Source organism: Rothia sp. P13129 (genome assembly GCF_048512865.1).
Taxonomy (GTDB): domain Bacteria; phylum Actinomycetota; class Actinomycetes; order Actinomycetales; family Micrococcaceae; genus Rothia.
In genome coordinates this window covers 230,687-288,357 of sequence record NZ_JBLXYA010000001.1, presented here as the reverse complement: position 1 = coordinate 288,357, position 57,671 = coordinate 230,687, and the positions used below count along the sequence as shown (strand labels likewise).

Sequence of the window (57,671 nt, the reverse complement as noted above, 5' to 3'; positions counted from 1 at the left end):
ATAACCGGTAAGGTGGAGCGCTTGAATAAGGCGTTGTCTCAAGAGAGTTAACTATTTTTGGGTGGCTTTGTTGCCACGTGTGAGCGGTCTATTGTTCTTGACGAACGATAGACCGCTTTTTTGTGGGTGTGGTATGAGGTGAAAATTTTACTAAAACGACATAAGTGTTTAAATATGCAATATATGTTGTAGATTTTTTATTTTCTATATACAGTAGGAATAGTTTCCCCAAGCTAAACCAATGTTTTAAATGTTTTTTAATTTTATTCTGTATATTTTTTCGCCTATTTGAAGTGTCTTCATAACACACACCGTAGAAGAACACCCCCAGAGCCGGCGCCATCTTCCCCCGTACGCGCAGCCCCACACTAATAGAAGCCCCCTATGAAAAATATTGACTCTTACCTCTCAACACTATTTTCCGAATACCCACCAACCCCAGCGTTTAAACATGCCAAAAAACGACTCCGACTACGCATGAAAAAACGCCTAAAAACACTCATCAAACACGGTAAAACACCCAGTGAAGCACAAAACATCGTCATAGCAGAGCACAACTCCTTAGAAGCTCTAGCCGACGAACTCAACATCGCAGAAGAAATCATCTCTTATAGAACGGGCAAAAGCTTTTACGGAATTGCTCAACCCATGTACTCCCTCGTCACCCAAGAATGCGCCCAAAAATATTCTCAGGCACTCAAAGAAAGCTCCGCCCAAAGAGCAACAGGAACCATTTTCTTTATCCTCGGATTAGCTTTCTTCCTGCTTTGTATCTCAATCTGCGGAGAGCACCATACCGTATCAATACCCCTTGCAACGGTAGGGCTTATCCTCTGTATCGTAATAGGCCGCTTCTTGCTCCATCGGGTGAAAAAATACATGAGCCCCTTTAGCATGGTCGAAGAATACGGTTTCATGGCAGATCCAGCCGTCAAACAATGGGTGCATGAACAAGAACAAGAACAGAAAAAACACGCACGCTCCCTCAAAGCTGCAGGTGTACTACTGATTGCAACCTCACCCATCGGCGTCATCGCTCCTGCTATCTTGACCGATAACCACCGAGTATCCACCGTGGGACTTATCCTACTGCTCTGCATGGTTGCTGCTGGCGTATGGATTATCATCTTTTGCTCCTGGGCAACAAGAGCCGCTGACACTATCTGCGTGCAATCTCAAGACTGGGGAGCCGATCAGACACGCTCTACCCCCTTGCTACACCTTCTCAGAAAATCATACTGGGGTATCGTCATCATCATTTTCCTACTCTGGGGATTCTCCGGAAACCTCTGGGCAGAAGCATGGATTGTTTTTCCTGTCGCCGCAATCTTATGCTGTGCCCTCGACAGAAACTCTCACCAGGACGACAAAAGCAACGGCTTATAACTACCCTATGCTGTGATGGCCACGCATAAAATCATTCGAGGTGTTAAGACGTAAGAGTGATTCCGCGAAACATGCGCCCCACACGCATACTCGGACCATCAGGATTATGCCACGACCCCAAACACGTCAACGAAAACCCCTCATGGCTAAACCCATTCTTCTCGTAGAAGCGTTGCGCTTTCGCATTACCTTCTACAATATGAAGATACGCCGGCTCCTCCGAATCGAGAACAGCATCAAAAAGTGCCTGACCTAACCCCTGACCATGAGCCTGCTCAAGAGTGTATAACTGAACTAGCTCACGAGAACCAGCAGGAACCTGCACAAAATCAAGCTCACTCTCCCACGGTAACGGGCCTAGCCGAGACAATCCAAGGCCTACTGGAGACAAAGAATCTGCAGAAGTATCGTACGCAAGAAAAGCCCGCGACTGAGCAGAAGAAACATTGTCCACAAATTCTTCAACTAGCTCATCACGAGAATCACACTGACGCTGTATAAAACCCTCGTCCCCATAGCCAGCATAAGTCTGCTCTAAACACTTCAACTGCAAATCAACATACACATCTACATCCTCAACAGTGGCAGGAATAAGCCTATACTGACGGTGAATGACTTCCACGAACATCGCCCTTATCTCATCTGTACATCATGGATAGATACCCTCAACACTGTACCCTTAAACCTGTGGCTAGACGCAGAAGAAAAACAAAGAACACCGCAACAGACCAAAGTGCCCTCGTCGAAGGAAAATACCCCATCTCTACAGGGGTAGCAGAACTCATTGAAGATGACTACACTCCCGGTGGATGGGTCCTTGAAATCAACGGTATGGAATCATCACATATCGTCTTAGACGACCCCAGAGCACTGGACTTTGAATATATGCGATGGATAGCGGCCGCCGTCGAAACCTATGCAGAAAGTACCCTAGACACCGAAAAATTACGTTTAACACACCTCGGCGGAGGGGCGTGCTCTATGGCACGCTACTTTGTGGACGTTTACCCAAAATCACGCAATACGGTGGTAGAACTTGACGCAAAACTCGCAGAATACGTACGCCAGTGGTTCTCACTACCGCAAGCACCACAGCTTAAAATACGAGTAGGCGAAGCACGAGCTGTGACAGAAACATTTACCGCCCAATCGCGTGACATCATCATTCGTGATGTTTTTGCCGGATACATCACCCCAGAACCGCTCACAACACTAGAATTCACGCGCATCGCCTCAGAATCCCTATCTCACAAAGGTCTATACATTATTAACTGTGGTGACTATCCAGAACTCTTAGGAGCAAAAGCAGAAGCTGCCGCTATCGCAGAAGTCTTTGAACATACCTGCATTATCGCTGACCCTGCCATGCTCAAAGGCCGCAGGCGAGGCAACATCATTATTGCTGGTGCTCACTCTCCACTGCCATTAGACGGCGAATATCTTGCCACCCAACTGACCAAGAGACTCCTTGGCGGTGCCGTACCAGCACAATATAAAGATGACCGCTGGGTACGAAAATTTGCACAAGGTGCAACCCCTCGCCACGATAAGCCGGTGACGGAAAACTAGTTTTATACGAGGAAGACAGAGGGTGCTCACCAGCTAACTGGTGAGCACCCTCTGTCTGATATGTCGCTATAAAACTTTTAGTCAACTTTAAAAAAGCTGATGGGTGTTGTGCCCTTTTGTCCAAGGCATACGAGAATGAAATCTGAAATAGGCAAAAGTGTAAACAACTGCAGAAAAAATACCGCAGACAACAAGAATGAAAAATGTTGTTTTGAGGATAGCGGCCATACTCTGTAACTCCATGCCAGAGCGCCCAGTCACCATAATCGCTACAGCGATTGCAACCATAAAAGAAACAATCGCAAGGTTTCGGGGGAGCTTTTCTACTGTTTTTTGAGACATCAAAACCTCCTTGAGATGTAACTAACCTAACATCACACAAGGTTTTTAGTCAACCTACTTAGTATTTTCTTCTGGTGCCAACATCCACTACCATAAGAAACCTTCCGCCTATTTACCGGCACAAACAAAGACGAGTAAGGTAGTACCGTGAAAAAAATTCTGCAACAAATCCCCGGGTTCTCCACACCAAAAAACACTACCGAAGAACACCGCCACGAAAACACCGCCACCACACACCAACCAGAAGAAGCCCCCATCTACCTCATCTCCATGGCAGGCTACCCCAACTACGGCGACGAACTCATCACCCGCAGATGGCTCGAATTCTTTGCAGAACACAAACCCAACACCGAAATCTGGCTCGACGTTCGCGAACCCGGAACAGCCAGCGCCCTCTTCAAAAACATCCACCCCAATCTACACGTTGTCAACACCGTATTCCGCGCCATCTTCGAATACGAACACAACCTCAACCGCCACCCTAGCGAACTCATCAAAACACTCGGCTCACCACGCTTCGACGCAGGACTACTCCAACTACGCCGAGCCGGAACCATACACCTCCTCGGCGGCGGATTCATCAACAATGTCTGGCCATCCAACGCCCTCATCATCGAAACCATGCAAGCAACAGCCCAAGAAACCGGAGCGCGACTCATCGCCACCGGACAAGGACTCATGCCACGCATCACCGAAAACTTCACCGGATTCTCACACATCAGCGTACGAGACACCCCCAGCTCCTACGCCCTAGGCATTACCCGCGGACTCGACGACGCCTACCTCATCAACCCCAACACTCTCACCCAAAACACCGCAGAATTCTCACCAGAGAACACACAGCTCTACCTCTGCGTCCAAAACGATGCTGTAGAAGACGGACAACACCAACGAATGCTTAACTTCGTCCGCGCACAAGTCAAAAAACTCGACATACCCCGCGACAACATCCACTACGTCGAAGCAATCCCCGGCGCCGACTACGCCGGATACGAAGCACTACAAGACATTGTTAACCCCCACGGATTTATCTCCTTCCAACAATTCTGGGACGAAGACTTCACTTTCTCACCAGAACAACTCTGGATAACTAGCCGATTCCACCACCACCTCATGGCATCTCTCGCCGGTGCTCGCGGAATCGCACTGAGCGGAAAACCCGACTACTACGACGTTAAACACCAGTCCCTACTCGAGCTAGGAAGTCGCTGGAAACTCTCTAACGCAGATTCCCAAGAACTCTACGACTGGGACGACCTCACCGCACCCGAAGACATGACCCAATACGTACACACTAAATACGCACAAGCACAACAGCTCTATAACGTCACCAACACATAAATATCTTCACCACAAAACGATGAGGGTCGATAGCCTAACCAGCTATCGACCCTCATCGTTTAGAAGAACTAAAAATAGCACCTTCTGTTCAAACGTTTAGTGTAGGAGCCCCTCAACAACACCCATGCTGAAGTAAAGCACAAAAGCACCAGCAACTGCATACATGAGCGGATGGATGTCGCGGGTACGACCCTGAACCAGACGAATAAAGACGTAGCAAATAAATCCGGCACCAATACCATCAGCGATGGAATAGGTGAAAGGCATCATAATAATCGTCAAGAACGCCGGAATGCCAAGACCCCAATCTGTCCAATCAATATGAACAGCCTGACGAACCATCAAGAAACCAACAACAACCAAAGCCGGTGCGACAGCCTCAAATGGAACAATATTAACCAGCGGAGAAATGAAGACCGCAAGTAAGAACATCGCACCAGTAATCAGGTTAGCAAAACCAGTACGAGCACCATCGCCGATACCCGTTGCTGATTCAACATAAATCTGGTGAGAGGAGCTTGAAGCGCCACCGCCGGCAACAGAACCCAAAGCATCAACCAGAAGAACCTGATTGATTCCTTCAATCTTTCCGTCCTTACCAAGAGTGCCATTCTCAGCAGCAAGACCAACAGAAGTGCCCATCGCATCAAAGAAGACTGCTAACAAGATAGAAAATACAAGCAAGGATGCTGCTGCGCCGCTCAAAGACTGGAACGCACCAAAAAGATCAGCTGAACCGATAAGAGACAAATCAGGCAAGCTGAACCACTGAGTAGGAACACCCGGAACCATCAAAGACCAACCCGTTGGCGAATCAATAGAAGACCCAGAAGGCGCGACTGTTTCAAGGAAAATGGAGAGCGCGGTTGATGCCACTACTGAAATCAGAATAGCTCCACGAACATTACGAATAAATAATGCAATGGTGAGGAACAAACCAAAGAGGAAGACGACAGTTGGCCAACCCATAAGATGGCCACCGACACCAAAGGAGACAGGAACGGTGGTTCCTGCTGCGTCTGGCATACGGCGCACAATACCGGCATCAACTAAGCCAATAAAAGCGATAAACATGCCGATACCAACAACAATAGCGGTTTTGAGGCTTTGCGGTACCGCGTTAAAAACTGCGGTTCGGAAACCGGTAAGCACCAACAAAAGCATGATGATACCTGCCCAAACAACAAGCCCCATAATCTGGGGCCACGTAAGGTTTGGGGTGGTTGCAATGGTTGATGCGAGCAGGGCGTTAACGCCTAATCCTGCTGCCATTGCAAAGGGCTGACGTGCCCAAATGCCCATCATGATGGTCATGATGCCGGCGATAAGAGAAGTAACAGCTGCTACTTTCTCTGGCCCGAGGACGTTGCCTGCAGAATCTGCTCCAGTACCAATAATGAGGGGATTTAGTACCACGATGTAGCTCATGGCGAAGAAGGTTGCGAAACCACCTCGAATTTCTGTTCCGAAGGTAGAGCCTCGCTCAGTAATTTTGAAGAAACGGTCTAACCCATTAGTAGGGGTGGGTGCCGATGCGGATGCGTGAGCCGCGGTGTTCTCAGAAGACATTCGTTGAATCCGTAGTTACTCTCGTGTGAAGGGGAACAAAAGCCCCAAAAATGAAGAAAGCGTTAACGATGCGCAAATGCGCAATGTCAACGCTGATAATTACCTGATAATAATACGTCTTGAGGGGCTATTTTGTGGTAAAACCTGCCGTAATTTTCGAGAAAACCTTGATAAAAATACAGTAATGCTTCCAAAGGGCACATGAAGGTTACCTTACTAGCGAATTACTTAGACAACCCTATAGAACTCACAGCAAATACAGGGTTACTTTTGGTGTTGCCAGACTGCTAGTGTAGACGAGAAGAAAACCGTTAGTTCTTGGTCTATAGACATACCCTGAAGGACACCCTCGTGAGCGTATATCCTGCTATTTCAGAGCTGGCATGTTCTGCCCAAGCTGTTGTTGAGACGTCTCGTCCTGCACGATACGCAAAACAGCTGATATCGCATATGTGCCATAAAGTCCCTTGTGAAGAAATAGTTGATGGCCATCGAATCACTTTTAACCGAGAAGGTATTTTTAGTGGCTATGGTGATGTTCTCGTGACAGATATTGCCGGTGAGACGAAACTTGTTTTATGGGCATATGCAGAGGACAAAGAGCGCTTAGAACGCGTTAAGGGTGTTCTTATTCGACATCTAGAACGTTTTGGTGAGCGTGAGGGGCTGAGTGCTCATTTTAGCGTTTGAGAATATGTTGTAACATATCGTCAGAGACGTGAACAAAAGTTCATTTGACAAGGTGTTTTAATGAAATATCGTATTTAATGAATCCTAAATCGTTGAATACTATTCGCCAGAATAGTATTCGTCTCATTTAGGAGGAACACCATGCTGGATTTCTTCGCAATCCGCAAAGCCCCACCGTCTGGCCTATCTACCAGCGAACAACGCAAACTCTGGCTCCGAGAATTCCTTAAAGCCTTCTTCGTTGTGTTCTTGGTGTACATGTCAATGTACCTAATCCGCAACAACTTTAAAGCCGCTCAACCGCTCCTTAAAGAAGAATACGGGCTAAGCACCCTCGAACTGGGCTATATCGGTCTAGCGTTCTCTATCACCTACGGTTTAGGAAAAACCCTTGTTGGGTATTTCGTAGACGGCAGAAATTCTAAACGTATCGTTTCTGCACTGCTCGTCTCTGCCTCCCTCATGGTTCTGCTCATGGGACTATTACTGAGCGCATTCGGCTCTGTGATCGGTATCTTTGTGGTGCTATGGGGACTCAACGGCGTCTTCCAAGCTGCTGGTGGGCCTGCCTCATACTCGACTATTTCACGGTGGACACCGCGTGAAAAACGAGGACGTTACCTCGGCTTCTGGAATGCTTCACATAATATTGGCGGCGCTATTGCTGGTGGTCTTGCCCTATGGGGAGCGAACGTCTTTTTCAACGGTCACGTTGTTGGTATGTTCATTTTTCCTGCGCTGATTGGTCTCGCTATCGGTATTGCAGGTCTTTTCATCGGCAAAGATGACCCCGAAGAGCTTGGCTGGAACCGTTCAGAAGAAATTTTTGACGAACCCATTGAAGAAGAAAACACCCAATCTGAGTCTTTGACCAAATGGCAGATTTTTACCACCTATGTTCTCAAAAACCCGTGGATTTGGATTCTATGCACTTCAAATATCTTCGTGTACATCGTGCGTATCGGCATTGATAACTGGGCGCCACTATATGTGAGTGAAGAACTGAACTTTAGCACTTCAGACGCGGTGAACACGATTTTCTTCTTTGAGATTGGTGCCCTCGTTGCAAGCATGTCGTGGGGCTACATCTCTGACCTGCTCAAAGGGCGCCGTGCACTGGTCTCTGTTGGTTGCCTTTTCCTCATCTTCTTCGCCGTCGGACTCTATAAGAACGCCCATAGCGTGGCAGAAGTTAACATTGCCCTCTTCTGTTTAGGTGCGCTCATCTTTGGCCCACAGTTACTGATTGGTGTTTCCTTGGTGGGCTTTGTCCCTAAACGTGCAGTCAGTGTAGCAAACGGCATGAGCGGTACTTTCGCTTATCTTCTAGGGGACTCGATGGCAAAGGTTGGCTTAGCTGCCATCGCTGACCCTGAGCGTTCTGGACTTACCGTCTTTGGCCATGTGCTACACGGCTGGGACTCTGTATTCACCGTATTCTATGCTGCCTTGATCATCGGGATTATCCTTCTGGGCATCGTTGCTTATGGTGAAGAACGCAAGATTCGTCGTTTACAAAAAGCTGAGCAATAAACAGGCTTATCTTTGATAAAAAGCGGTGTTGTTGTGATGAGATTTCATCACAACAACACCGCTTTTTGCTATTCGGGGAAACCTGCCGAGTACACGTTTTATCCTTGCTATTTTTTAGAATACAGAGCGAGTTGAGCACCCTAACACTAAAAAATAAATATTATGAATATGTAATATGCCGTTGTGTCTCCATAGGAATAAGCCGATGACTAGCCGTATTCGTGGAATAATTCTCATTGCCCTTGCCGTAATTGTAGGGTTGATCATGCTCTTAAACCCCTCACTAATGTTCTAGAATCAGTTCAGCTCTTTTGGGTTTTCCTCACCTATACGTGGTTCGCTCTCGCCGTACTTCTGAGCATCATCTATGTCTTCACAGAGACCCTAAAACTCGGACCAAACATTCCCCTAGCCGTCTCCCTGTTGCTTGGCGGAGCTGTCTCTATGTATACAACGGCTTTTGCCCGCCGGGCAGAGAACACCATCTCTATGGTGTTCTCAATTCTCTGGTTGCTTACCTTTTGCCTCATTGGAATTATTGAATTCAGGCAACGCTCTCGCACTAATCAGTCATTTTAAACAAGCCCAAGAACATTCCCATGAGCCACAACGCTACGCCGAGAACACAACAACGAGACCGGCGGCTTCACCACGTTATACTTCTTATCAAAACTAGCAAACTATTAGATGTACGAGCTGTTGCACCAGAATTTCGTCTCACCCGCAACGCTTATTTCCTCACCTAGCAGCATCACTGCTCGGTGAATATAATGTAGTAAACGTAGCAGCCTACTCGATCGCCTTAGCTTATCTATAACTCTAAATATAGTAGGAACAAAGCTACCCAAGAAAAGAAAAATCTACCTACTCAAAATGGGGAACACTATTATCTAAATCCTGCAGAATCAAGTAAAGAAGACCCTTCTTCAAAGCAAGAGAGAGGCAATTTTCTCAACCATTAATTATTGAACAACTTTAAAAACACCACGCATAGGTCTATCGTCAAAGTTCCAATGCTTCTCACCAATAATACTCTTAAAATCAGATATACGCAGATTTAACTGCTTCATCAATAAACCAGGAGTCCAATTAAATTCGGATAAGCGACCCAAAATACGAGGAATCGCAGTTGGTTTCACCGGATAAAGGCACTGATTCAACTCAATAATATCTCGCGCTGTGCCATTCAACTTCTTATACCAAGCCGTCGCACGATCCTTTGAAATATCACCAACCTTAGCAGCCCGAATAACAAAACTCTTCGGGTGTAGACCCCAATAAGTAGCAAGTCTTAAAAGATCATCAACCTTATCCGTACGAATTTTCAAAAAATCATCACAAACCAGCTCGTAGGGTGCTAACAACTCACCTGCAAATATATCGGCTCGTTGTTCAATGTCTTTAGCGTTTTCCAACAGTGGTGAAGTCTTATCCAAAACAAGATGAGCGAATTCATGAGCTAATGTGAAACGCTGAGTAACAGTCAAAATTTTATTCGATAACATAATCATAGGAGCCGAATCTTCTAGTTCCCAGAAAGTCGCTCCAGCCACCTTCTCAACATTAATAGGCATATCGGTAATAATGATGCCTTCACGCTCTAGTAAACCGGCCAAATCATTAATTGGCTCGTTGCCAACGCCCCAACGCTCACGAATGAGCTGGGCCGCACCAATAGGACCTCTCGGGGTATTTTCCACGTTGTATTGGGGGAATGTCGGTTTCCTAGGTTGCTTTGCGATATCTAAAAGAGAATTGAATATGTGAACTCTGAGTTCTGCCTCAGACTCAAGGCGGGAGACAACTTTCTTGGGGGTTCTATATTTACGAAACATTAGCCCTTCAGCGCTGACCTCTGGCAGAGTCTTTGTCATTAGAGATACGGGGACATCTAGGAGATTTGCGTAGTTCTCTAAATCTTCTCCAGTTAGTTTAAGCTTGGCGTTCTCAATTTTTGAGACCCAGCCTTTCTGTCGGCCAATCTGATTTGACGCCCATTCCATTGTATAGCCACGCCTGAGGCGCAACTTCTTTGCCGTTTCTGGATTTACTACAAGCTCAGGTGCTTCGTCAGACTTATTGGCTAAGTGGTTACTAAAATTTGCCATGAACGCCATCCCCTTCCTCGATGATTTTATAAATTGGCTTTACACACAACAACGGCGTCTATATGAAACAAATAGACACTATTTTAGTGCTTTTATCCAATTATTGCGAACCTAATTAGGGAGTCGCTGATACTTGTTTATGCAGTTTGCCTCTCTTCGCCTTCTTTTATGGTAAGGGATTTGTCTTCAACTGGTGCCATCATTGGCTCCTGAGAAGTGTCAATTTCACGACCAGCATTAGGTTCGGCAGCGGGCGTTTTTCCTTCGTTGCTAGCTTTTTCAAGCTTGGGGATATTTAAGCTTGTCGTCGCAAGATCAATCGCAGGAATCAACCATTCTGCACCTTCCTCCCACATTGCATCGGCCATTGCGAGGGCTTCTTTTATGTTTATTGAATAAGAGAACAACGTTTCACCTTTAGTTGGAAGTGGAGCCGTAAAATCAGCTCCGGTGATGTGGTTGTTCTGACCGACATGAAGGAAAAGTTGGCAGAAAGTGGTGTTTTTGTCGCCATGATGTTTGATGTCTTTGTTGTCTATGTTGAACTCTTTTGAGGGCAATACCTGCATCTTTGAGAATAAGGGGAGCTGGTCTTGTCTATACTCCTCTTTGCCGTAGATGAGGTTGTGGAAGGTTAGTTCTTGCTTGCGCTGAGACCCTCTGTTGGTGTTTTTGGTGTAGAAGATATGTAAGATTCCTTCTTCATCTTCTTTTGGCACTTGATACTCGCTCCACCCATCGTTATTGGGGTCAACAACTGTAATCTGCAACTCTGGGTGGGTCTTCGCGTACAAGTCAGCGCAACGTCGAGTTAGGATTGTGCCAAAGAGGCTATCTATCTTCTGGTGGAATGCTCCCTTAGAGTCGTTGTCTCGTTGGTTGTTGAGAAGTTTCTTTGTCGTTTTGCTGGTGACGCGGTGCGCTAGGATTCCGATCGCAGTTAGGAGCAATGCGATGTCATAGCGGGGGTTTTGTTTTTCCATGTTTTATCCTGTCTTTTGTTTCCTGTTTTGCACTTTTGAAAACATAGAATATTGTGTTAAAAAGTTTCACAAGTGCTCCCGTGTTAAAGTTACCAGTTGCTCAATTGTTCTGCAACAAGAAATACTTAAAATACAAAAATTAAGCATTCTAACGGGGTGATTGCCCTGACCCCTCGTAGATCAGTACCTGTACCACCCACTAGTCCAATGATTTAACTTCCTCGAAGAAATAAAAATTGACTGGCGGTATTCCATAACCTCGCTGTTGCAGAGTGTGCGTGCTAACAGGACACTCAATCATTCTCATAACCCATACGCACCAGCACCTTCTACCCAACATCTGGCTAGAAAAAGACATACGCTCTTTAAACACAAACCACACAGCATAAAAACCTCAGAACACAACAACCCAGCTCACGAAAGTTAAGTAAACCTAAGTTTTTAGAGGTTCAGCACACAAGAGAGTCCACACAGAGGCATCTGATAGGTAAACTAATGCCCAAGTGTGTAAATCATCCAGCCAGCCCCACCACATCAGGGAACTGGCACCGAAAGGAAAAACTGTGTCTGAAACACGCCCCCTGCGCGTTGCCGTCATCGGCTCTGGACCTGCTGGCATCTACGCGGCAGATATCCTCACCAAATCAAAAGAAGTCAAAAACGGTGAACTTGAAGTATCCATCGACATCTTCGACCGCTACCCTGCACCCTTCGGCCTCATCCGCTACGGTGTAGCACCCGACCACCCCCGTATCAAAGGAATCATCACCGCACTACATAAAGTCCTTGACCGCGGTGACATCCGCTTCTTCGGCAACGTAGAATACGGCAAAGACCTCTCCCTCGAAGACCTCCGCGAACACTACGACGCCATCATCTTCGCAACCGGCGCTATCAAAGACGCAAACCTTGACATCCCCGGTGTAGAACTCGACGGCTCCTACGGCGCGTCAGACTTCGTTTCCTGGTACGACGCACACCCCGACTACCCTCGCGAATGGCCACTTAACGCCCGCGAAATCGCAGTACTCGGCAACGGCAACGTAGCGCTAGACGTCGCCCGTGTCCTCTCCAAACACGCAGATGATCTACTCGTCACTGAAATTCCTGACCACGTCTACGAAGGACTAAAATCTTCACCAGTTACCGACGTACACGTCTTCGGACGCCGTGGACCAGCACAGATTAAATTCACCCCGCTAGAACTCCGAGAACTAGCACACTCCCGTGACGTAGACATCGTCCTCTACGAAGAAGACTTCCAATTCGACGAAGCCTCACAAGAAGCGATGGAAACCAACTCTCAAGTTAAAGTCATGATGAAAACCCTCAACAGCTGGCTTGAGAAACAAAAAGAAGAACCACAAACCGCATCCCGCCGACTACACCTACACTTCTTGCAATCTCCAGCAGAAATCCTTGGTGAGGACGGCAAAGTAACCGCCCTAAAGATGGAACGTAACGAACTCGACGGCAACGGTGGTATCAAAGGCACCGGAGAATTCGTTGAATACCCCATGCAAGCGGTTTACCGTGCTATCGGCTACTTCGGTTCAGAACTTCCTGAGGTTGGTTTCGACCCCGTACGCGGTGTCATCACCAACGTTGAAGGCCGCGTCGTCGATAATGAAGGGACACCTGTTCCCGGGCTATACGCAACAGGGTGGATTAAACGAGGCCCCGTCGGACTGATTGGTTCAACTAAATCAGACGCGTTAGAGACCATCACCCACCTACTATCTGACCGTGAGAACCTCTACACTGCTACTGAGCCATGCGCCGAGACCTTCAGCGCATACCTTGACTCTAAAGGCATCGAATACACCACGTGGGAAGGCTGGCATAAGCTGGACGAACACGAACGCGCACTTGGTGCTGCCGCGCAGGACGCTTCCGGTGAGCCACGCGCTCGCGTGAAGGTGACTGACCGTGAAGAGATGATTCGCATTTCACGTTCACTCTAAGATCTCTAACGTTTGGGCCTATCATGAGAATTCTCATGGTAGGCCCAAACTGTTAAGTTCTTTCAACACTAGGTAAGTAAACGGCGTAGCTGAGCGTTAAGAAATATCCCCTGAGGGTCTAGCTCTTTTCGGAGAGCGCAGAACCACTCAAAACGTGGGTAGAGTCCCTGAAGTTCTTCTGCACTATTGGTGTGATAGTGTCCCCAATGCGCTCGCCCGCCGTGTGCTTTGAAAATTGTCTCTAGTGTATTGAATGCTTGTTGTGGTGGTGTTTTCCAGTATTCACGTGCGCAGATGAAGACGGTGTCTTGTTGGTATGCCGGTGATAGTGCAATGTTATCTGCGGCTGCTGTACGAACCAGAAGCGGGTAGCTGAGGTGTTTGTTGCTGTCATGGTAGGAGGCGCGGATATCTTCCATGATGGTTGCAAGTTGGCTTCTGTTGAAAGCGTATTCCATGGTGTGGTGGCGGACTGTGCGTTTTTGTGTGTAGACCTGTGGCGCTAAATCTGCGTAACGTCTGTTGCCTTTGCCCCAGTTTGAGATGTTGTTGAGGATTGGTTTCGTTGCAGGCTGTTTATACCCGAGATAACTGATGAGGTGAAATGCTCCGTTATTGAGGGTGTTGTCGCCGAGATGTCTTCGGGCTTTGCTTAATACGGCGGAAGGGTTCATGTACCCATCGGTGAGTAACGGTAAGCGGGTAAGTCGTCGAGTTCTAACTTGTGAAGATCCTATGAACCATGTTGTTTCATAATGATCTGCGTTTGATGAACGCTCTGCGAAATGGTGGATGACGTCTTTGTACGCACGTTTTCGTTCTGCTGCGTGGAGTCGAAAGAGCGGTTCGATACGGAACGTCAGCGAGAAGATGATACCGAGGGCCCCTAGCCCGAGTTGTGCTGCGGTGAAGATATCGTTGTTCTTATGCGGGGAGCATGTGAGGACGTCTCCTTGAGCGGTGATAAGTGTCAGTTCTTGCAATTGTGTAGCGAAGATACCATAGGTGTTGCCCGTTCCGTGCATGCCTGTGGAGATTGCTTCAGCGAGGGTTTGTTCCCCAGTCCTTCCCATGTTGGTGAAGGTGAATCCGTGTTCTGCTAGGATTTTTGATGCTTCGTTAAGGGTTGTTCCGGCTAGAAACGTAGCTTGTTGTTGCTGCGGGTTGATGTCTGTGAGTCCGTTAAGCTGATTGAGTGAGAGTATGCGGGTTTCAGATTCTGTAATGTTTTTGGAGTCGTATCCTGTGTCGAACACGGTGATGGTTTGTTGGTGTTCGCTAGCATTTTTAATGGTTTTTTGTATTTCTTGAATATTTCGGGGCGCCATGGTGCGGTGTTCCTGTTTTTGTGTGTTCCAGCGATGTTGACGCATTGTTCCTCCCAATGTGGATAAAGTATCCTTTTCTATTCTCTCATTGGCTCTTGGATACTGGTTTCTTTTGACCGTGGTTTTGAGGTGTCGTCAGGTGGATTTTGTGATGGTTTGTGGGGATAGATATGGGGTATCTTAATGTTTCGGGTATCATGCATAAGGTAGTGGTACTGCGGAACAGTTTTAAGATTAATCCTAGTAATATATTTATTCTAATTCTATTGTTGGGTTTGATGCTTATGCTGGGCTATTTATTTATTGCATATTTTTGTGTAGTAAAAATGTTCATTTTGTAATCACTTCGTATATATTTAAAGGGACACAATTTTGGGGCATCAAACTCTTAACGATTCATTGTTAAATAGAAGAAACTCGTTAAATTTCATTAGGCTTGTGCTAGCAGCAATAGTTATTGTTGGTCATGCTCCCTTGCAGTTATATGGAGATAGCAACATAACGGATATTTGGGTTCGTAAAGTTAATTCTTTGGGTAGCTATGCTGTGATGATGTTTTTTGTTATTTCTGGTTATCTTATTTTGGCAAGTACCAGACATGGCAATTTGAAATCTTATGCGTGGAGGAGATTTCTGCGAATCTACCCCGCTTATTGGGGGATGCTCTTATTCATTGCTTTTATCGCTGCGCCATTGTCGTCTTTGCTGGGTTATTTTCCATCGAATGGCTGGGAAGTGTCTCAGTCTGTTCGCTATTTGATAAGTAATTTCACGATTGTCTCACCCTCGTATGTTGCAGATATTGCTGGCTCTCCGGCGGGGGTTGGTGTTCCGGGAGTTTGGAATGGTCCTATCTGGACATTGAAATATGAAGTTGTTTTGTATGTTGTATTAATTCCTTTTGGATTTTTGAGTTTTATTAAAAATAAACAGCGGTTGTATGTAACAATATTTGCAATGTTCTCTGCTATTTTTGCGGCTTATAGTTATCTGGCTGATTTTGTTTTTCCTGGATTCAATAATCTTCCTCACCTAATGTCATTCTTTTTTATGGGATCATTATTCTACGTGTGGGGCGATAAGATTATTGTAAAAAGAGAAATGTCTATATTGTGCGCGATATTATCTATTGTTATATTCCTTCTTAATTCTGAGCTTCCTAATCTCTTGCTGCAACCATTGTTCGCGTATGCAATCCTGACGCTAGGTGTTGTTTTGAAGACGGATTTTGCTCAAAAGAATGATATTTCTTATGGTCTTTACATCTATGGATGGCCTGTTCAACAAGTCCTGCTTATGGTTGGTTTTAGTACTTTGAGCTGGCCAATCAACGCTTTGGTAACATGCGTTGTAGCCGTGGCTTTGGCATCAGTCTCATGGTTTTTGATCGAGAGACCAGCGTTATCTTTGAAGAGGATTGTTAAATAACTGCTGCTCTGGACGTTCTCTGTGGTGTCGATTTTTGAAATTTTTTCTGGGAGTTTGAATCTGCGAAACCCTAGCACATGTGATGGTCGGCACCTATGATTAAAGTGAGTTCTTGAAACGCTAATGGCAAGACGTTAGTACCCTTCAAGGCTCTTGATGAGAAGGAGAACGATAATGACTGCCCAAGAATCGACTCAGAAAACTTTTGGACATCAGGCGGTTGAATCCCGCGAGAAAAACTATGACGTTACACAATTTTCGGGAGAAATTGTTGTCGGTATTGATGGTTCGGAGCAATCCTATGGCGCTTTGCGTTGGGCAGTGAACGAGGCTCGACGTCGGGGTACTCCAGTGCGTTTGGTGACGGCGTACTCTTTGCCTATTTTTACCGGTACGGGTTTTGAGGCTGGGTATTCGGTTGTTGATGAACAGGCGTTGCGTGAAGGGGTGGCTCAGATACTTGATGAGGCGTATTCCCGTGTTGATACGACGGGTGTTGAGCTACGTGCCACCGTTGAGACAGGTGATGCTACCGCTATTCTTGTTGAGCTATCAAAGCGTGCTGAACTAGTTGTTGTGGGTTCTCGTTCTCACGGAAGCTTTTTAGGGCGACTTTTAGGGACAGTCTCGGTGTCTCTTCCGGCTCATTCTCATTGCCCGTTGGTTGCGGTGCCTGCTTCTTATAGCGAGAATCTTCAATCTACTAGTTTAGATGCTGACGCGAAGAAGCCTATTGTGGTTGGTTCAGATGGTTCTGCGCAGGCGCGTGTTGCTATGTTGAAAGCCGCCGAAGAGGCTCAGCGTCGTGGGGTAAAGCTGACGTTGGTAAATGCTTTGGCGCCTTATACGGGTGCTCTGAATTGGGTTCCTGCTGCTGTTGATTTTGAAGCGATGTATCGTGAGATTGCGCAATTGCAACGGAAGGCTGCGCAGTGGTTGCGTCGTTATTTCCCGCGTTTAGAGATTGAGTTTAAGTTAGTTGATGGTTCTCCTGTGCAGGTGCTTTTAGAAGCTGGTGAGGATGCTGGAATGGTGGTTGTTGGTACTCGTGGCCGTGGCGGTTTGGTGGGGATGATTCTTGGTTCTACATCTCATGGGGTTTTGCACCATGCTAAGCGTCCGGTGATGATTGTTCCTGAGATGGAAGATGAGCGTTTAGAGACTGCACCTTCGGCGGATATTAGCTGGGGTTAGAGTGAGCGTTCTACGTCAACGGTAGTTGAGTTTGACGGTACGTATATGACAGTGGCAGGTCAAGAACTCTCTTGACCTGCCACTGTTGTATTGAGCGTATAACTTTTAGTTGAGTGTTGCAGCGCCGAATGGGGAGCTGAAACGTTCGCACCAGATGACAACACTCTTGATGGTGTTGATGTCTACGTTGGAGGGAATGGGATAGTTCTGGTTTCCATTGGTTGCTTTGAGGTCTCCGAGGTTGGTGTAGTCCTCTGCGGTGAGGGTGGTGAAGTCTCCTGTTTTGTCGGTGAGGATGACTTTGAGGTCGGGGCCATCTAGTGTTGAAAGATCTTCGAGGCGTAGTAGGTGTGTTCCATCGTTGAGGGTGATGATTGCTGCGGTTCCTGTTGTGTCGTGGTCGATGGAGTGGAATGTTCCTTGTGTGGCTGTTTGTGGTGTTGGTGTGCTTTGAGCTGTTGGCTGTTGGGCGTTACTAGTTGCTGGTTGTGTTTGTGTTGATTCTGGTAGTGCTTCGTCGATAGTTGAGCTGGTGAAGGCTCGCCAAGGTTGGGTGAGGGATAGGACTATTCCTAATACGACGAGTGCTGCAATGGAGAGGATGAGCAGAATATTTTTCTTGTTCTTCATGTGTGTCCTTTGTTCTTGTTTGATGTATGTGGTGTGGTTTATCTGTATAGCGTGATGTGGGTGCTTTTTATTCCGAACCGGGCGTTTTGGGTGAAAGTATTCTGTTTCTGTGTGAACAGGAGTAACGTTGGTAACAAAGGTGAATATTGTGCGCTGGCGTTTTTGAGATAATGGCATCGTGGATGAGGTGTTTTTAGGCGTTGGTGGCGGTTTTTTTGCGGTCTCTTAAAACTTTTTTGAGAAATTTTTTTACTTGATAAGGAAAGTATATTTTCTAAAACTTCCTTGATTTTTAGCGGTTTTTGTGGCTTTTATTGTGTTGTTATCTCGCGTATTGGTCAGTTTTTAACAAGAAAAAATGGTTTTTTGCCCATTTTGAGTTTGCATGCGTCCCAAAACTGTCGTAAGCTTATTGAGTCTTGAACGGCGGGGTAAAAAACCGCTGATTCAGTCCAGGCCCCCATCGTCTAGCGGCCTAGGACGCCGCCCTTTCACGGCGGTAACACGGGTTCAAATCCCGTTGGGGGTACTTGTAGATTACATCTACAAAGCCTAGTTGATAATTTCAGCTATGGCCCCGTAGCGCAGTTGGTTAGCGCGCCGGCCTGTCACGCCGGAGGTCGCGGGTTCAAGTCCCGTCGGGGTCGCTCCGACCGCGTATTTCTTTATGATGAAATATCGCGGTTGTGGCATATCTACAGCATATGCCTGGCTCTGTAGCTCAGTTGGTAGAGCGTGCGACTGAAAATCGTAAGGTCACCGGATCGACGCCGGTCGGAGCCACAAAATCCACTTGCACGGGCTTCTAACGTGCAGGTGGATTTTCTATTTAACACACTTCACCAAGAAACATTCCTTATGGGCGCCATTAAAATCAAAAGAGCGCCTAACCAGAACCAAAATAGGCTCTCGGTCAAGCGCTCTCTTGCCACAAGGTTTAGAAGCTAGTCTGCAATCTCTACAACAACAGGCGTATGATCACTAGCACCCTTCCCTTTACGCTCCTCACGATCAATATGAGCACTTTTTACACGTTGCGCCAACGCCGGAGAATATAACTGAAAATCAATACGCATACCCTCATTCTTCGGGAATCGTAGCTTCGTATAATCCCAATACGTGTACTCGCCCTCCGTGAACGGACGGACGACATCAGATAGTCCGCTCTTGTTCATAAAAGCAAAGAACGCGTCGCGCTCTGGCCCACTAACATGCGTCATCTGATGCTCACGGAAGTAGTCAATATCCCACACATCATGGTCGTAAGGAGCAACGTTCCAATCTCCTACCAGCGCAAACTGTGCTTGAGCATCCGCGCTCAGCCAAGAATCAACATTAGAACGTAGCTCTTTGAGCCACTCCAACTTATACGCCATATGAGGGTCTTCAAGTCCGCGCCCATTAGGAATATATAAGCTCCAAATGCGAACGCCGGCGCACGTTGCACCAATAGCACGCGCCTCCTGAACCGGAGTGTCACCAGGTTTAGCGAAACTTGGCTGACCTGCAAAGGTCCGCTCAACATCTTCTAATCCCACGCGTGAAGCAATGGCCACACCATTCCATTGACTTAACCCAAAATGAGCAACTTCATAACCCATAAAATCAAAAATTTCATAAGGGAAATTTTTCTCTTGAGCTTTTGTCTCTTGAATAGCAAGCACGTCAACGTCAGAACGGTCTAGCCATTCTTCAACGCGTTCAGCTCGGGCGCGAATAGAGTTTACGTTCCAGGTAGCAATCTTCATACCCTCTAGGGTACATGCTCTATCGTGCGGGCGGGAATGCTGGAATATGCAGACCTGCCATCTTCTCTACGACTCGGATTACCTGACAAGAATATCCAAATTCATTGTCATACCACAGATACAGAACCGTTGTATCCTCGGTGACTAGCGTGGCTAGCCCGTCGACAATGCTCGCCGTGCGTGACCCCACAAAATCGGTAGAAACCACTTCGTGTGAATCGGTGTAATCAATTTGACGGCGTAATGACGAGGTTAAAGATACCTCACGCAAGAGAGCATTAAGTGACGCTTTAGAATCTGGTTGTTTTTCTAAACGCAGATTCAAAATAGCTAGTGACACATCTGGTGTTGGAACACGAATGGCACTACCGGTCAGTTTTCCCTCAAGCTGAGGAAGTGCTTTAGAAACAGCTTTTGCCGCACCTGTCTCAGTAATAACCATGTTCAACGCTGCAGAACGCCCACGCCGGTCACCACGATGGAAGTTATCAATAAGGTTTTGATCATTGGTGAAGGAATGAACCGTTTCAACGTGACCAGAGAGTACCGTAAAGTTTTCGTCCATAACTTTCAGTACTGGAGTGATGGCATTAGTTGTACACGATGCTGCTGAAAGAACGGTGTCTTCGGACGTAATAACAGAGTCGTTAACACCGCAAACAATATTTTTAATATCTCCTTTGCCAGGGGCTGTGAGCAATACTCGAGAGGCTCCTTTGCTCTTGAGATGTTGGCTGAGCCCTTCGTAATCGCGCCAACGCCCAGTGTTATCAACGATGATAGCGTCACGAATACCGTATTCTGTGTAGTCTATGGTTGCTGGGTCGTTGGAATAGATGAAACGAATTGGCGTCCCGTTAGCAATGATGGTGGAATTCTGCTCGTCTACGCGGATAGTTCCAGCGAATGCTCCGTGTACGGAGTCTCGTCGCAAGAGTGAGGCCCTTTTGTAGAGATCGTTCTCTCCATTTTTACGGACGACAACGGCACGTAAATTAAGCCCGGAACCACTTGTTCGTTCAAGTAGTATGCGGGCTAGAAGACGGCCGATGCGACCAAAACCGTAGAGAACAACGTCTTGGTTGGTTGCTGTTTGTGTTCCTGCTTTTTCAACAACGGGGGATAGTTCTTCGCGTAACCATTTTTCGAGCTCTGTTGAGCCAGAACGCTCATATTGTCGGTATAGTTCTGCTAATCCGATAGAGCAGGGTGCTAATTGGAGTTGGATGAGTGTTTGTAAAATTTCTAGAGAGCGATTGGGGTCGAGCTCTTCATGGTCGATTTGCCGAGCAAATCGGTGTAATTTCAGAATCTGAATGACAGATTGGTTGACGAGGGAACGTCCATGAATACTGACAACTACACCGTATTCTCGGTTGAGTTTTCCAATGAGCGGAATCATTTGTTCTGCTGCTGATTCTGCGTCGTTCCATGTAGTGTTTTTTAGGGTGCTAGAGAGCGCCACGGCTTCCTTCTTCCTTGCGGTGATACGTCTTCGTATTCTCCGAGCATATGTGCTTGCAAAACGTTAGATGTACGCCTCGTTGCGTTCATCTAACGTTTCACAGCTTACCTGCAGAAATAAGGTAATTCCGTATTTTACAGAGTTTTTCTTTATATACCGATTAGGGAATATAAAGAGGGTGTGTATTTTCTACGCCTGATCAAAAGCACGAATTCCCCACCGTGAAATATGCTCTTCACCAGGAGAAAGAACCACAAGATGAGTTCCGCTATTGAATGCATTGGCAGGTGCTGTCATCGGTTCAACTGCTAAAGCCCGACGTTCTAAGCCGTCGGTGTATATCTGAACCCATCGAATACTTTCATCAAAAGTCAGTTCCACACCAGAAGAACGATGAACATCAGCATAAAGACGAACATGGCCGCGCTTATCAGCGTAAGAGAGCGAACCAAAAGCATGGTCTAACTCCATCTTGCCTAAGAGCGCACCATCACGAAAATCTAAGGATGTTCCTTCAACAGAATGTTCTGCTACGGGTAGTAAGCGCTCATCTGTTTCAAGATATTTTTCTGCAGGAATCTCTAGCACCCACCGGTTTAGGGCTGATGCTTGGTCAACATTCCCACCGGCACTCAGATAAGGGTGAGCAGCGTACGCATAGGGTGCGGGCTCATCTCCCACATTTTGCGCAGAAAACTCTACGTGAAGTCCTTCATCGTTGAGAATATACGTCACGGTGTATTTCAGAAAGAAAGGGTATCCGGGGCATGGTGGAAGCTCAAGAGTGCCTGATAGCTGAGCCTGATGAGCGTTTATGACGGGCTCTTCAAAAGACCATCGTTGCCACATCACGAGCCCGTGAATAGCATTGTGTCGTTCCACTTCAGATATTGGTAGTTGATGCTCGACCTCGGAAAAAGTGTATCGTCCGCCGTCGATACGGTTGGGCCACGGTGCAAGGTGTGAGCCACGTGCTCCAGCGCGTAATTCGTTGGGAGAAGCTGGAAGAATAAGCTGTTTGCCTTGGGGTGATATAAGGGATTCTAGGTTAGCTCCCACCTCGGCAATGGTGGCGCTATACCCACCAGCGTTTAACGTGTAGATTGTCCCAGAAAATGATGTAGACATAAACTTCTCCGTAGATAGACGATTGTGTGAGAATCTTGCAAGAAAATAGCACTGTGGCTCAATAGTTCATACTATTGAGCCACAGCATTATTTTTAGTGTTCTTCAGCTAAAGTGCTTGCTTCACCTTCAGCAATTTTTTCTCCAATAGATTCAATATTGGCGAGAATATCCTCCGCGGGGACGGGGGAGAGCCTCGCCCATAAGAAGAAGAGGATACCGCCGACGAACATGCTCAACCCTGTCCATAGGTTGATGGGAATACCGCCGGTCAATGCCTTGTCTGCTACTGGGTCAAGAATTCCTGTAACTGTTACAAGGACGCCATAAACAACGAAGAGCGCGCCGATGATATTACGTAGGTCAGTACGGCGGGTAGAGCGAACGAGTTGCTCTTTTTCTTCGGGGCTAAGCACTACAGCTGTTGGTTGGTTTTTGTTGCTCATAGTGACTCCTTAGATAATGGGAAGATAGAGCAGAACGCAGAGGATGAGGGCGACTGTTCCAAGAAGTGCTGGGGAGCGGTACCATACGGTATCGCTGGCGACAGCATCTTTGGTGAGGTCGATGGTGCCGATACCATAGACCAACCCTGCAAGTTCATCGTCTGTTTTAGGTGTGGTGAACATTGATACGGCCACGGAAACAACCATCACGGTGATGAAAGAAATAATAGCCATGTAGAGGGTTCCAGCAGTACCAGTCTCGAAGAGCGTGGGGTCGTTCAAATACCAGATCCACACAAGTGCTGGGGCGATAATACCACTGACATATCCCCAAAGACCTGCTTGCGGAGTCATCTTCTTCCAGAGGAGACCGAGGATGAAAACAGCAAACAAGGGTGCGTTGAAGAAAGAGAACAGCGTCTGCATGTAGGTCATGATATTACCGAACTGTGCCGCGAGGAATGCGGTAAAGATACCGATAAGGATGCCTCCTACAGTGACCCAACGACCTGTAGAGAGATAGTATGAGTCGCTCATCTTAGGTTTGACGTATTCTTGCCAAATATCGTAGGTGAATACGGTGTTGAAAGAGGAGACGTTTGCTGCCATACCTGCCATGAACGATGCCATAAGACCGGTAACAGCGACACCAAGGACACCAGAAGGTAGATACATCTGGATTAGTTTTGGGATGGCGTCGTTGTAGGTGAGAGTTCCATCTGCAAATTGGTTACCGATGGTTGCTGCGGCAATCATTCCGGGGATAACCACGATGAAAGGAATGAAGAGTTTGGGGAAAGCGCCAATGAGCGGGGTGCGGCGGGCTGCAGACATGTTCTTTGCGGAGAATGCACGTTGAACTTCGGTGAAGTTGGTGGTCCAGTAACCGAAGGAAAGGACGAATCCTAGGCCAAGAACAATCGCCAGCCAGTTTGCACCAATGGGGTTGGTGACGTGACCAATTTCGGTGCCTTGCCATGCGGAAAGGTGAAGGTTGTTGACGCCTTCGGTGTTCATGAGGGCTGTTTTGAGTCCGCTCCAACCACCTACACGGTGCATACCGACAACGGTTAGTGGTACGAGGCCAGCAATAATGACGAAGAATTGCATAACTTCGTTATAGATTGCTGAGGATAGTCCTCCGAGGGTGATGTATACAAGAACGAAAAGTGCAGAGACGATGATAGCAACCCATTGTGGCCATCCCAGCATTGCTTCGATAATAATCGCCATTGCGTAGAGGTTGATACCTGCGATGAGTACGTTGGAGATGGCGAACGCTAAAGAATTAACGAGGTGTGCTGGTCGTCCGAAGCGTCGAAGCATAAATTCGGGGACGCTTCGTACCTTTGAGCCGTAGTAGAACGGCATCATGACAAGGCCAAGGAATACCATCGCGGGGATAGCGCCGATGAAATAGTAGTGCATGGTGGACATTCCGATTTCTGCGCCGTTTGCTGCCATACCGAGAATTTCGGTGGCTCCAAGGTTTGCAGAGACGAAAGCTAGGCCTGTAATCCATGCCGGCATGGACCGTCCAGAGAGGAAGAAGTCCATGGAGGTTTTGACGCTTCGGCGGGCGATAATGCCGATTGCGAGGACGGTAACGAAGTAGATGATGAGCATTAGATAATCTACAAAATGTAGATCGAGTCTCACTCCATCAGCAGATGCTACAAGAGACATAGTGGAGCTCCTGGGTTTTGAAAACACAACAACGACCACGTTGAAATGTTTATTTTTGTTTATATGTGGTGTGCGGCAACATTGCCAATTCAATGACCAGTAAACCCCTATAAGTCTTTTAATGCAAGGATTAATCAAGAATATTTCTAAAATTATCTGAATGTTTTCCATCTAGATAAAAAACTTGTGTTCAAAAATGTTTGTTTGTGATTGAATGGAGGGTGATACATCCTTCTACCTACAGCCAACAGCACAACAACAGGAGGCCCCATGCTTGCATCAGAACGGCATAGCCAGATTCTGCGTGAAATCGAGGCCCGTGGCACTGTGCTCACCGGAGAACTCGTTGAACTACTCAACGTCTCATCCATGACTATTCGCCGAGACCTCAACGAACTAGCTGACCTAGGATTACTCGTCAAAGTCCACGGTGGAGCGACCTCCTTCAGAGCCAGTAGCGAACCAACATTCGCCACAAAAATGCTCCTTCACGAACCCGAAAAACAACAGATTGCCCAACGCGCCCTACACTATATACATCCTGGGCAAACTATCGGATTCTCCGCCGGAACAACCTGCACAACCATCGCCATGAACTGCCTCAAAGTTCCAGAACTGACCGTCATTACAAACTCATTGCGCGTCCATGAAACTTTTCACCAATCCCCATCTGACGCTCAAGTAATCCTCACCGGAGGGCAACGCACCCCCTCAGACGCCCTCGTTGGACCCATCGCCGACCTCGCACTAGGAACCTTGCACATGGACGTGCTCTTCCTTGGTACCTACGCAGCAGATCTCAAACAAGGCCTTATGAGCCCCACACTGATTGAATCCGCAACGAACCGCGCTCTCATATCCTCCGCTTCACAAGTTGTGGCAGTTTTTGACCACAGTAAATGGGATATTCGAGGCTTGAGCCAATTTGCCCCTTGGGAAAAAATTAACACCGTCATTACCGGCGCAGATATCCCCGACGAAACTCTCACCATTTTGAAAGACACTGTTAACGAGGTAGTTCTAGCATCATGACCACTACGCGCACACCGCTCACACCAACCGTCGTCAAAACATCAGCAACACTCGCTGACGGACGTGAAATTATCTTCTATGATGACTCCGCAGCATACGTTAGCGGAGAAAAAACCCGCACCGTCCACGACCCGCGTCCGCTAGAAGCACGAACCCTACCACCACACGACGCCGCATCCATACGCACCGACCCTCTCACTGGATACCCCGTAGCTATTGCAGCACATCGACAAAACCGTACCTTCCTCCCCCCAGCAGATGAAGACCCCCTAGCACCTGCCGGACAAGGAAGCGTCCCCAGCGAAATTCCTGAACCAGAATACGATGTCGTTGTTTTTGAAAACCGCTTCCCCTCACTACAAGGGCCCTATGAAGTTCTCAACGATAATACCCTCAACTATGAGACAACCCCTGCTGGACGTTGCGAAGTTGTCTGCTTCACCTCTAACGCCATCGGCTCCTTTGCAACATTGAGCCAACAGCGAGCACGCACCGTCTTTGAAGCATGGAAAGACCGCACTAAAGAACTACTCGCTTTAGACTCCGTACGTGAAGTCTTTATCTTTGAGAACAAAGGTGAAGAAATCGGCGTAACTTTGCACCACCCGCACGGGCAAATCTACGGTTACTCGTACCTTACCCCGTATACCACAGCCCTTAAAAGACAGACAGACGCTTATGCGCAAAAGAACCGCAAAGACCTTCTTGCCGATGTGCTATTGAGCGAAGTCCGAGACGGGCGGCGCATCATTCGACGAACTGAAAACTTTACTGCTTACGTCCCGTTTGCGGCTAAATGGCCTGTCGAATTCATGATTATGCCTCATAAAGCAGTCAAAAACTTTACGGGTTTTACTTCCGAAGAGCTTGATGAGCTAAGCGAATTCTACTTAGACCTACTAGGACGACTTAACCGCTACTTTGACGGTATCGAACTGCCCTATATCTCTGCATGGCATCAGGTTCCCTCCGACGGTGCAGAGCATATCTCCCGCATGTTCTTGCACGTATTCTCCCTCAAACGTGCCCCCGAAAAACTCAAATATCTTGCCGGTTCTGAATCTGCAATGGCAGCGTGGATTAACGACCGGACACCCGAAGAAATTGCTGCTCGTCTGAAAGAAGTTGAACTCCCATGAGCACTCCACAATGGATTACCAACCCCACCCAAGAAGACCAAATTCGCACAGTTATTGACGCATTCATCGCAGAATACGGCTACGAACCAACTGGCGTATGGGCTGCACCGGGGCGCGTAAATCTGCTTGGCGAACATGTTGATTATGCCGGCGGAACCGTTATGCCCTTGGCATTGCCACATCGCACCCTCGTCGCGGCAGCCCCTCGCCAAGACGGCATACTACGAGCTGTATCAGATCACACTAACGGTGTTGAGCAGATCGCTCTTAAAGATATTGCCCCAGGAGCACTAAACGGCTGGTTTACTTATGTTGCTGGTGTCCCATGGGGGATGAAAAAAATTGCTGATATCGATGTTGTAGGTGCCGACCTTGCCATCACCTCAGCCGTTCCCGTGGGAGGCGGACTCTCCTCTTCTGCAGCGTTGGAATGTTCTGTGGTGCTTGCACTGGACGAACTTACCGCTCAAGCGCAAGAAACAGCTCCACTTCACCAAACTGATACAGGGCGGGCAACCTTGGCACAGGTATGTATTACCGCAGAAAACGATATCGCCGGCGCCCAAACAGGTGGAATGGACCAATCCATTTCCTTACGTGCACTTGAAGGCTCTGTACTGACCATCGACTGCCGTGATTTTAGCACTAAACCCCTCACTGTTGATGTGGCTTCTGCCGGATTGGCGCTTCTCGTGATTGACACAAAAGCACCACACCAACTAGCTGACGGACAATACGCTCGCCGCCGCGCTATTTGTGAGCTTGCAGCAGAGGCATTAAACGTAGACAACGTGCGTAACGCTATGCCAACGCATATGAGCTACGCAGATGCAGAAGCCGTTGTTCGACGCTGGGAAGAAAGCTTAAACGACGTCGAACTTCCTGAAGACACCACCCCAGAACAAGCCATAGCACGCATACGTCACGTAGTTCATGAGATGGTGCGAGTCCAAGAATGTATCGATATATATTCTGCTTCTGTAACCGATGAGAGCTGGAAACGTCTAGGAGAGCTATTGAGTTGTTCTCATGCTTCACTACGTGATGATTATGAAGTGACTGTCCCTCAACTAGATGTCGCTGCCGAAGCTGCTGAGCATGCCGGTGCTTTAGGCGCTCGCATGGTAGGCGGCGGTTTTGGCGGTTCGGTGCTTGCTTTGGTCCCTCAACAGAAAATTGAGGATATCGCCGAGGCTGTGGTGAATGCTTTTGAACAGCACGGTTTTGGTGCTCCTGCTTTTGTTGAGGCGACGCCCGGTGCTGCAGCAACTCGAGTGAAATGATGAAGTAGCTAGAATCTTTCCAGACGAGGAACATGTCTATTGTTGTCTGTGATTCCTCGTTACATACTAGGGGTGTGTTTGTGTGGCTTATGCGACTCAAGGGGGAACTCTAAAGGCTAGAAAGCCTATATCCTGTCGAGAGCCACCAAACTCATCCTCTACTTTCTCTGGACGTTGATGTCTGTCTGGGTAGGCTCCTGAACGACGTCAATTCCTTGAGTGACATCAAATGCTACGCGTCCTTTAACAAACCATGCCCACGGCAAGGGCAATGGATAAACCCATGCACCATGAGAGATACGTTCACCGTTGACTATCACATGCTGATAACGAGCAATGCCTTTCCATACACACAGTGTGCGCAACCGTGCTGGCTCTAGTGCCTCAGAAATAACGTCGTGAGAGGGAAAATAAAAGTTTCCCTCTATTAACAGTGCATCTGAGGTGCGAGCAATCTCTTGACCATATGCTACTGCGCGTACCGTATAACGGCGCATCTTTTAGCTCTGCCTTTCAATGTTCATGAGCTTCTGAGAGATAAGGGATACTAGCGCTTCAGCAGACTTATGGCATTGTTCAAGTTCTTCAGAATTAATCAAAATAAAGCCGGTTCCGTCTTGAATATACGCAATAGCAGGAGCCTGTGTATCAGGAATAATCTTTTTTAACAGGTCATCTCGTTCGTTCAAATGTACGGCGCTAAAAGGAACTGGCAATGTTGCACAGGCTGTTTTCCATTCTTTTTTACCGAGCGGGTTAAGACCATGTGTAATATCGCAAAGCGCACAAGAGCGCGTATGACGGAGCTTTCCCCACACATACGAAAGCTCCCCTTTAATTCCTCCGTCTGCGGCATAAACGCCAATAAGTTGCGCAGAAGAATCTGAATGATGGGTCACCATGTTTATTTCCTTAAATCATCGGTTGAAGGGTGAATGGATGCTTGCGTATATAATGCTGGCATATCGGTAAGAATGACTTTTCCACGTCCTTGTCGCACTATTCCTTGAGTAGCAAAATCTGCCAAGGTTTTACTTGTAATCTCACGGCTCACACCTACAAGGTTTGCAATCTGTTCATGAGTTAGACGAACGATAGGTTTTCCTGTGATGAGAGCTTTTTCTGATGTTTTGAGAAGAACCCGTGCAATACGTGCTGGAAGTGGCCTCAACAGGTTATCTGAGAGCCGTTCCTCTAGCTCTTGAACGCGTTCAGCCAAAATTTTTGAGACTTGCACCGTAAACTGTGGATCAGTGCTCATGAGCTCTTCAATATGGCTGACCTTTAAAGCGCATACCTGACATTCTTCGAGAGCTTCTGCATAGTTTTCATGCATTGACTGTCCCATGAGTGCCATCTCGCCAAAAACCATTCCGGGGGTCAAAATGGCGATGGTTAACGTTTTACCGCTATCGATAATGCGAAATACACGGATTCTTCCCTTTTTAAGGATAAAGAGCGTTTGCTGCTGGTCTTGTCGAGAGAAAATCAGCTCACCACGGCTAAAAAACTGTGCAGGAGCAAGTGATTCTAAATGGCTCATTTGTTCGGGCGAACAATGAGAGAAAAGATCTGATTCGCGAATACAAGCAAAATCGCTATCCATATTTGCTCCAAGCTACTGATAGTCGGTGCGCTGAACCCGAAAATATTATGCGCGTTTGAGAACTACCATAGCAGTGAGTCCCATAACAACACCATAAACGATGTGCCCCATCAAAGAGAGCAAGGTAGCGGATGTAATGGTGAATACTGGTGCTCCCATCATCAGTGGCATCATCAGAAGAGGTCCAACAACCCAGAACAGCACTCCGATAAGGCTACCTGCAATGAGTGCACCGGAAACGTGAGTAAGTGATTGGTCTTGACCTGAGAAGTGAATAATAGCGCCGGCAAGAGCACCAAATACACCAGAAATCATCATGTGCATTGCAAAGCCTACAAATGCTGATTCTGAGCCAATCATGCTAGCAAGCATGGGGAGCATTCCCATCATTGCCATCATCATGCCAAAAATAACGCCTCCTGCTAACCCTCCGATAGTAGTGGCTAGAATGGTGGACTTGGTGGTGTTAGAAAACGATTGAGTGTTCATCATATGTTCTTTCTTCTGTGTACAGAATGTATGTCATACTCTATGAAGCATTGAAAAGAAGTTCTGTGAAGGTGTTTACAGAACGGAAAATACTCTCTGAATTTTTTGAGAACGCATGGTAAAGGACGGCTGGAAAAATACACTTTTCACCTTTATTTAGTGTGTTTTAGCAGGTGAAAGCCTAAAAGTAGAAAATTTTTCTAAGGTAAATCTCATCTTTGGCTTCTATGATGATTCCTATGTTCTTGACGTGTTAGTCCAAGAACGCCCTTACTCTGATTCACGATGAGCAATACTGTTATTTTTATGGTGATGTCATGAAGAGACAAGCTGTTGTTCTTCAACGTGCTGACAACATGAGATAAAGGTTTATGCCAGTTCAGAATCAGGGTAATCTAAAGATATAAACTACTCTCATATAGGAGTGCACCCCCATGCTTCAACGCGAACCCTATGCACAGCTACCACAGCTGCCCTCTTTTACGCTTACATCTGAGGATCTTCGTGACGGAGAAAAAGCTCCGCAGTGGCTCACATCAGCTCTTTTTGGTGTTGAGGGAGGATCTGACACTTCACCACAGCTATCGTGGGAGGGTTTCCCTGAAGAAACTAAATCTTTTGTGGTGACATGTTTTGACCCTGACGCACCAACTCCTTCTGGTTTTTGGCACTGGTGTGTTTCAAACATTCCTGCCCAGGTGACATCTTTAGAGCGCGGTGCTGCACAGAAGCTACCAGAGGGTGCGCTTGCGCATCGTAATGACGGTGGCACTGACTCCTTTATTGGCTGTGCTCCTCCTGCCGGACATGGTGCTCACCGCTACATTTTCTGTGTTACCGCATTAGATGTTGAAAAGCTTGAGGTGGATGAGAATACTGCCCCTGCCGTCGTGGAATTTAACATTTTCTTCCACGGTATTGCTCGTGCTTTCTTAACAGTGACCTATGAGGAACATCCCTCTTCATGATGCGGCTAATTGCTAGCGATTTGGACGGCACCGTACTTGGAGAAGACTTTCGCTTTCGCCCCCGTACTATAGCTGCTTTAGAGGCAGCTATATCGGCAGGTGTTGAAGTGGTCTTTGTGACGGGCCGTCCCATTCGTTGGCTTACCCCTTTGCATGAGCAACTTGCCTATGATTCGTATGCGATTTGTTCTAATGGTGCGGTGGTGTATCACCTGGGGCGGGGTGAAATTGTTTCAACCTCTTTGACTCCTATGCGTGATATCGCCACCGCCCATCAGTGTTTAACAGAGTCTTTTCCTGAAGCAACGTTTACTCTTGAGACGCTTGAGAAGATTTATGTTCAGGGTGAGTTTGAAATAACGTCTGTCTTAGAAGGTGCCCCGATTATTTCTGGTGATTTATCAGATGCGTTTATCGAAGAAGATGCTGCAGTGAAGTATCTGATTCACCATCCATACGCGGACCCGTACGAGTTGTTAGAACGTGTACAAGCGGTGATCGGGGAATCTTTAGGAGCGACACTGGGCGTGAAAGGTCAGGCGCTTGTTGAGATTGCTCGTGCTGATGTTCATAAAGGACATACCTTAGAACGTTTCGCGTATGAACGTGGTATTCCCGCTGCTGATGTTGTTGCTTTTGGTGATATGCCGAATGATGCGCAGATGTTGTTATGGGCGGGGGAGGGGTATGCGATGGCTTCTGGCTCTGCTGCTCTGATTGAGCAGGTAGGACGTACCTGTCCTGCTTTTAGTGAAGATGGTGTAGCTCAAATTATCGAAGAGTTTTTGAGTACGCACTGTGATAATTCTGAAAAATAACCCTTTTCTTTATCTTTTGTGCCGTAAATATTTCCTCGCATAATCAGCTTGACTAGGATAAATATTATTTCGATATCGAATCGTTATGAGATGTTCAGGTTTCTCTCACTTTATACCTATTCTTCCCAAAGGTGAACAGTGTTAACTATTGATTAGACGGTTCGATAGAGCCCTTGCTGAGAAGCGAAATGTGTGTGTGATAATGTTATCGACTTTCGAGTTGATGATAAAAGGAAGAAGCCAGGCTGGGGAGCCTGGCTTCTTCCTTATTAACAAGCTACGAAACTTGTATGTAATGAAATAACCTAGAGAATCGCAGAACGATCCGAACCATCACCAGAAGAATCTGAAGACATTGGCTCTAACGGTTCGGGTGCACTTTGACGAGAACGCGCAATAAACGCCATCGCATGGTACACCACAAGAGTTGCCGCAGTACCTAAAGCAATACCAGCGAACTGAAGATTACCAATATCCCACGTGTAGTCAGCAATGCCAATAATGAGAGCGACAGAAGCAGCGCTCAAATTCACCTGATTTGAGAAATCTACACGGTTTTCTACCCAAATACGCACACCAAGCATACCAATCATGCCGTAAAGCACAGTCGCTGCGCCACCAAGAACACCAGCAGGAACAGACGCTACAGCCGCACCAAAGACAGGGAATACGGAAAGCGCAATCGCAAAAAGAGCCGCAAACCAGTAAGCAGCAGTCGAATACACCTTAGTCGCTGCCATGACACCAATATTCTCTGCATAAGTGGTAGTACCAGAGCCACCACCCATACCCGCAATTGTTGTTGCAAGACCGTCAGCCATGATGGCACGGCCAGAATAAGAATCAAGATTTTCACCAGTCATCAGAGCAACAGACTTAACATGTCCAATATTCTCAGCGACCAGAATAAGAATGACTGGAATGAACAAACCTGCTAGGTTCCAATGGAACTCAGGCGCTTGGAAATGAGGAAGGCCAATCAGCCCTTGCTCCTCCCACGTCTTATGAATAACGCTAAAGTCTACTTCTCCACGAATGACAGCAGTCAGGTAGCCAATCATAACGCCCAAGAGGATGGACAAACGTCCTGTCATCCCTCTAAAGATAACGGAAATGAGAAGTATGGAACTAAGAGTGACGAGAGCCGTAACAGGTGCTTTCATGAAGTTATCTTTTGCGCTAGGGGCAAGATTGAAACCGATGAGAGCAACAATAGCGCCCGTAACGAGCGGCGGCATTAACGCTGTGAGCCATGCGGTGCCAGCCACCTGAACGATAAGTCCCACTATAAAAAGTGAGATACCTGCCATGACAATGCCGCCAAGAGCACCAGCTGGTCCTGCCTGATTCATCGCAGCCCCGATAGGGGCAATAAAAGCAAAAGAAGATCCAAGGTAGGAAGGTACTCGTCCTGCGGTAATGATGAGGAAGAGAATTGTTCCTAATCCAGAGAAGAGAAGCGTCGTTGCCGGCGGAAAACCGGTAATCAGAGGCACAAGGAAGGTTGCACCGAACATGGCAACAACATGTTGAGCGCCAATTCCGATGGTGCGTCCCCATGTGAGTCGTTCGTGCGGAGCAACGACGTTTCCGGGGGAAATATGTTTACCGTTACCGTGAAGTTCCCAACGGAACGGGGAACGAGGTGAGGTATTTGAGCTCATAAGAGGCTCCTGCTGATTGTGAGTATGTAAAAGAACCGCTGATTATTGTACGCCAAAATATGACAGGAAACCCCACCTGAACCCAAGAAAAGCAATAGACAGAGCACACATACAAGATGAAAATACTTCACCAACATATGCCGAACTCAACGGTTAAGAGCCATATAACGACATCTCTTAAACCACAAAACACCACATAAACAACCGGTGGGTGCACCATCATCATGGTGCACCCACCGGCAGAATAATAATTCTTGAGCGCTTATAGGTCTCAGCTCATTAGTGGATACCTTTCATACGCTGAAGAATCCAACCATTGAAGAACCAGAGGATAATGCCGATAACAATGGTGCCAACACCGAGGATGGAGAAATAGGCTACCTCAGTCTCCTCAGAATAGAACTGTGCCAACCAACCAGAAAGCACCGTTCCCATGGACACTGACGTAAAGTAGAACGCCATCATATTGCTTCGATGGGCCTCAGGGGCAAGCTTTGTCGCTAGCGAGAAACCCACCGGAGAAATCGTCAACTCAGCGATGGAGTACACAAAGAGGATAAGAACAATCCAACCAACATTGACAGAAGGGTTACCTGCCTGTGTCAGGAAGATCAGGAACGCAATACCTACACCAATGATGCCAAGGGCAAATTTAATAGGTGTTGGAGGCTGGCGATCACCAAGTTTGGTCCACATCGTACTAAAAACAGTACCGAAAAGGATAATAAAAATAGGGTTGATGGAGTTAATGGTGCTGGGAGGGAATTCAAAACCAAGAATGTTCCAGTCAAGGCGAGTATCGGAGTACACTGCCATGACGGTGAACTGCTGCTGGTAGAGAGCCCAAAATACGGCGTTACCAACCCATAGCGGCAAGAACGCAATAACTCGTGAATGCTCTGTCTCAGTGGTCTGCTGTGAGGTGAGTAGCTGGTACGCCAACGCAGAAGCGCCAAGGAGGATAAGACCCATGACCCAGCTAGAGAGATTATCTGCAGTCACAACACCCAAGGAAAGAAGAAGCGCAATGATACTGAGCACCGCGATAGCTGCAATGCTGTAGCGGCGTTTTTCGTGTCCTTGGAGAGGATCAGAAATGGTGTGAACCTCAGCGGGAAGATTCTTACGTGTCAAAGAATATTGAATGAGACCAAACGCCATACCAATGGCAGCTAGACCAAAACCAAAGTGGAATCCAAGAGTCTTCCATGCAAAGCCAGTCAATAGAGGACCAAGGAGAGCGCCAATATTAACACCGATATAGAAGATAGTGAACCCAGCATCTCGTCGCGGGTCAGTTCGTGAGTAGAGTGATCCGACGAGCACTGACGCGTTAGTTTTAAGGCCACCAGAGCCGATTGCGACAAGAACCATACCGATAATAACTCCGGCAACACCAGGGAGTAATGCAAGAGCTATATGCCCTGCCATAATGGCAAGCGCCGAATAGAACAATGTTCGTTCTGGCCCAAATACGCGGTCACCGAAGAACCCTCCGACGATAGCGAAGAGGTAAACCATCGACCCATAAGCGCCGATGATACCGGTAGCTGAACTTTCTGGAAGTCCAAGGCCACCGTCTGCCACCGAATAGTAGAGGTAGTAGACCATGATGCCTTGCATGCCGTAGAACGAGAAACGTTCCCACATTTCTACGGAGAAAAGGTTTGCCAGCATACGGGGATGGCCAAAGAATTTTTTGCCGGTCGGGTTATGAGGATCCGATACCGGAGAGTTTCCTGCTGCTGCAGAATTCATATCAACTCGCTAAATTTTTTTTGGGGTACTGATACATCTTGTACACAGATGTTTTCTTGTAAAACCTTAGTCCAAAAACTGGTTTATCTGCATATTCTTAGCATATTGCCTTGTAAAACATGCTTTATCCGAGGAAACACATCGTAAATTAGGAGAAACTTTTTAACATTCCTTCAAAAATCCTCTTGTTGGTTCGTCCATCTAATGGAAGAGTTGTATCTAACGTCCGTATTTCTAGGAGTAAAAAATCATGAATGACGAGCTATCGCAAGTAACTGTTGAACAGATTCCTGAAGGCGCTAAAATTCTTGACGTTCGAGAAGACTTCGAATGGGAAGCTGGCCATATTCAAGGCGCTCAACATATCCCACTGGGAGAGGTACCTGCACGTTACGGAGAAGTACCTACCGACGTTGATGTGTATGTTATCTGTCGTTCCGGTGGACGTTCTTTGAAAGCAACTGCCTATCTTAACCAGTACGGTTTTGATGCGATTAACGTTCTTGGTGGAATGGGCGCGTGGGCAGATGCTCAAAAACCTATGGTTTCTGACAATGGAGACACTCCTCAAGTTCTCTAAAATACTGTACTTTTCACGCCTTTTATGAAGCCTTAGAGAACATCGAGAACAAGAGGTGTTCTCACTAAGTATTTTAATGAGAACACCTCTTGTCTGTAGGGCAAAAGAATCTACCGGATAGAAGAAAATTATCAGTCCCGTACATCCGGTAGCATATATTGGGTGAATAAGCCTGTGGAACTAGAGATTTTAGCTCTGAGCTACCCTATTGAACCTGCCCAAGCCTATCCGGTTATTACTGCTGATAGCAGGTATTCTTATTGGCTTGATAGCGCTTTAGCCAGCTCTAGCATGTCTCATTATTCTTATATTGGTGTAGTTCCTGAAGACTCCCAGATATTGCACTATGTTCACGCTGGAACACCAACCCCACAAGTACACCTCTACGACGGAAACGGAACACCCAACGGCACCATTGATGGTGACATCTGGGAAGTTCTCCACCAAAAATTAGAGACAGCACCCACCCCCGCATCGGGCACCATGTCCTCTCCTGAAGAGACTCTACTACTGGGCGGATACGTCGGATATTTTGGGTACGAAACACACCTCGATTTAGACATCGGTGCTAATACTCCACATGCAAAAAATGCTCCCCGTACTACACCAGATGCTTTATGGTTTCCTGCAACGAACTACCTCATCTATGAGCATCGCACAGCAAAGAGCTGGCTAGTTGGAGATAGCACATGGATCCATCACATGGAGCGGCAGCTTCGTAACCTCACGATATACCAGCCAATTCCGGCACCTCAGTTGAACTTTCCAACGCCCTCAAAACAGGACTATTGCCAGCATGTAGAAACATGCCTAGAGCAGATACATGACGGCAACAGTTACGAAGTATGCCTCACCACCGCCACACACATACACACAGAAAAACCGTTGAGTGCAGAAGAAGCCCTAGGGATTTATCTCGCTCAAAGAGAAAAGAACCCTGCCCCTTACGCCGCTTTCTTCAACTGTGCAGGATGGTATGTGCTCAGTTCTTCCCCAGAACGCTACCTTCAGGTGAAAAACACCGGAATCGTGGAAACGAAACCTATCAAAGGCACCATTCCTCGCAGTCACGACCCCGTAGAAGACCAACAACGAGCACAATGGCTCAGGGACGACCCAAAAACACGGGCTGAGAACCTGATGATTGTTGACCTACTGCGAAATGATCTCTCAACAGTGAGCCAACCAGGTACGGTTAACGTTCCGGTGCTGATGGGAGTAGAAAGCTACTCTACGGTACATCAACTTGTGTCCACTATTCGTTCACAGTTACGTGAGGGAATCACTGCTGTTGATGCAGCGGCCGCATGTTTTCCTGGCGGCTCGATGACCGGAGCACCTAAAGCATCTACGATGAGCATCATTGACTCATTGGAAAAACGCGCTCGCGGAGTATATTCGGGTGCTCTGGGGTTTTTTAGTGCAGACGGTTCGGCTGAGCTATCCATTGTGATTCGAACACTCATTATCGACGCTGACGGCACCATATCTGTGAGTGCAGGAGGCGCTATCGTCTACGACTCTCATCCTGAAGCTGAGTATCAGGAGATGTTGACGAAGTTGAACGCTGCTGTGCCACATAGAGGGCAGCCATAATTAACGGTAACTGCAAGGGCAGACGACGTAGCCGTTGAGCATCTGTCTCAAATACACCTGGAATATCAATCCCTTCAAGGTATTGATAAATATTGGCTGGGAAAACTGCCACAAATAGTGCTGCGGCTGCTAAACCAGCAGCTTTTCGTGCTCGTGGTGCGAGTAGGAGTGTTCCTCCGATAGCGAGCTCTGCTACGCCAGAAAGGTACACAATATTTTCAGCTGAGCCTGGGACTATGGGTGGAACAATGCTCGCGAATTTTTCGACTGAATCTTTTTTGAAGTGCAGTGCACCCATGAAGCTCAGACCGGTGCCAAGAACGTAGCGTGTTATTTTTTGGGATGTTTTTTCGGTTGGGTCAGAAGAAAAAATACTCATATTTTCAGTCTAGTCGGTTCTTGATGTAGTAGAGAGGTGTCAGCTAGTTCCGGAAAATGTATCTATAAGATTCAAAACATAGTGGCATATATGTGAATCATCTAATTGGGTAATAAATGATTCTCGTCGTTGGGGGAGTGAGGGTGAAAAAGAGGTATAAGACAATCAGCTTGTATGCTGTCAGAAGCATATGTGCTCTCCAAAATATGCTCAAGAAGTCTTGTTAATCGTTGGCTAGAGACTCCTGAGGTTCGCTATATTCTTGTCTGCGCTGTACTATTCAAAGGGTCAGAAAACAATCATGGGTAGCAGCGTGAACACTGAAAAAAATAATTTGCTGAAATATGTTTGGCCTTCTCTTCTCGCATCGCTGGGAAGTATCGTTGTTGGTTTAACAGATTCAGCATTGATTTCTTATTACTCAACTAATGCTCTTGCAGGTGTTTCTTTAGGAGCATCGTTCTACGAACTTCCAGTAAATTGTATTCTTGGCGCGTTAATGGCTTATAGAATTCTCGCACCACGTGTAAACTCTGATACGATCCGCGAGACTATAGGAATTAAACTATTTTTAAAAATATTTGTTCCTCTTTCGTTATTTATTTCTTTGGTAGGTATAGTATCCTCGATACTACTTTCTAAGAATAGTTCTGATTCTATCTGGGCTGCTGCGATTTTATACTTTGCTGCTAGAATTCCTAGTATTATTGCAGAGACTATCTCAACACTTATCGTAATACAATTAGTTTCTTGGGGAAAAACAAAAGTTCCAATTATTGTATTCTGTATAACCGCGCCATTCAATATAATTATTGATTTTTTCCTTATCTATGGACTCTTCTTTGCTCCCGAACTAGGAGTTGTTGGAGCAGGCTTAGGAAGTACTCTTGCTTCATTTATTCCTCTTGTATACCTTTATCTGGTTTTCAATAAAGAGAAGAATAAATTTAATGAAAACTCAGAAAATGTTGAAAGAAACTATAAGGGGTGGGGCAAAATTTCTTTACCTTCACTTGGGTCTGCTTTCGTAGACTATGGGGGTAATATAATCTTTACCGCATTGATTTCTGCTGCAGGAATTGTTGAACTTGCAGGAATGAGGTTTGCTGTTCAACTCCACATCGTTATTTTTATAATAATCTCAAGCTTCTCGAGTGGTATTTTATTTATCTTGGGGAGTAAATATAAAGAAGAAACCCAAGGTGAAGATTTTATCTTTATCAAGAAGTATATAGACAGGGTGTTTGCTAGAGTTTCTGCTTTTACTCTTGTCTTATTTATTATTTTCTGTGTATTCTTTGGACGTTTTATATCTCCAGATGAAGACGTTGTTCATGCGTTTTATAAGCTGGCTATATTCCTAACGTTTATTATTCCTTTTGCTTGTGTTGCGTACTCAAATATTACATTACAACGCTTTTATGGGTTTACTATAGATGATTTTAAATCTAACTCTTTAGCAGTCTGGGCAATTCAAATTCCTATTGCATTGTTGTTATTAAATATCTTTTCTGGTATATGGCCTTTTGCTGGACTGCTTGGGTATTGGATGTTTAGAGCAATGTGGAGCAGGAAACAGGTTAGAACGAGGTTTATAAAGGCTCAGGCTGATTAGGGGTTTGGTGGCGGAACCGGCGTTTGTCTGGCAAACATGGTCTATATGTGCAGGCTTGGTTGTTTGTTGGAAGTACGTGTTAGGAACAACGGGTGACAGCTAGCGGTCCTATCAATCAGAATCAGCGGGTCTTCAAAATCGTGTTTTACCGTAGCGATACTCAGCCGAACTTTTCGGTAGCTACTTGCCTGTCATGCGAATCCTTCAATGCGTGCAAACCTAGTTACATCATCAATGTGAACAAAATACCGGAATGGTACATCACAAGCTGGGTGCTTCTGGTCGGGTCACCGTTGCGATGTTATGTCTATAAAAACGACACATGAGTAGTGTAAAAATTTATGGATTTTTCTTGTTCCTGCCATGGCGTTGAGACACGGGGCGTCGGGTCGTCAAATAAAGATTTGGTCATAGGGTTGCCGCTTGTGCCATCAATGAAAAAACTAGAGTAATTTATGGAATAAATATTATAATTTTATAAATTTTCTTGAGAAAATTTAAGTCTCACTTTAACAAGGTGGTTTAAATAAAATGAGCGATTACCTGTTTTGGTGATTTGTTTATCAATATCCATCAGCTGATAGGAGTCTCAGATGCTTACATGGCTAGGAATCAAAAACAACACGCAGGAACAACCAGCCCGACAGTTCTTTGGTCGCTCAAAGAAAAAGACAGTTACCCTCACCCTTATAGGGGCACTGTGTCTCCTATGGGGTGTGCCGGTAGTTGTCAAAGCGCTATTGCCAGAAAAATGGGGCAATGATCCGGTAGGGGCAGTCATACCGGGACTCATTGGGATACTGGTAGCAGTACTCATGGTGATGGTTGTAGAGCGACTAGATTGGGACAAACAATCCCCACGATAAAGGGTAAGAGCTGCATTTATGAGTTACATAGATGATTTCTTTAAAAGGTCTGACACTAAAATTGCCACAGGTATAGCTTGCGTAGCACTATTTCTAGGAAGCTTTGGAGATGAGGCAACGCAAGTTATGTTTGCCTTACGTTTTTCAGAGACAGGTCAAACTGCACCTGCACAAGTATCTGCATTACTTGCTGCTGGGCTTCTTGGAGGTATATCAGCTGGCTTTTTCACTTCGTTTGCTTGCATTTTTCGGCGCTCGGCGTGTAATCAATATTGTATTTATCGCTGAAGCAACACTTATTGCTGTTGCATCATTTATGAATACACTGTTCTGGTGTCTCATAGTTTCCGCAGCACTTGGGTGTCTAGGCTCTATACTCTGGTCTGCGGTGATGGTTGCGCTTCCCGCATTGTTTACTGATGAGGCAGGAATCGATAGAGCAAACCGAGTGATTCAATCGGTACGTAACCTTGGATATGTTGTTGGACCACTCATTGGAAGTATCTTTTTTGCCTTATCACCCGGGCCTCAGGGGTTCTTGTATGTAGCTATTCTCATGCTTATTTCTGTAGCCTGCACTGCTATATCGTTACCTAAACTATTGAACGTTGGTGTAGGTACGAAAAATAGTTATGGAGATAGTAAAAGCGTAGATATATTGGGATTACTCCGGACTGAAGGAGTATCTCGTGCAATCACTCCGCTCCTCATTACAGTTTTGGTAACTAGCGCATTAAACGTTCTTCTTCTGGTAAGAATCCGTAATGAACTCGGTATAAACGCCGAGATTTACGGAGTTATCGTTGCAACGTTGAGCACGGGCCTGGTAGCAGGCCCCGTAATTTTTCTAGCTTTGTAGGAAAGAAAATCGGCGAGGCGTCTGGTGCTTCTATAGCAGTAGCCGTAATTGGTCTCAGCATCGTAATAGTAGGTTCAACACAACTTACTTGGCAGATAGTGGTAGCAGCAGCATTCATTGGCGTTGCTAACGGTGTTCAAAACACTCTAATGTCAGGGTTCATCATCAAAAGAGTAGACTCGACAAAGCGAGTTCTTCAGATGCCTGCCTATGTTTTACTCCTGCAAACTGCAGTATTTATAGGTTTTATTGGTTCCGCTTTTATACATGTTGATTAAGCTGGTCTTGCTTTAGTTATAGTCGGTTTTATAGCTACGTTCGTAGGATTATTTGGCGCGTTTGTAAATCGGTCTAATAAACAACAACTTTCAAAAAAAGAAAAGAGGATACTGAGATGACTGCTGGAACAAGCAGATTCGAGCATAATCAATTAGCATTAGATGCCGTTGATTTGCAACCACCAATAGACAAAATCGTGAGGTCTGGAATAGCAAAACTTCGAGTAAGCCAATACTATTTCGATGAGCCCTTGTTTGATAAATACGAAGCAACAACTGTCCGAGCAACATGAGACTTTGCCGCCGCTGAGAGCATCGTAAACGACGGAGATGAAGTACTTGACCTTGGATGTGGTGATGGGCGGCTTCTCTTGCACCTTGCTGGGTAACGTTTAGGGTGATTCTAAGTGTTCAAGAGCCGTTTTCCCGAAGCCAGATTTTCTCTTTGACTGCACGATAGGGAAGGCAAACAGCTCATTAATCTAGGGTGTGACATTTGGGTGGAAGTTAAAAATCCATGTAAGCACTGTTTAACCTAGTTAATAACCGTTTTTACCCCTATTTTTACTCCACTACAAAAAAGCTTCTTTCAAGAAGTTTTTTCATTAAACCTCGTACTTAAACGTGCGCGTGAGAAGCTGTAGATAACTCGCCACCTCTCAGAGGTGTTTTATCTGCTTATCAAAGACCTTCATCCATAAAGAATTAGCTATGTTATAGACCTAATTCAGTACGGATTTCATCAAGGGTATATGTGCGGACTCTACCTTCACGTATTGCTTGAGCACGAGTCTGCAATTCATAAGCATGTTCAAGTTCTGAGATACTCTGTTCCAATGCCTCTTTGACATAAAAAGCAACAGGGCGTTCAGTGCGCTGAGCCAATGCATTTAAACGCTTTTTGAGGGTGGTTGGTATGCGTACTGTGAGTACGCTATCTGATGTAGTAGCCATGTAACATACATGGCACATTGTATTGTGCGTGGTCAAGGAGTTTGAATCAAGAATTTTGGGATATTTTATTTCTCATTCCTTATACGTGACTCTAAAAAGATTTCCCCGTACACACGAGGGTTTGGTGGCTTTATCAATTTGTGATGTGATAAGTTGACTGATTATTTTTGCCATGATTGGATTAATATTATGCTAACCACCAGAGTAGAGGTGCTCAGATGGAAAAAAGAACAATGACTTTTATGAAAAAATTTCAACTGGTTTTGTTGTTGGATTTCTAACTCTTGGCTTAGCAGGAGGAATATACACTCCTGCAGTTGCGGAAGAGTGTAAGGGCGAAACGAAAACTGAGGTCGTATCAGTTGATTTTATTACTGGCGGCCAAACCAATGATGTTAAGTTAGATTCCTGCAAAGTCCAGAAAATGATTGATGGGTATGGGCAGGTAAAGGACTCGGCAGGACTTGCTGGCCTTTTGGGCTCGGGTTATTGGCCTGTTGGAGTAGCGGCGGAATCTTCTTCGGATGGGCCTGGAATAACCAGGAAAAGCTTAAAGAATGTGCTCAAGATGGAAATGGGGTCACTTTCACAGAAATCAACGGAATTGTTACAGGCTGTTCATCTCAATAAAGGTGCTGAATTAAAGTGCTAACAAAAAATAAAATTATCCTGCCTTTGGTATTTTTTGCTATCGGTATATCTCTACTAGTTGCTAGAAGCATGGGCTTTATAAACGAAGCTGTCAGTAACTATTCGATGCTAGCTCTGCTAATTATCGCGATAAGCACTGGGATATATGTTGCAAGCGTTGCGCGGTCGAGCCATTCATAAGGAGCCGATAGAGAATTTAGAACGGGCTTAGAGCAGTTTTAGATAAAAAAGAACTGGAAGAACGGTAACTCTTCCGGTTCACAAATTCCGTCTCGTGTCTTACTGCGAAAGGAATCCAAGCTTGTGTCTACGAGTCTAGTACTATCCAGCAGAACCGCAACAAAAGAAGCCCGGTTCGCCGTACACGTCACAGACGCCCAGAGGGTCTTTCTCTGCTCAGAAACCAGGAGCGCCCCGCTGGCCAAAACCCCTACGGGCAGACCTATACAAGTACGCGTTTTAACAGCCCAGCCCCTTTTTCTATCGTGCGTTGGTTATCGACATTGACCACGTTTTCGCGTCTAATTACGTCTTTGATTTGCCCCTTTTTATAAAAATCTTTTGAGAGGAGTTTGCGAGCGCATTAGGGTGCGTGACGGGGGTATAAGGCGACGTTTAGCAAGTACAGTGTAATCACCAAACGTGGAGCTTCTTAGGCCTCTTGTTTTAGCGTAGTTGATGTTGGCTCTGGTGGCAACTGTTGGTGTTGGAAGCTAAGGGGTGGTTCTTGTCGTCGTGTGGTGGTTTGTAAGAGTAACTAACTGGACTTGTACTGTCTAGTTGCGTCCAGCGCTCACTCTTTGCCGAACAGAGCAGGGGGATACCCCAACTAACTAGAAAATACTTGTTTTGATATTTAAAAATACCTGTTTTGACGTTTACTTCTCTCAAAAAGCTCTCTACAGTGAGATACAAGTCATGCATAACATATGTTTTGCATAATAAGAGCGGGAGGGTTTCATGATTTTAAGAAACTGCTTCTGTGCTTAACGCCTTCAGGTGTGAAGTTGACTGGAACTATGGTTGCCCAGCTCCTATAGCTGGATTTTTGCCGGTCAGCGACTATCTTCTAGCAACTCAGAATTGGTGTGAAGTAGCTTGGGTGTTAGCTTGGCTAGTTGATGTCAACGTGCTTGAAGGCGGACTCGTAGGTATTGTGACATATCTGGTAGCTGCAGGTGTCTGGTGTGCAACCCCATGGGTGATTTAGGAGAAAAATGTTTGGAAATGAAAAGGTAAAAACTCTGTTGCGAATGTTTCAGACGAAAGGTGTCTACGAGTATTTTGCAACACCAGAGCTGCAGATGTTCTGTGGTTATGTTGTAGCAGGGCAACGTAGGCAAGCAATTGCAGAGTATGCGCGGGTGTTCCCAAATGCTTCAATTGTTGAGAGATATGTGGCATTTGAGGCAGCGAAATCTTTGGGGAACGCTACTTTAACTAGTTTCCAAAAGTAGTATTCTCTCCAGATCTATAGCCCGTTCCAATTCCACCCACGCACTTCCCTATCAGCTCTGACCCGGTTTATAGGAACTTTTTTCTTACACACGTCTGGCGTTGAAATGCACCACTGCCGCGTCAGTATCAGGTAATAATTGGCTAAGGGTCACCCTAAGCCTTGTGAATTTTTTAGGAACATATTGACCATTCCCAGGATTCGCTCTATAGTTGTTCAAAACATTTGCAAATATGTTTTGAATCACATTTTTAAATCCGGTAATGGATTCTCGTAGCAATTGGGAGTCGTCATGAAAAGGTCCATAAGATAGTGGCAGCTGCTGCCGATCTAACTTTCGGCATGAACGAGGTGTTTGATCTGCTAGGAATAGGGTCATGTGTTTCTTTGGTTAGAGAACTCCGAGGGTAGAAAGGGCTTAGATTAATAATTGACACTATTAAATATAATTTATGTGGCTCTCTGGATGATAATAATTATTTTTGCATCTAAGAGGTCTTATGAAAAAGATAATATTTTTAGAAACAATCCAATAATTCTCTCACTACTTTCAATACTCGCATTTTCTGCATATATACGCAATCCATTTGTAGATACATTGGTTTACTTTAGTGGGGTCCTTGCCTGTGTTGCTTCTATATGTATTGGAATATTCTTAGCAAAACTAGGGAAATAGATATAATTAGGTATGGAAAAAATTCCACAACCTACTATATAACTGATATGTATTCCTACGACCTATAAGGCGAAACGAGCATGCTCGAGTACCCCCTAACTGGGGTACACACTTAACTATTCAGGATCAGAAAGTTCCTGTTTGTGAGGATGAGGAATAGAAAGACCAACACGGAATCGGTTGCTTCGCAAACAGAATAACTGTGTACTACCGAATCAAGCTTTCACCGTTGGCAACCGAATTAGCCATGGCGTTGATGGGTGTATGCCTACGAGTTTTTCATCATCTTAGCGATGCTTTATCTCGTGTGAACTGAAGAAGATGACTAGACTAGAGAGCATGACTAAGCTCTCCGAAAAAATGCCCATTGAACAAGCTCGCCAACGCCTACAAGAACTTATCCGAGAACTTGCCGTTGTTCGCGGAAAAGTAACTCTCGCTTCTGGTCAGGAAGCAGACTACTATGTGGACTTGCGTCGAGTAACTTTACACCACGAGGCTTCACGTCTTGTCGGTCAGGTCATGTTAGACCTGATTGACTCTGCCGGTATTGAATTTGATGCCGCTGGTGGGCTCACCATGGGCGCTGATCCTGTCGGGCATGCCATCATGCGCGCTGCCGGTGACGAAGACCGCGCTATTGACACTTTTGTGGTTCGTAAAGCGCAGAAATCGTACGGTATGGGACGTCAGGTAGAAGGCCCTAACGTGCAAGGACGCCGTGTTGTCGCTGTTGAAGACACCTCAACCACCGGTGGGTCTGCTTTGACCGCGGTTGAAGCCCTACGCGCTGCCGGCGCTCAGGTAGTTGCTGTAGCTGTGATTGTAGACCGTGCTACTGGCGCAAAAGAACATATTGAAGAGGTTGCAGGAGTCCCTTGCCTCTATGCATACTCAAAAACTGATTTAGGCCTCGACTAAAAAACTTTTCTGGTGGTAGCAGCTGCACCTTTTCTGGTGTCGCTGCTACCACTCTTTTCTTGGCAGATGGAGATAAGGTGAGCGAAGAATACGCTAGCTCAAAAGATGAAAAAACCTCCGCGGAACTATCTCACACCATTGGTGTTGGCCCGTGGGAAGGAGAGCTACCAGATGGTGACTGGTGGGATGAGCAGCTCTTACGAGAAGGCGACCGCCGTAACGTTGTTGATAAATACCGTTACTGGAAAATGGAAGCAATTATTGCTGATCTCGACACCAAGCGTCACAACTTCCATGTTGCTATTGAAAACTGGCAACACGATTTGAATATTGGAACTGTTGTACGTACAGCTAATGCGTTCCTTGCACAAGAAGTACATATTATCGGTAAACGGCGTTGGAATAGACGCGGCGCAATGGTGACTGACAGATATCAGCATGTGCGTCATCACCCCACAATTGAAGAGTTCTTAGAGTGGGCGCGTAGTGAAGATATTGCTGTTATTGGTATCGATATTTTTCCAGATTCACAACAGTTAGAAACCTACGATCTACCTGAAAAATGTGTTCTTGTTTTTGGGCAAGAAGGCCCCGGTCTGTCACCAGAGATTCACCATGCAGCAGAAGCTACTTTATCTATCGAACAATTTGGTTCTACACGTTCGATGAACGCGGCAAGTGCTGCAGCAGTGGCCATGCACGCATGGGTACGTCGCCATGTCTTTGGGCAAAAAGTGCATTCGTCCTAGGGCTTTATAACTATTAAAACGATGCTGGTGGGGCGGTTAAGAACATTCTTAACCACCCCACCAGCAATGTATCTCTTAGTTTTGGGCCGTTATATTTCTGTTGTTAGAGAGAAAAGACCCAGGTGGCTAGAGTCATGGTGGTTGCAGTAATGAGGAAGACCCCGATGACGTTGAGCCAGAAACCGCCTTTAATCATTTGCGAGATGGAGACATAACCAGAGCCGTATGCAATAGCGTTGGGTGGGGTAGCTACTGGAAGCATGAAAGCGCAGGTTGCTGAGAGCGCAACAGGAATAGCTAGTAGCATTGGGTTGAATCCCATTCCCATGGCGATACCACCGGCAACAGGTAAGAAGGTTGCTGCTGTTGCAGTATTTGAGGTTAACTCTGTGAGGAAGATGACTCCTGCTGTTACTAAGAAAATCATGAGCACTAGAGGTAGCGCGTCGAGGTGACCTACTGCTTTGCCAATCCATTCGGTAAGACCGGATTTTGTGAATTGGCTAGAGAGTGCAAGGCCTCCACCAAAAAGCATGAGGACGCCCCAAGGTAGTTGCATCGCAGTATCCCAGTCGATGAGTCGAACACCTTTTTTACCGGCTTTGCCAGCGGGGAGCATGAAGAGAATACATCCGACGAGGATGGCAATTCCGGCGTCAGTAATAGGCGCTTGCTTGCCCCAGATAACGGGGATAAGAATCCATGCAAGTGCTGCACCAATGAAGATAATGAGCACTTGAAGCTCTCCTGAGCTCATGGGACCAAGTTTCTTGTACTCGTTATTGATGAGTTCTTTACCGCCTGGAATCTCTTTAATTTCGGGTCGGAATACTACTTGGGTGAGCATAAACCAGCAAATGAATAACATGATGACGGCTAAGGGAACACCAACAAGCATCCACTGTCCAAAACCAATGACGATGTTGTGCGTATCAGCAAGGTAACCGGAAAGTAGGGTGTTTGGTGGGGTTCCAATGAGCGTTCCTAGCGAACCAATAGATGCAGAATACGCGATACCGAGCATGAGTGCCGTACCAAAATTTGATGTGACGAGTTCTGCTGTCGCATCTTTGGTGCTTGTTCCTGTGTCTTTATGCTGAATTTGAGCGATAAGGGTTAGAACTGAAACGCCGATGGGGAGCATCATGACAGCTGTTGCAGTGTTGGAAACCCACATGGAGAGGAAGCCTGTAGCTATCATGAAGCCGGCAACCATGGCTGAGGGTCGGGAGCCCATAACTCGTAGGGTGAGAAGGGCGATACGCCGGTGCAGGTTCCACCGTTGCATGGCAAGGGCTAGGAGGAATCCTCCCATGAAGAGGAAGATAATGCTGTTGCCGTAGGAGGCTCCTACGTCGTTGATTTTTACTTCTGGGTTGAAGACCGGAAAAATCACTAATGGTAGCAGTGCTGTTGCGGGTATGGGGAGAGCTTCTGTCATCCACCAGCCACCCATGAGGACGGCCGTAGCTGCGGTGAGTCGTGCAGCGTGAGGTATATCTGCTGGCAGGATGCAATACATCAGTACTGCTGCGAATAGACCTCCGAACAGGCCGATGAGTCGCTTGGTGCGTTCACCGGATTCTATTTCTTCTGCACGTGAGCCTCGTGAGAGTTGTACTTGATCGATGGTTTGTGTAGGGACTGGCTCGTAGTTTTTGAGGTGGTCCCCTGTGACGTGTGGGTGCGGATTACTCATAGTGGTAGTTCCTTTATTGCTGTGTGGAGGGCGCGTCGTTGAGCCCTCACAAAATGTGATGCGTATTCGGTGATTCTAGCCACAAGGTTGGTGGTAAAGCTATCTTAGGCACGCCGATAGTGTAGAAAAAGACATCTTTTATTCCAAAAAATGAGAATTGTTCTAGGTGTGTTGTGTAGGGGCGTGATGTGCCATTGTGTGAGATTTAGTCAGCTTTCTTGGTGGTGGTATTTAATGGCGTGGAAAAGCGTGGGTTTTGCTATGACATTTGAGTTTAGTAGGCTTTTTCTTTCCCGTGGAAAGGGTGTTAAAGCTGGTAATAGTTGTTTGTAAGGTGACGAAATAGCGTGTTATTAAGTGGGTTTATGTCCGAAACATTGCGAAAAATTCCGTAGCTATTAGCCTGTAAGTTGCTAGAATAAGAAGTACGAACGTGCGCTTATGTCACATAGCTGAACAAGCGTACCGTGAACACGCAGTCATCAATACCGGTGGCTATCTAACAAAACTCCAAGGAGTCCGCATGCCTATTGCAACCCCGGAAAAATACGCAGAAATGCTCGAAAACGCAAAGACTAAAGGTTTTGCGTACCCTGCAATCAACGTTACTTCCTCTCAGACGCTCAACGCTGCTATCGCAGGTTTCGCAGAAGCAGGATCTGACGGTATTATCCAGGCCTCAACCGGTGGCGCAGCTTACTGGTCTGGATCTAGCAAAAAAGACATGGTCGTTGGTGCACTCGCATTTGCCGCATACGCCAAAGTTGTCGCAGCGCAATACGATGTAAACATTGCACTACACACCGATCACTGCCCCAAAGACAAGCTAGACTCCTATGTTCTTCCCCTTCTCGAAGAATCTGAAAAAGCTGTAGCTCGTGGCGAAGACCCCATCTTCAACTCTCACATGTGGGACGGTTCTGCTATCTCACTAGAAGAAAACCTCGAAATCGCTCAGCAGATGATTGCACGTACCGCAAAGAACCACCAGGTTCTTGAGGTTGAAATTGGTGCAGTCGGCGGCGAAGAAGACGGTGTAGAAGGCGCTATCGACGACTCTCTCTACACCACTGTTGAAGACGCTATCAAAACTGTAGAAGCTATTGGACTTGGCGAAAAAGGCACCTACATGGCAGCTCTTACCTTCGGCAACGTCCACGGCGTTTACAAGCCCGGTAACGTGCACCTTCGCCCTGAACTTCTCAAAGAAATTCAGGAAGAAGTCGGTGCGAAGTACGGTAAAGAGAAGCCCTTCTACCTTGTATTCCACGGTGGTTCTGGTTCTACTGAGCAAGAAATTGCTGACGCTGTATCTTACGGTGTTGTCAAGATGAACATTGACACTGACACCCAGTACGCATACACCCGCCCTGTTGTTGGACACATGTTCTCCAACTACGACGGTGTTCTTAAAGTTGACGGCGAAGTCGGAAACAAGAAGACCTATGATCCTCGTGTATGGGGTGCTGCAGCAGAAGCTGGCATGAGCGCTCGCGTTGTTGAGGCCGCTCAGCAGCTTGGCTCTGTGGGAACATCTATCAAGTAGTTCTTGCAAGAATAACGTTTTATCGTTGTTACGGTGCGATAGGTTCACAATGTGAGCTTGTCGCACCGTATTTTTTATTGATTTTCTAAAGATTTTGTTGACTTTCTAAGAATATGAAGAGTAACATCGCTCACAAGGGTGAAGTGTTTTACCCAAAATGCATCGGCAATCCTAAGGAGAATCTGCGATGTCTGTAGAAACAACAACGGTGTTCGTTCTCGTATATCTTTTAGTGGCGCTTACGGTAGGAGCGCTGGTTGTCGCTGTGCTGGTAACTCAGCTTAAAAAGAACCTTCTTGCTATCAAATGGTACAAAACTCAGAACCTTGAGCAGGTAGAGCGCCCTGAAACATCAAAAAGAGATAGCGTTCTAGGTGTCAACGGTGCGACCTCTTTTGCCGAATAACGTAACTAAGTATTTTCTCTTAGAGGTAGCTAACTTTTATTAGATGATTAAAAAGCTGCTCGTCATCAATTTGTTGTGGCGGGCAGCTTTTCTTGCGTGCCGTAAATGAACTAAGGTCAGGGTAATCCTCGGTAGGATGACTGCGTATACTCCTTGCATAATAGTTGAGGGACAAAAAATTGTAATTACACAAAAAAGAGGGAAAAATATCATGTCTTTAGCCGGAAAAAATCTTCTAGACGGGCCTGCCCCCACCTATTTGCCAGAAGAAACGGAATTGCTTGCCCGCATTGAACAAGGGGAATCGCCTGAAGTGTTAGCGCAATCCTTTCCTAAATCGTCACTGGCTTGGGCGCTTCTTGCGGAAAAAACACTGGAGGAAGGTAATCTGATTCAAGGTTATGCTTACGCTCGTGTGGGATACCACCGTGGGCTAGATTCTCTCCGTGCTAATGGTTGGCGTGGGCACGGCCCCATACCCTATACTCACCTGCCAAACCGAGGTTTTCTCAAAGCCTTATATCTGCTGGGTGGAGCAGCATCTGCGATTGGAGAGTCAGATGAATCTGAACGTATTGAAAAATTCCTCAACGACTCTGACTCTGAAGCAGCACAACGACTAAAACAAACTTCCTAAAATATCTTTACCTGATACAAGCACAGTACGTCATAGGGGGTGGTGTTCAAGAATTTTGTTCTTGAACACCACCCCCTATGACATATGAACAAGCGGGAACTTACTTCACTAAATCAGGGAATGCATCTGCAACAGCTGGGAACGTAATTTTTCCGCTATCAGTGTTGAGTCCTGCTTGCAAGGAAGAATCTTCCGCTAACGCTTGATCAACGCCCTGTGCAAGCTTGAGGATATAAGGCAAGGTGGCATCGGTCAGTGCCACCGTAGAGGTACGTGGAACAGCCCCCGGCATATTTGCGACACAATAATGACGGATGCCATCGACCTCATAGATCGGGTCTTGATAGGTGGTTGGTCGGGAAGTCTCAAAACAACCACCCTGATCAATTGCTACGTCGATGAGCAATGCACCAGTTTTCATAGAAGACAGGTGCTCTCGGCGTACTAGCTTAGGAGCTTTTGCCCCAGGGACAAGCACTGACCCAACGACAACATCTGCCTCGGAAATCTCACGCGCAATATTGCGTGGAGTTGAGTTCAGAATACGAGCTGTAGAACCAAAAATAGTATTCAACTCGCGTACTCGAGGGCCGTATCCTTCAAGAATGGTGACTTCGGCACCAAGTCCTACGCACATCTGTGCCGCATGGGTACCAACATTGCCGCCGCCAAGGACAACAACTCGTGCCGGTGCAACACCTGGAACGCCACCAAGAAGGATGCCAGGGCCACCTTGGGAACCCAATAGATATTGTGCTGCGGCAGAGCCGGCAAGACGACCTGCAACCTCACTCATGGGTAGGAGTAACGGTAGGGCTCGCCCAACGCGTACTGTTTCATAAGCAATAGCACGTGTTTTTGCTGTTATGAGAGCTTGTGTGAGTGGTTTGTCTGCTGCAAGGTGAAGATAAGTAAATAGGGTTAAATCTTCGCGTAGATACTGGTATTCGGATTCAATAGGTTCTTTGACCTTGACGAGAAGTTCTGCGTTGTTCCATGCCTCATCTGCGCTGACAAGGCGTGCACCGGCTTCTTGGTATTCTTTGTTGCTAAAGCCTGCTCCGACGCCGGCGTCGGTTTCTACAAGAACTTCATGTCCCGCTTCGACGAGAGCGTGAACACCGTCTGGGGTCATGCCAACTCGTTGTTCTTGTGGTTTTATCTCGCGGGGTACGCTAATGCGCATGAGATCCTCCATTGGACTGAAATATACAAATAGGCCTTGTGTGACCTAAATATCATTCTCTAGCGGTTGCGCAAAGATAACAATTATGTGTGAGATACTTCACCTTTGGGTGGTTGTTTAATATGTAAAACACCGTCATGATGCCTAATCCAAGCATCTTTTATACACCTGTCGCTACGTCAAAACACCTCCTAAGAAACAGATACACTAGAACGCATGCGCTACACCTTCCTCGGACCATCTGGAACCTTCACCGAATCGGCACTCCTGAGTATTCCCGAAGCTCATACCAGTGAACGCTTCCCCTCACCCACCGTTCCTGCCGCCTTTAGAGCACTTCTCTTAGACCAAGCAGACGCGGCTATGGTCCCTATCGAAAACTCTGTCGAAGGAGGAGTCAGCGCAACGCTTGACTCTATCGCTCGTGAAAAAAGCTTGCGAATTATCCGCGAAGTGCTCGTACCCATCGAATTCTCCCTCGTGGCACGCAAAAATATCAACCTTGACGATATTCAACGTGTATCAACACATTCCCATGCATGGGCACAAATACGACAGTGGGCAGAACAACACATTCCACAAGCAGACTATGTTCCAGAGCAATCAACAGCGGCTGCCGCCATGGGTCTACTTGAAGATCACCCCACCTATGATGCTGCAGTCTGCGCACCAGCTGTCGCTCAAAACAACCCTGAGCTAACTGTCCTTGCAGAAAACATTGGTGACAACAAACAAGCTGTTACACGGTTTATTTTGGTTGCAAAAAACCCCGTTATCCCCGAACCTACTGGTGCAGATAAAACAACGCTGGTAGTTCCGTTGCCTCAAGATAAACCTGGAGCATTACTTAACCTCCTAGAACAATTCTCGACTCGTGGTATTAACCTTTCGCGTATCGAATCGCGTCCAACAGGACAGTTCTTAGGATCATACTTTTTCTCAATTGACGCTGACGGTCACCTCTTTGAATCACGGATGCAAGATGCGCTACGTGGACTCCATAGAATCAGCCCGCAACTCACCTTTTTAGGGTCATATCCTCGTGCGCTCTGCGAAAAAAATACTGTAGACCCTGTGCATACTGATAAGGCATTCTCTCAAGCTGAGCAGTGGGTAAAATCCCTACTGCAATAACCTATCCCCTTAGCTGACTATAAAATCACGGGGTGTATATTCCATCTTCAGAATACACACCCCACCATTTAGCTCTTATTCTGATTCTTGAGGATAAAGCGAAATCTTCACCGCGCCCGGTAAGACCTCCGCCTGTAAACGAATCGCATGAGGAAGAGTATCCCCATCAATCTCTACCGGCTGTTCTTCTCGAACGAACTTAATGTTTGCACTCTTGCCCACTACGTGCTCAAGAACTCGTCGGCGCTTATCGAATATTTGAGGACCTAGAACAAATTGCACCCCTACAATAATCCACTCACTCAAATTGCGAGGAGCCAGAATAATAACTTCTAGCTGACCATCTTGAGCATTTGTCGTAGACGTAAGATTTACCCCACCTTGCACCTGACCACAGTTAGCAATAAGAACTGAACGGACTTTACGTCGTATAGGAGGTCGATCATCTACTGTAATTTTGACAGACTTGCGTGGTTTGAGAAGATTTTTTAAACCTGCCTGCAAATACGCAACCCACCCAAATCTAGTTTTTAGCTTTTCATCAGTGTCATGCATAATTTGGGCATCAAAACCTGCACCACCCATGATGATGTAGCGCCGTTCAGTGATGCTCTGATCTCGATGAGTCATTGTCATCTGAATCATGTCAACTCGTTCGGGAGTCCCATACAAAGCAGTATTAACTGACTCTGCAACATCTCCATAGGCTAAGTTAAGATTGCGTGCGAGAAGATTACCTGTACCCATCGGCACAATACCTAACGTGGCCTCGCTGCCGGCTAGAGCTGAAGCAACCTCACGAACAGTGCCATCACCACCAATAGCTATAACGCGCTGTGCCCCATGCTCTAAAGCCTTTTGCGCAACGTGATAGCCGGGGTCTTCAACCGTTGTCTCATAAAATAATGCCTCTGGCCATTGCGCCTGAGCCAACTGTTCCTTGATGGTCTGGCAACTTAACTCTGCCTGAGGTTTCGTTGGATTAAAAATAACCGCAACCTTCTGAGGCTCTCCCGGTGACAGCATCACGTGTGATGGCTGGTATATAGGGAAAGCGTCTCGCCCTCCGTGTCTGTTGAGCATATTAAACGCCCATGTAGCGGCGCTACATCCTGCGCCTAAAGCGAGAGTGCTATAGATGACTATTTTCCGTGTGCTGATGTTCATGATAGTTAGCGTATCAACTATGGGGTGTGTGAATTTGAGCGAACCCGCAGTAATTGCGGTAAATTTATACCGTGATTGATATTAACCTTCTTCGTGAAAACCCAGACCTATTCCGTGAATCGCAGCGTAAACGTGGCGCTGATGAGTCTTTGGTAGACCAGATTCTTGAAGCTGATGCAACCCGCCGTTCTAGCATCACTGAATTTGAGAATCTGCGCGCTGAACAGAAAACATTCGGCAAGAAGGTCGCTCAGGCTCAAGGGGAGCAAAAACAGGCATTGCTTGCTGAGGTCAAAGAACTATCTGAACGTGTAGCCCAAGCAAAAACAGCTTCCGAAAAGGCACAAGCTCAGCAAGAAGAACTCCTCACTCGCATGGAAAACCTCGTTATTGACGGTGTTCCTGTTGGTGGAGAAGATGACTACGTTGTTCTCAAGACCGTTGGTGAACCTCGAAACTTTGAAGCAGAAGGTTTCTCTCCTCGTGACCATCTCGAGATTGGTGAACTAGTAGACGGTATTGACATGGTGCGTGGGGCTAAAGTCTCTGGCTCTCGTTTCTACTTCCTCAAAGGTCATGTTGCCCGTCTAGAGCAAGCCCTCTTGTTCATGGCTCTGGATCAAGCTGTTTCTGATGGGTTCACCATGATGACAACACCTACCCTCGTGCGTCCAGAAACAATGAATGGTACAGGTTTTAATGTCAAGCACGATGACGAAATTTACCGTTTAGAACGCGACGATTTATACCTCGTTGGCACTTCGGAAGTTGCCCTAGCAGGTTACCATGCTGACGAGATTATTGACTTCTCCCAGGGTGCAAAGAAATACCTCGGTTGGTCTTCTTGCTATCGCCGTGAAGCTGGTTCTGCCGGAAAAGACACTCGTGGAATTATTCGTGTGCACCAGTTCAATAAAGCTGAAATGTTTGTGTACTGCCCCGTAGAAGAGGCTGAAGATATGCACGCTCAGCTTCTGAAATGGGAAGAGCAGATGCTTCAAAAGTGCGAGCTGTCTTACCGTGTTATTGATACCGCCGCTGGAGACCTCGGATCTTCTGCTGCTCGTAAATTTGACTGCGAAGCATGGGTTCCTACCCAAGGTACCTACCGTGAGCTAACCTCAACATCAAACTGCACAACCTTCCAGGCTCGTCGCTTGAACATTCGTGAACGTCTTGCTGACACTGTTGATTCTTCTGGTAAAACGAAGAAGGGTGGCACTCGTGCGGTAGCTACGCTCAACGGAACGCTAGCAACAACTCGTTGGCTTGTCGCCATTCTAGAAACACATCAGCAGCAGGACGGTTCTGTCCGTATTCCTGAGGCCTTGCGCCCATATATGGGTGGGCTAGAGGTTATTCCTGTCGTTCAGTAGTGTTTGCTATTTTTATGGCTCATTAAAGAGGTAGTTCTTGGTTTTCAAGGGCTACCTCTTTTGTTGTATATGAGGTGTTATCGGGACACCCTCGAAAAATGTTCGTCTAGACGAACATTTAAGTTATACTCGTCAATACACACAGACTTCTAACTCTCAGATAACACAAGGCGTAGCCTTATCAAACCTCATGATGTGAAAGGTATTCATCGTGAAAAAATCACCTAAATTCCTAGCTCTGTGCACTTCAGCAGTCTTGCTCCTTAGTGCCTGCGGTGGTGCAGGCTCTCCCTCTGCAAAGAGCAGCGCAGAAGCATCAGCATCCAGCGGCAAACCACAGGTTCTTACCACCTTCACCGTTCTTCAAGACATCGCCCAAAACGTTGCTGGTGACCACCTAGAGGTCAAATCCATCACCAAACCTGGCGCAGAAATCCACGGCTACGAACCAACCCCCGGTGATATCGAAAAAGCAACCCAAGCAGATCTCATCCTCGACAACGGACTAAACCTCGAGACATGGTTCGAAAAATTTGTTCAAAACACCGATGCGCCCCACGTCAAAGTTAGTGAAGGCGTCCCAGAAATCAGCATTACCGAAGACGCTTATGCTGGTAAACCAAACCCTCACGCATGGATGAGCCCGCTCGTCGCCAAGAAATATGTCGATAATATCGCTGACGCATTCGTAAAACTCGACCCAGCACACGAGTCTGACTACCGCGCCAATGCCTCCGCTTACCAAGAAAAACTACAAAAAGTACATGACGACCTCGTCGCAAGTATCTCCACTATCCCCGAAGAACAACGAGCACTCGTCACCTGTGAAGGAGCTTTCTCCTACCTCACTAAAGACGCAGGACTTCAAGAAAAATACATCTGGGCAGTAAATTCTGACGCTCAAGCAACACCTTCACAAATCGAATCAGTTGTTGAATTCGTCAAAGACAAAAAAGTCCCTGCAGTATTCTGCGAATCCACCGTTTCTGACAATCCCATGCAACAGGTTGTTACCGAAACCGGAACACCTTTTGGTGGAACACTGTACGTAGACTCCCTCTCTGAAGAGGGTGGACCTGTTCCGACCTATCTAGACCTGATCACCTACGATGCACAGACCATCTCTAAAGCTCTAACTCAGGAAAAGTAAAAAAATATTATGAGCGCCATCAAAGTTACTGGGGTTTCTGCCCATTATGGTTCCGTCCACGCCCTCGACGACGTTAACTTTAGCGTCGAACCAGGACGTATTTGCGGTTTGATTGGGATGAATGGATCAGGAAAATCAACCCTTTTCAAAACCATGATGGGAGTACATCGTGACTGTACAGGTACTGTTACCCTTGACGGTCATAGCCCACAACAGGCGCGTTCGACTGGAGTCGTCAGTTATGTTCCTCAAAGCGAAGAAATAGATTTCACCTTTCCGGTATCTGTTCGTGATGTGGTTTCAATGGGAACATACTGGCGACTCGGAACAACTCGCCGCCTCGATGCTCAAGCAAAACAGGCGGTTGCACGGGCATTAGAACGTGTAGAACTTACAGACCTCGCAGAACGCCAAATTGGTGAACTCTCGGGAGGTCAGCGGAAACGAGCTTTTGTTGCGCGTGCGATGGCGCAAGGAACAAACATTTTCTTGCTTGA

The 57,671-nt window shown here is 46.6% G+C and carries 54 protein-coding genes, 3 tRNA genes and 1 pseudogene (2 of these 58 running past the window's edge); 35 read left to right on the top strand and 23 right to left on the bottom strand.

Annotation, left to right across the window (positions count from 1 at the left end; all coding sequences use genetic code 11):
- Positions 1–51 carry the end of a thiamine-binding protein gene (locus tag ACN081_RS01375; protein ID WP_419101174.1) on the top strand. Its footprint begins 261 nt before the window's first position, so only the last 51 of its 312 coding nucleotides appear in the window; the start codon falls outside the window, past its left edge; it ends in the stop codon at positions 49–51.
- Positions 52–384: 333 nt separating this feature from the next.
- Positions 385–1,386 carry a hypothetical protein gene (locus tag ACN081_RS01370; protein WP_419106713.1) on the top strand — a complete coding sequence of 334 codons (1,002 nt, stop codon included), beginning with the start codon at positions 385–387 and terminating at the stop codon, positions 1,384–1,386.
- A 43-nt stretch (positions 1,387–1,429) separates the two neighbouring features.
- Here ACN081_RS01370 and ACN081_RS01365 read toward each other — a convergent pair whose 3' ends face one another.
- Positions 1,430–2,008: a GNAT family N-acetyltransferase gene (locus ACN081_RS01365; protein ID WP_419106712.1), complete on the bottom strand. Its 579-nt coding sequence runs from the start codon at positions 2,006–2,008 to the stop codon at positions 1,430–1,432.
- 65 nt (positions 2,009–2,073) lie between these two features.
- Here ACN081_RS01365 and ACN081_RS01360 point away from each other — a divergent pair, with 65 nt between their 5' ends.
- On the top strand, positions 2,074–2,955 hold the full coding sequence (locus ACN081_RS01360; RefSeq protein WP_419103212.1) for a spermidine synthase: 882 nt from the start codon (positions 2,074–2,076) through the stop codon (positions 2,953–2,955).
- 87 nt (positions 2,956–3,042) lie between these two features.
- Here the strand turns inward: ACN081_RS01360 and ACN081_RS01355 are convergent, their stop codons facing one another.
- Positions 3,043–3,297, bottom strand: a complete 255-nt coding sequence (locus ACN081_RS01355) for a hypothetical protein (protein ID WP_419106711.1) — start codon at positions 3,295–3,297, stop codon at positions 3,043–3,045.
- Between the two features lie 147 nt (positions 3,298–3,444).
- Between ACN081_RS01355 and ACN081_RS01350 the strand changes: the two genes are divergently transcribed.
- Entirely contained in the window at positions 3,445–4,638 is a 1,194-nt protein-coding gene (locus tag ACN081_RS01350) for a polysaccharide pyruvyl transferase family protein (protein WP_419106710.1), read from the top strand.
- A 96-nt stretch (positions 4,639–4,734) separates the two neighbouring features.
- On the opposite strand, the gene ACN081_RS01345 is transcribed toward ACN081_RS01350, so the two are convergent.
- Positions 4,735–6,207: an NCS2 family permease gene (locus ACN081_RS01345; protein WP_419106709.1), complete on the bottom strand. Its 1,473-nt coding sequence runs from the start codon at positions 6,205–6,207 to the stop codon at positions 4,735–4,737.
- A 351-nt stretch (positions 6,208–6,558) separates the two neighbouring features.
- Here ACN081_RS01345 and ACN081_RS01340 point away from each other — a divergent pair, with 351 nt between their 5' ends.
- The 3 genes from ACN081_RS01340 (at position 6,559) to ACN081_RS01330 (ending at position 9,176) form a co-directional block, all read left to right on the top strand.
- Positions 6,559–6,897, top strand: a complete 339-nt coding sequence (locus tag ACN081_RS01340; RefSeq protein ID WP_419106708.1) for a DUF2218 domain-containing protein — start codon at positions 6,559–6,561, stop codon at positions 6,895–6,897.
- 141 nt (positions 6,898–7,038) lie between these two features.
- A complete protein-coding gene (gene uhpT / locus ACN081_RS01335) occupies positions 7,039–8,430 on the top strand; it encodes a hexose-6-phosphate:phosphate antiporter (protein ID WP_419106707.1) in 1,392 nt (463 codons plus the stop codon).
- 599 nt (positions 8,431–9,029) lie between these two features.
- A complete protein-coding gene (locus tag ACN081_RS01330; protein ID WP_419106706.1) occupies positions 9,030–9,176 on the top strand; it encodes a hypothetical protein in 147 nt (48 codons plus the stop codon).
- 216 nt (positions 9,177–9,392) lie between these two features.
- Here ACN081_RS01330 and ACN081_RS01325 read toward each other — a convergent pair whose 3' ends face one another.
- Both ACN081_RS01325 and ACN081_RS01320 read right to left on the bottom strand, forming a co-directional pair.
- The gene (locus tag ACN081_RS01325; protein ID WP_419106705.1) at positions 9,393–10,538 is read right to left on the bottom strand and encodes a helix-turn-helix domain-containing protein; all 1,146 of its coding nucleotides are present in this window, start codon (positions 10,536–10,538) and stop codon (positions 9,393–9,395) included.
- Between the two features lie 137 nt (positions 10,539–10,675).
- Positions 10,676–11,521 (bottom strand): hypothetical protein, encoded by an 846-nt coding sequence (locus ACN081_RS01320; RefSeq protein WP_419106704.1) that lies wholly within the window; start codon positions 11,519–11,521, stop codon positions 10,676–10,678.
- Between the two features lie 563 nt (positions 11,522–12,084).
- Here ACN081_RS01320 and ACN081_RS01315 point away from each other — a divergent pair.
- Complete coding sequence (locus tag ACN081_RS01315; protein ID WP_419103203.1) at positions 12,085–13,485, top strand: FAD-dependent oxidoreductase; 1,401 nt, start codon at positions 12,085–12,087, stop codon at positions 13,483–13,485.
- A gap of 68 nt (positions 13,486–13,553) precedes the next feature.
- Here ACN081_RS01315 and ACN081_RS01310 read toward each other — a convergent pair whose 3' ends face one another.
- Entirely contained in the window at positions 13,554–14,858 is a 1,305-nt protein-coding gene (locus tag ACN081_RS01310; RefSeq protein ID WP_419106703.1) for a D-arabinono-1,4-lactone oxidase, read from the bottom strand.
- A gap of 327 nt (positions 14,859–15,185) precedes the next feature.
- Here ACN081_RS01310 and ACN081_RS01305 point away from each other — a divergent pair, with 327 nt between their 5' ends.
- Together ACN081_RS01305 and ACN081_RS01300 are read left to right on the top strand one after the other, a co-directional pair.
- Positions 15,186–16,241, top strand: coding sequence for an acyltransferase family protein (locus ACN081_RS01305; protein WP_419106702.1), 1,056 nt, complete (start codon positions 15,186–15,188; stop codon positions 16,239–16,241).
- Between the two features lie 174 nt (positions 16,242–16,415).
- Positions 16,416–17,435 carry a universal stress protein gene (locus ACN081_RS01300; protein ID WP_419106701.1) on the top strand — a complete coding sequence of 340 codons (1,020 nt, stop codon included), beginning with the start codon at positions 16,416–16,418 and terminating at the stop codon, positions 17,433–17,435.
- A 105-nt stretch (positions 17,436–17,540) separates the two neighbouring features.
- Here ACN081_RS01300 and ACN081_RS01295 read toward each other — a convergent pair whose 3' ends face one another.
- The gene (locus tag ACN081_RS01295; protein ID WP_419106700.1) at positions 17,541–18,065 is read right to left on the bottom strand and encodes a DM13 domain-containing protein; all 525 of its coding nucleotides are present in this window, start codon (positions 18,063–18,065) and stop codon (positions 17,541–17,543) included.
- 456 nt (positions 18,066–18,521) lie between these two features.
- Here ACN081_RS01295 and ACN081_RS01290 point away from each other — a divergent pair.
- The 3 genes from ACN081_RS01290 to ACN081_RS01280 all read left to right on the top strand — a co-directional run bounded on the left by ACN081_RS01290 (position 18,522) and on the right by ACN081_RS01280 (position 18,848).
- A tRNA-Glu gene (locus ACN081_RS01290) sits at positions 18,522–18,594 on the top strand.
- A gap of 44 nt (positions 18,595–18,638) precedes the next feature.
- Positions 18,639–18,712: transfer RNA gene (locus ACN081_RS01285), tRNA-Asp, on the top strand.
- A gap of 63 nt (positions 18,713–18,775) precedes the next feature.
- Positions 18,776–18,848: transfer RNA gene (locus ACN081_RS01280), tRNA-Phe, on the top strand.
- A gap of 161 nt (positions 18,849–19,009) precedes the next feature.
- On the opposite strand, the gene ACN081_RS01275 is transcribed toward ACN081_RS01280, so the two are convergent.
- The 5 genes from ACN081_RS01275 to ACN081_RS01255 all read right to left on the bottom strand — a co-directional run bounded on the left by ACN081_RS01275 (position 19,010) and on the right by ACN081_RS01255 (position 24,536).
- Complete coding sequence (locus ACN081_RS01275; RefSeq protein WP_419103199.1) at positions 19,010–19,813, bottom strand: exodeoxyribonuclease III; 804 nt, start codon at positions 19,811–19,813, stop codon at positions 19,010–19,012.
- Positions 19,814–19,832: 19 nt separating this feature from the next.
- The gene (locus ACN081_RS01270) at positions 19,833–21,278 is read right to left on the bottom strand and encodes a glyceraldehyde-3-phosphate dehydrogenase (RefSeq protein WP_419106699.1); all 1,446 of its coding nucleotides are present in this window, start codon (positions 21,276–21,278) and stop codon (positions 19,833–19,835) included.
- Positions 21,279–21,467: 189 nt separating this feature from the next.
- A complete protein-coding gene (locus ACN081_RS01265; protein WP_419106698.1) occupies positions 21,468–22,406 on the bottom strand; it encodes an aldose 1-epimerase family protein in 939 nt (312 codons plus the stop codon).
- Positions 22,407–22,499: 93 nt separating this feature from the next.
- Positions 22,500–22,850 carry a hypothetical protein gene (locus ACN081_RS01260; RefSeq protein ID WP_419103196.1) on the bottom strand — a complete coding sequence of 117 codons (351 nt, stop codon included), beginning with the start codon at positions 22,848–22,850 and terminating at the stop codon, positions 22,500–22,502.
- A 9-nt stretch (positions 22,851–22,859) separates the two neighbouring features.
- Positions 22,860–24,536: a sodium:solute symporter family protein gene (locus tag ACN081_RS01255; RefSeq protein WP_419106697.1), complete on the bottom strand. Its 1,677-nt coding sequence runs from the start codon at positions 24,534–24,536 to the stop codon at positions 22,860–22,862.
- A 270-nt stretch (positions 24,537–24,806) separates the two neighbouring features.
- Between ACN081_RS01255 and ACN081_RS01250 the strand changes: the two genes are divergently transcribed.
- The 3 genes from ACN081_RS01250 to galK are packed head-to-tail and all read left to right on the top strand — an operon-like array spanning position 24,807 to position 27,990.
- A complete protein-coding gene (locus ACN081_RS01250) occupies positions 24,807–25,568 on the top strand; it encodes a DeoR/GlpR family DNA-binding transcription regulator (RefSeq protein WP_419103194.1) in 762 nt (253 codons plus the stop codon).
- Positions 25,565–26,707 carry a galactose-1-phosphate uridylyltransferase gene (galT, locus tag ACN081_RS01245; protein WP_419106696.1) on the top strand — a complete coding sequence of 381 codons (1,143 nt, stop codon included), beginning with the start codon at positions 25,565–25,567 and terminating at the stop codon, positions 26,705–26,707. The genes ACN081_RS01250 and galT overlap by 4 nt, the downstream gene beginning before the upstream one ends.
- Entirely contained in the window at positions 26,704–27,990 is a 1,287-nt protein-coding gene (galK, locus tag ACN081_RS01240) for a galactokinase (protein ID WP_419106695.1), read from the top strand. Before galT ends, galK begins: the two co-directional genes overlap by 4 nt.
- Positions 27,991–28,148: 158 nt before the next feature.
- Here the strand turns inward: galK and ACN081_RS01235 are convergent, their stop codons facing one another.
- The 4 genes from ACN081_RS01235 to ACN081_RS01220 are packed head-to-tail and all read right to left on the bottom strand — an operon-like array spanning position 28,149 to position 30,088.
- Positions 28,149–28,487, bottom strand: coding sequence for a DUF427 domain-containing protein (locus tag ACN081_RS01235; protein WP_419103191.1), 339 nt, complete (start codon positions 28,485–28,487; stop codon positions 28,149–28,151).
- Between the two features lie 3 nt (positions 28,488–28,490).
- The gene (locus ACN081_RS01230) at positions 28,491–28,892 is read right to left on the bottom strand and encodes a hypothetical protein (RefSeq protein ID WP_419106694.1); all 402 of its coding nucleotides are present in this window, start codon (positions 28,890–28,892) and stop codon (positions 28,491–28,493) included.
- A gap of 2 nt (positions 28,893–28,894) precedes the next feature.
- Positions 28,895–29,596 carry a Crp/Fnr family transcriptional regulator gene (locus ACN081_RS01225; protein ID WP_419103189.1) on the bottom strand — a complete coding sequence of 234 codons (702 nt, stop codon included), beginning with the start codon at positions 29,594–29,596 and terminating at the stop codon, positions 28,895–28,897.
- Positions 29,597–29,641: 45 nt separating this feature from the next.
- Entirely contained in the window at positions 29,642–30,088 is a 447-nt protein-coding gene (locus ACN081_RS01220; protein WP_419106693.1) for a hypothetical protein, read from the bottom strand.
- A 431-nt stretch (positions 30,089–30,519) separates the two neighbouring features.
- On the opposite strand from ACN081_RS01220, the gene ACN081_RS01215 reads away from it, so the two are divergent.
- Both ACN081_RS01215 and ACN081_RS01210 read left to right on the top strand, forming a co-directional pair.
- Positions 30,520–31,053 (top strand): YbhB/YbcL family Raf kinase inhibitor-like protein, encoded by a 534-nt coding sequence (locus ACN081_RS01215; protein ID WP_419106692.1) that lies wholly within the window; start codon positions 30,520–30,522, stop codon positions 31,051–31,053.
- On the top strand, positions 31,050–31,871 hold the full coding sequence (locus ACN081_RS01210) for an HAD-IIB family hydrolase (protein WP_419106691.1): 822 nt from the start codon (positions 31,050–31,052) through the stop codon (positions 31,869–31,871). Before ACN081_RS01215 ends, ACN081_RS01210 begins: the two co-directional genes overlap by 4 nt.
- 305 nt (positions 31,872–32,176) lie before the next feature.
- On the opposite strand, the gene ACN081_RS01205 is transcribed toward ACN081_RS01210, so the two are convergent.
- Positions 32,177–33,535 carry a uracil-xanthine permease family protein gene (locus tag ACN081_RS01205; protein WP_419106690.1) on the bottom strand — a complete coding sequence of 453 codons (1,359 nt, stop codon included), beginning with the start codon at positions 33,533–33,535 and terminating at the stop codon, positions 32,177–32,179.
- Positions 33,536–33,814: 279 nt separating this feature from the next.
- Positions 33,815–35,293: a peptide MFS transporter gene (locus ACN081_RS01200; RefSeq protein WP_419106689.1), complete on the bottom strand. Its 1,479-nt coding sequence runs from the start codon at positions 35,291–35,293 to the stop codon at positions 33,815–33,817.
- Positions 35,294–35,543: 250 nt separating this feature from the next.
- Here ACN081_RS01200 and ACN081_RS01195 point away from each other — a divergent pair, with 250 nt between their 5' ends.
- Both ACN081_RS01195 and pabB read left to right on the top strand, forming a co-directional pair.
- Entirely contained in the window at positions 35,544–35,873 is a 330-nt protein-coding gene (locus tag ACN081_RS01195) for a rhodanese-like domain-containing protein (protein ID WP_419103183.1), read from the top strand.
- Between the two features lie 162 nt (positions 35,874–36,035).
- Entirely contained in the window at positions 36,036–37,469 is a 1,434-nt protein-coding gene (gene pabB / locus ACN081_RS01190; protein ID WP_419106688.1) for an aminodeoxychorismate synthase component I, read from the top strand.
- Here the strand turns inward: pabB and ACN081_RS01185 are convergent.
- On the bottom strand, positions 37,381–37,848 hold the full coding sequence (locus ACN081_RS01185) for a hypothetical protein (protein WP_419106687.1): 468 nt from the start codon (positions 37,846–37,848) through the stop codon (positions 37,381–37,383). The genes pabB and ACN081_RS01185 overlap by 89 nt on opposite strands.
- Positions 37,849–38,149: 301 nt before the next feature.
- Here ACN081_RS01185 and ACN081_RS01180 point away from each other — a divergent pair, with 301 nt between their 5' ends.
- The 4 genes and pseudogenes from ACN081_RS01180 to ACN081_RS01165 all read left to right on the top strand — a co-directional run.
- Complete coding sequence (locus tag ACN081_RS01180; protein ID WP_419106686.1) at positions 38,150–39,463, top strand: MATE family efflux transporter; 1,314 nt, start codon at positions 38,150–38,152, stop codon at positions 39,461–39,463.
- Positions 39,464–40,056: 593 nt separating this feature from the next.
- The gene (locus tag ACN081_RS01175) at positions 40,057–40,329 is read left to right on the top strand and encodes a hypothetical protein (protein WP_419103180.1); all 273 of its coding nucleotides are present in this window, start codon (positions 40,057–40,059) and stop codon (positions 40,327–40,329) included.
- Between the two features lie 109 nt (positions 40,330–40,438).
- A complete protein-coding gene (locus ACN081_RS01170) occupies positions 40,439–41,188 on the top strand; it encodes an MFS transporter (protein WP_419106685.1) in 750 nt (249 codons plus the stop codon).
- A 583-nt stretch (positions 41,189–41,771) separates the two neighbouring features.
- Positions 41,772–41,855 (top strand): annotated as a pseudogene (locus tag ACN081_RS01165) (methionine biosynthesis protein MetW); the annotation flags it as partial.
- Positions 41,856–42,180: 325 nt separating this feature from the next.
- Here the strand turns inward: ACN081_RS01165 and ACN081_RS01160 are convergent.
- Positions 42,181–42,420: an antitoxin gene (locus ACN081_RS01160; protein ID WP_419103176.1), complete on the bottom strand. Its 240-nt coding sequence runs from the start codon at positions 42,418–42,420 to the stop codon at positions 42,181–42,183.
- Between the two features lie 1,633 nt (positions 42,421–44,053).
- On the opposite strand from ACN081_RS01160, the gene ACN081_RS01155 reads away from it, so the two are divergent.
- The 4 genes from ACN081_RS01155 to ACN081_RS01140 all read left to right on the top strand — a co-directional run bounded on the left by ACN081_RS01155 (position 44,054) and on the right by ACN081_RS01140 (position 46,873).
- Positions 44,054–44,281, top strand: coding sequence for a hypothetical protein (locus ACN081_RS01155; protein ID WP_419106684.1), 228 nt, complete (start codon positions 44,054–44,056; stop codon positions 44,279–44,281).
- A gap of 7 nt (positions 44,282–44,288) precedes the next feature.
- Positions 44,289–44,528 (top strand): hypothetical protein, encoded by a 240-nt coding sequence (locus ACN081_RS01150; RefSeq protein ID WP_419103174.1) that lies wholly within the window; start codon positions 44,289–44,291, stop codon positions 44,526–44,528.
- Between the two features lie 1,014 nt (positions 44,529–45,542).
- Positions 45,543–46,124: an orotate phosphoribosyltransferase gene (pyrE, locus tag ACN081_RS01145; protein WP_419101131.1), complete on the top strand. Its 582-nt coding sequence runs from the start codon at positions 45,543–45,545 to the stop codon at positions 46,122–46,124.
- Between the two features lie 77 nt (positions 46,125–46,201).
- Positions 46,202–46,873, top strand: a complete 672-nt coding sequence (locus ACN081_RS01140; protein WP_419103173.1) for a TrmH family RNA methyltransferase — start codon at positions 46,202–46,204, stop codon at positions 46,871–46,873.
- A 103-nt stretch (positions 46,874–46,976) separates the two neighbouring features.
- Here the strand turns inward: ACN081_RS01140 and ACN081_RS01135 are convergent, their stop codons facing one another.
- Positions 46,977–48,572, bottom strand: a complete 1,596-nt coding sequence (locus ACN081_RS01135; RefSeq protein WP_419106683.1) for an SLC13 family permease — start codon at positions 48,570–48,572, stop codon at positions 46,977–46,979.
- A gap of 523 nt (positions 48,573–49,095) precedes the next feature.
- On the opposite strand from ACN081_RS01135, the gene fbaA reads away from it, so the two are divergent.
- The 3 genes from fbaA to ACN081_RS01120 all read left to right on the top strand — a co-directional run bounded on the left by fbaA (position 49,096) and on the right by ACN081_RS01120 (position 51,161).
- Positions 49,096–50,118: a class II fructose-bisphosphate aldolase gene (gene fbaA / locus ACN081_RS01130; RefSeq protein WP_419103221.1), complete on the top strand. Its 1,023-nt coding sequence runs from the start codon at positions 49,096–49,098 to the stop codon at positions 50,116–50,118.
- 187 nt (positions 50,119–50,305) lie between these two features.
- A complete protein-coding gene (locus ACN081_RS01125; RefSeq protein ID WP_419103171.1) occupies positions 50,306–50,524 on the top strand; it encodes a hypothetical protein in 219 nt (72 codons plus the stop codon).
- Positions 50,525–50,735: 211 nt separating this feature from the next.
- On the top strand, positions 50,736–51,161 hold the full coding sequence (locus tag ACN081_RS01120) for a DUF3151 domain-containing protein (protein WP_419103170.1): 426 nt from the start codon (positions 50,736–50,738) through the stop codon (positions 51,159–51,161).
- A gap of 100 nt (positions 51,162–51,261) precedes the next feature.
- Here the strand turns inward: ACN081_RS01120 and ald are convergent, their stop codons facing one another.
- A complete protein-coding gene (gene ald / locus ACN081_RS01115) occupies positions 51,262–52,347 on the bottom strand; it encodes an alanine dehydrogenase (RefSeq protein ID WP_419103169.1) in 1,086 nt (361 codons plus the stop codon).
- 216 nt (positions 52,348–52,563) lie between these two features.
- Between ald and pheA the strand changes: the two genes are divergently transcribed.
- Positions 52,564–53,481 (top strand): prephenate dehydratase, encoded by a 918-nt coding sequence (gene pheA / locus ACN081_RS01110; RefSeq protein WP_419106682.1) that lies wholly within the window; start codon positions 52,564–52,566, stop codon positions 53,479–53,481.
- Positions 53,482–53,556: 75 nt separating this feature from the next.
- Here the strand turns inward: pheA and ACN081_RS01105 are convergent, their stop codons facing one another.
- On the bottom strand, positions 53,557–54,648 hold the full coding sequence (locus ACN081_RS01105; RefSeq protein WP_419106681.1) for a diacylglycerol/lipid kinase family protein: 1,092 nt from the start codon (positions 54,646–54,648) through the stop codon (positions 53,557–53,559).
- A 71-nt stretch (positions 54,649–54,719) separates the two neighbouring features.
- Here ACN081_RS01105 and serS point away from each other — a divergent pair, with 71 nt between their 5' ends.
- From serS to ACN081_RS01090, 3 genes are all read left to right on the top strand, one after another.
- On the top strand, positions 54,720–56,024 hold the full coding sequence (gene serS, locus ACN081_RS01100) for a serine--tRNA ligase (RefSeq protein ID WP_419103166.1): 1,305 nt from the start codon (positions 54,720–54,722) through the stop codon (positions 56,022–56,024).
- Between the two features lie 211 nt (positions 56,025–56,235).
- Positions 56,236–57,174, top strand: a complete 939-nt coding sequence (locus tag ACN081_RS01095) for a metal ABC transporter substrate-binding protein (protein ID WP_419103165.1) — start codon at positions 56,236–56,238, stop codon at positions 57,172–57,174.
- 9 nt (positions 57,175–57,183) lie between these two features.
- Positions 57,184–57,671 carry the 5' portion of a metal ABC transporter ATP-binding protein gene (locus tag ACN081_RS01090; protein WP_419106680.1) on the top strand. 241 nt of this gene lie beyond the right edge of the window, so the window shows 488 of its 729 coding nt (coding positions 1–488); it begins with the start codon at positions 57,184–57,186; the stop codon falls past the right edge of the window.

Excerpts from the sequence above, each read along its gene's own strand:
- ACN081_RS01260 (WP_419103196.1), bottom strand. The coding sequence starts at position 22,850 with ATGAGCAACAAAAACCAACCAACAGCTGTAGTGCTTAGCCCCGAAGAA.
- ACN081_RS01205 (WP_419106690.1), bottom strand. The coding sequence starts at position 33,535 with ATGAGCTCAAATACCTCACCTCGTTCCCCGTTCCGTTGGGAACTTCAC.
- pyrE (WP_419101131.1), top strand. The coding sequence starts at position 45,543 with ATGACTAAGCTCTCCGAAAAAATGCCCATTGAACAAGCTCGCCAACGC.
- ACN081_RS01195 (WP_419103183.1), top strand. The coding sequence starts at position 35,544 with ATGAATGACGAGCTATCGCAAGTAACTGTTGAACAGATTCCTGAAGGC.
- ACN081_RS01325 (WP_419106705.1), bottom strand. The coding sequence starts at position 10,538 with ATGGCAAATTTTAGTAACCACTTAGCCAATAAGTCTGACGAAGCACCT.
- ACN081_RS01210 (WP_419106691.1), top strand. The coding sequence starts at position 31,050 with ATGATGCGGCTAATTGCTAGCGATTTGGACGGCACCGTACTTGGAGAA.
- ACN081_RS01105 (WP_419106681.1), bottom strand. The coding sequence starts at position 54,648 with ATGAACATCAGCACACGGAAAATAGTCATCTATAGCACTCTCGCTTTA.
- ACN081_RS01370 (WP_419106713.1), top strand. The coding sequence starts at position 385 with ATGAAAAATATTGACTCTTACCTCTCAACACTATTTTCCGAATACCCA.
- ACN081_RS01250 (WP_419103194.1), top strand. The coding sequence starts at position 24,807 with ATGCTTGCATCAGAACGGCATAGCCAGATTCTGCGTGAAATCGAGGCC.
- ACN081_RS01230 (WP_419106694.1), bottom strand. The coding sequence starts at position 28,892 with ATGGTGACCCATCATTCAGATTCTTCTGCGCAACTTATTGGCGTTTAT.
- ACN081_RS01295 (WP_419106700.1), bottom strand. The coding sequence starts at position 18,065 with ATGAAGAACAAGAAAAATATTCTGCTCATCCTCTCCATTGCAGCACTC.
- ACN081_RS01220 (WP_419106693.1), bottom strand. The coding sequence starts at position 30,088 with ATGATGAACACTCAATCGTTTTCTAACACCACCAAGTCCACCATTCTA.
- galT (WP_419106696.1), top strand. The coding sequence starts at position 25,565 with ATGACCACTACGCGCACACCGCTCACACCAACCGTCGTCAAAACATCA.
- ACN081_RS01175 (WP_419103180.1), top strand. The coding sequence starts at position 40,057 with ATGCTTACATGGCTAGGAATCAAAAACAACACGCAGGAACAACCAGCC.
- ACN081_RS01135 (WP_419106683.1), bottom strand. The coding sequence starts at position 48,572 with ATGAGTAATCCGCACCCACACGTCACAGGGGACCACCTCAAAAACTAC.
- pheA (WP_419106682.1), top strand. The coding sequence starts at position 52,564 with ATGCGCTACACCTTCCTCGGACCATCTGGAACCTTCACCGAATCGGCA.
- fbaA (WP_419103221.1), top strand. The coding sequence starts at position 49,096 with ATGCCTATTGCAACCCCGGAAAAATACGCAGAAATGCTCGAAAACGCA.
- ACN081_RS01160 (WP_419103176.1), bottom strand. The coding sequence starts at position 42,420 with ATGGCTACTACATCAGATAGCGTACTCACAGTACGCATACCAACCACC.
- uhpT (WP_419106707.1), top strand. The coding sequence starts at position 7,039 with ATGCTGGATTTCTTCGCAATCCGCAAAGCCCCACCGTCTGGCCTATCT.
- ACN081_RS01255 (WP_419106697.1), bottom strand. The coding sequence starts at position 24,536 with ATGTCTCTTGTAGCATCTGCTGATGGAGTGAGACTCGATCTACATTTT.
- ACN081_RS01225 (WP_419103189.1), bottom strand. The coding sequence starts at position 29,596 with ATGGATAGCGATTTTGCTTGTATTCGCGAATCAGATCTTTTCTCTCAT.
- ACN081_RS01275 (WP_419103199.1), bottom strand. The coding sequence starts at position 19,813 with ATGAAGATTGCTACCTGGAACGTAAACTCTATTCGCGCCCGAGCTGAA.
- ACN081_RS01355 (WP_419106711.1), bottom strand. The coding sequence starts at position 3,297 with ATGTCTCAAAAAACAGTAGAAAAGCTCCCCCGAAACCTTGCGATTGTT.
- ACN081_RS01120 (WP_419103170.1), top strand. The coding sequence starts at position 50,736 with ATGTCTTTAGCCGGAAAAAATCTTCTAGACGGGCCTGCCCCCACCTAT.
- ACN081_RS01180 (WP_419106686.1), top strand. The coding sequence starts at position 38,150 with ATGGGTAGCAGCGTGAACACTGAAAAAAATAATTTGCTGAAATATGTT.
- ACN081_RS01330 (WP_419106706.1), top strand. The coding sequence starts at position 9,030 with ATGAGCCACAACGCTACGCCGAGAACACAACAACGAGACCGGCGGCTT.
- ACN081_RS01170 (WP_419106685.1), top strand. The coding sequence starts at position 40,439 with ATGAGGCAACGCAAGTTATGTTTGCCTTACGTTTTTCAGAGACAGGTC.
- ACN081_RS01125 (WP_419103171.1), top strand. The coding sequence starts at position 50,306 with ATGTCTGTAGAAACAACAACGGTGTTCGTTCTCGTATATCTTTTAGTG.
- ACN081_RS01235 (WP_419103191.1), bottom strand. The coding sequence starts at position 28,487 with ATGCGCCGTTATACGGTACGCGCAGTAGCATATGGTCAAGAGATTGCT.
- ACN081_RS01300 (WP_419106701.1), top strand. The coding sequence starts at position 16,416 with ATGACTGCCCAAGAATCGACTCAGAAAACTTTTGGACATCAGGCGGTT.
- ACN081_RS01200 (WP_419106689.1), bottom strand. The coding sequence starts at position 35,293 with ATGAATTCTGCAGCAGCAGGAAACTCTCCGGTATCGGATCCTCATAAC.
- ald (WP_419103169.1), bottom strand. The coding sequence starts at position 52,347 with ATGCGCATTAGCGTACCCCGCGAGATAAAACCACAAGAACAACGAGTT.
- ACN081_RS01185 (WP_419106687.1), bottom strand. The coding sequence starts at position 37,848 with ATGAGTATTTTTTCTTCTGACCCAACCGAAAAAACATCCCAAAAAATA.
- ACN081_RS01310 (WP_419106703.1), bottom strand. The coding sequence starts at position 14,858 with ATGCGTCAACATCGCTGGAACACACAAAAACAGGAACACCGCACCATG.
- ACN081_RS01265 (WP_419106698.1), bottom strand. The coding sequence starts at position 22,406 with ATGTCTACATCATTTTCTGGGACAATCTACACGTTAAACGCTGGTGGG.
- galK (WP_419106695.1), top strand. The coding sequence starts at position 26,704 with ATGAGCACTCCACAATGGATTACCAACCCCACCCAAGAAGACCAAATT.
- ACN081_RS01215 (WP_419106692.1), top strand. The coding sequence starts at position 30,520 with ATGCTTCAACGCGAACCCTATGCACAGCTACCACAGCTGCCCTCTTTT.
- ACN081_RS01320 (WP_419106704.1), bottom strand. The coding sequence starts at position 11,521 with ATGGAAAAACAAAACCCCCGCTATGACATCGCATTGCTCCTAACTGCG.
- ACN081_RS01150 (WP_419103174.1), top strand. The coding sequence starts at position 44,289 with ATGTTTGGAAATGAAAAGGTAAAAACTCTGTTGCGAATGTTTCAGACG.
- ACN081_RS01345 (WP_419106709.1), bottom strand. The coding sequence starts at position 6,207 with ATGTCTTCTGAGAACACCGCGGCTCACGCATCCGCATCGGCACCCACC.